45 protein-coding genes (2 of these 45 running past the window's edge) are annotated in these 57,671 nt (G+C 41.0%); 26 read left to right on the top strand and 19 right to left on the bottom strand.

Features of this window, described 5'->3' with window-relative positions; translation table 11 throughout:
* A protein-coding gene (locus QWZ08_RS21805; RefSeq protein ID WP_290339695.1) for a M16 family metallopeptidase crosses the window boundary here: on the bottom strand, window positions 1-2,584 show its 5' portion. 350 nt of this gene lie to the left of the window's left edge; only the first 2,584 of its 2,934 coding nucleotides appear in the window; it begins with the start codon at window positions 2,582-2,584; the stop codon falls past the left edge of the window.
* A 105-nt stretch (window positions 2,585-2,689) separates the two neighbouring features.
* Between QWZ08_RS21805 and QWZ08_RS21800 the strand changes: the two genes are divergently transcribed.
* Window positions 2,690-3,628 (top strand): alpha/beta hydrolase, encoded by a 939-nt coding sequence (locus QWZ08_RS21800; RefSeq protein WP_290339694.1) that lies wholly within the window; start codon window positions 2,690-2,692, stop codon window positions 3,626-3,628.
* Window positions 3,629-3,635: 7 nt separating this feature from the next.
* Window positions 3,636-4,874, top strand: coding sequence for an S-adenosylmethionine:tRNA ribosyltransferase-isomerase (locus QWZ08_RS21795; protein WP_290339693.1), 1,239 nt, complete (start codon window positions 3,636-3,638; stop codon window positions 4,872-4,874).
* 4 nt (window positions 4,875-4,878) lie between these two features.
* Here QWZ08_RS21795 and QWZ08_RS21790 read toward each other — a convergent pair whose 3' ends face one another.
* From QWZ08_RS21790 to QWZ08_RS21775, 4 genes are all read right to left on the bottom strand, one after another.
* Window positions 4,879-5,457 (bottom strand): L,D-transpeptidase family protein, encoded by a 579-nt coding sequence (locus QWZ08_RS21790; protein WP_290339692.1) that lies wholly within the window; start codon window positions 5,455-5,457, stop codon window positions 4,879-4,881.
* 148 nt (window positions 5,458-5,605) lie between these two features.
* Window positions 5,606-6,511, bottom strand: a complete 906-nt coding sequence (locus QWZ08_RS21785) for an outer membrane beta-barrel protein (protein WP_290339691.1) — start codon at window positions 6,509-6,511, stop codon at window positions 5,606-5,608.
* A gap of 16 nt (window positions 6,512-6,527) precedes the next feature.
* The gene (locus QWZ08_RS21780; protein ID WP_290339690.1) at window positions 6,528-7,616 is read right to left on the bottom strand and encodes an anti-sigma factor; all 1,089 of its coding nucleotides are present in this window, start codon (window positions 7,614-7,616) and stop codon (window positions 6,528-6,530) included.
* A gap of 52 nt (window positions 7,617-7,668) precedes the next feature.
* On the bottom strand, window positions 7,669-8,154 hold the full coding sequence (locus tag QWZ08_RS21775) for an RNA polymerase sigma factor (RefSeq protein WP_290339689.1): 486 nt from the start codon (window positions 8,152-8,154) through the stop codon (window positions 7,669-7,671).
* Between the two features lie 483 nt (window positions 8,155-8,637).
* On the opposite strand from QWZ08_RS21775, the gene kbl reads away from it, so the two are divergent.
* The 6 genes from kbl (at window position 8,638) to QWZ08_RS21745 (ending at window position 14,976) form a co-directional block, all read left to right on the top strand.
* A complete protein-coding gene (gene kbl / locus QWZ08_RS21770; RefSeq protein ID WP_290339688.1) occupies window positions 8,638-9,834 on the top strand; it encodes a glycine C-acetyltransferase in 1,197 nt (398 codons plus the stop codon).
* 198 nt (window positions 9,835-10,032) lie between these two features.
* On the top strand, window positions 10,033-10,410 hold the full coding sequence (locus QWZ08_RS21765) for a hypothetical protein (protein WP_290339687.1): 378 nt from the start codon (window positions 10,033-10,035) through the stop codon (window positions 10,408-10,410).
* Between the two features lie 115 nt (window positions 10,411-10,525).
* Window positions 10,526-11,902 carry a LutB/LldF family L-lactate oxidation iron-sulfur protein gene (locus QWZ08_RS21760; protein ID WP_290339686.1) on the top strand — a complete coding sequence of 459 codons (1,377 nt, stop codon included), beginning with the start codon at window positions 10,526-10,528 and terminating at the stop codon, window positions 11,900-11,902.
* 267 nt (window positions 11,903-12,169) lie between these two features.
* Window positions 12,170-12,964 carry a hypothetical protein gene (locus QWZ08_RS21755; protein WP_290339685.1) on the top strand — a complete coding sequence of 265 codons (795 nt, stop codon included), beginning with the start codon at window positions 12,170-12,172 and terminating at the stop codon, window positions 12,962-12,964.
* A 25-nt stretch (window positions 12,965-12,989) separates the two neighbouring features.
* Window positions 12,990-13,589 (top strand): hypothetical protein, encoded by a 600-nt coding sequence (locus QWZ08_RS21750; protein ID WP_290339684.1) that lies wholly within the window; start codon window positions 12,990-12,992, stop codon window positions 13,587-13,589.
* 100 nt (window positions 13,590-13,689) lie between these two features.
* Entirely contained in the window at window positions 13,690-14,976 is a 1,287-nt protein-coding gene (locus tag QWZ08_RS21745) for a polysaccharide deacetylase family protein (protein ID WP_290339683.1), read from the top strand.
* Window positions 14,977-15,141: 165 nt separating this feature from the next.
* On the opposite strand, the gene QWZ08_RS21740 is transcribed toward QWZ08_RS21745, so the two are convergent.
* The 7 genes from QWZ08_RS21740 to QWZ08_RS21710 form a co-directional block, all read right to left on the bottom strand.
* Entirely contained in the window at window positions 15,142-16,071 is a 930-nt protein-coding gene (locus QWZ08_RS21740; protein WP_290339681.1) for a DMT family transporter, read from the bottom strand.
* A 30-nt stretch (window positions 16,072-16,101) separates the two neighbouring features.
* Complete coding sequence (purH, locus tag QWZ08_RS21735; RefSeq protein ID WP_290339680.1) at window positions 16,102-17,652, bottom strand: bifunctional phosphoribosylaminoimidazolecarboxamide formyltransferase/IMP cyclohydrolase; 1,551 nt, start codon at window positions 17,650-17,652, stop codon at window positions 16,102-16,104.
* 163 nt (window positions 17,653-17,815) lie between these two features.
* Window positions 17,816-18,703, bottom strand: coding sequence for an OmpA family protein (locus QWZ08_RS21730; protein WP_290339679.1), 888 nt, complete (start codon window positions 18,701-18,703; stop codon window positions 17,816-17,818).
* Window positions 18,704-18,884: 181 nt separating this feature from the next.
* Complete coding sequence (locus QWZ08_RS21725) at window positions 18,885-20,990, bottom strand: ComEC/Rec2 family competence protein (protein ID WP_290339677.1); 2,106 nt, start codon at window positions 20,988-20,990, stop codon at window positions 18,885-18,887.
* Window positions 20,991-21,131: 141 nt separating this feature from the next.
* Window positions 21,132-23,984: a carbamoyl-phosphate synthase large subunit gene (gene carB / locus QWZ08_RS21720; protein WP_290339675.1), complete on the bottom strand. Its 2,853-nt coding sequence runs from the start codon at window positions 23,982-23,984 to the stop codon at window positions 21,132-21,134.
* Between the two features lie 232 nt (window positions 23,985-24,216).
* Window positions 24,217-25,938: a phospholipase D-like domain-containing protein gene (locus tag QWZ08_RS21715; RefSeq protein ID WP_290339673.1), complete on the bottom strand. Its 1,722-nt coding sequence runs from the start codon at window positions 25,936-25,938 to the stop codon at window positions 24,217-24,219.
* A 233-nt stretch (window positions 25,939-26,171) separates the two neighbouring features.
* Window positions 26,172-26,468, bottom strand: coding sequence for a YtxH domain-containing protein (locus tag QWZ08_RS21710; RefSeq protein ID WP_290339671.1), 297 nt, complete (start codon window positions 26,466-26,468; stop codon window positions 26,172-26,174).
* A 54-nt stretch (window positions 26,469-26,522) separates the two neighbouring features.
* Between QWZ08_RS21710 and QWZ08_RS21705 the strand changes: the two genes are divergently transcribed.
* From QWZ08_RS21705 to QWZ08_RS21685, 5 genes are all read left to right on the top strand, one after another.
* Window positions 26,523-28,235, top strand: a complete 1,713-nt coding sequence (locus QWZ08_RS21705; RefSeq protein WP_290339669.1) for a M23 family metallopeptidase — start codon at window positions 26,523-26,525, stop codon at window positions 28,233-28,235.
* Between the two features lie 41 nt (window positions 28,236-28,276).
* On the top strand, window positions 28,277-28,747 hold the full coding sequence (bcp, locus tag QWZ08_RS21700) for a thioredoxin-dependent thiol peroxidase (RefSeq protein ID WP_290339668.1): 471 nt from the start codon (window positions 28,277-28,279) through the stop codon (window positions 28,745-28,747).
* On the top strand, window positions 28,740-29,036 hold the full coding sequence (locus tag QWZ08_RS21695) for an eCIS core domain-containing protein (RefSeq protein WP_290339667.1): 297 nt from the start codon (window positions 28,740-28,742) through the stop codon (window positions 29,034-29,036). Before bcp ends, QWZ08_RS21695 begins: the two co-directional genes overlap by 8 nt.
* Before the next feature lie 27 nt (window positions 29,037-29,063).
* Window positions 29,064-31,916: a S8 family serine peptidase gene (locus tag QWZ08_RS21690; protein WP_290339666.1), complete on the top strand. Its 2,853-nt coding sequence runs from the start codon at window positions 29,064-29,066 to the stop codon at window positions 31,914-31,916.
* 99 nt (window positions 31,917-32,015) lie between these two features.
* The gene (locus QWZ08_RS21685) at window positions 32,016-32,849 is read left to right on the top strand and encodes a M57 family metalloprotease (protein WP_290339665.1); all 834 of its coding nucleotides are present in this window, start codon (window positions 32,016-32,018) and stop codon (window positions 32,847-32,849) included.
* Between the two features lie 47 nt (window positions 32,850-32,896).
* Here QWZ08_RS21685 and QWZ08_RS21680 read toward each other — a convergent pair whose 3' ends face one another.
* Window positions 32,897-33,682, bottom strand: a complete 786-nt coding sequence (locus QWZ08_RS21680) for a biotin--[acetyl-CoA-carboxylase] ligase (protein WP_290339664.1) — start codon at window positions 33,680-33,682, stop codon at window positions 32,897-32,899.
* Window positions 33,683-33,822: 140 nt separating this feature from the next.
* Here QWZ08_RS21680 and rsfS point away from each other — a divergent pair, with 140 nt between their 5' ends.
* Genes rsfS through QWZ08_RS21650 form a run of 6 tightly spaced genes read left to right on the top strand, consistent with a single transcriptional unit; the run spans window position 33,823 to window position 39,731 of the window.
* Entirely contained in the window at window positions 33,823-34,227 is a 405-nt protein-coding gene (rsfS, locus tag QWZ08_RS21675) for a ribosome silencing factor (RefSeq protein WP_290339662.1), read from the top strand.
* Window positions 34,228-34,284: 57 nt separating this feature from the next.
* Window positions 34,285-36,360: an ATP-dependent zinc metalloprotease FtsH gene (ftsH, locus tag QWZ08_RS21670; protein ID WP_290339661.1), complete on the top strand. Its 2,076-nt coding sequence runs from the start codon at window positions 34,285-34,287 to the stop codon at window positions 36,358-36,360.
* A 7-nt stretch (window positions 36,361-36,367) separates the two neighbouring features.
* Window positions 36,368-36,994, top strand: coding sequence for a LutC/YkgG family protein (locus QWZ08_RS21665; RefSeq protein WP_290339659.1), 627 nt, complete (start codon window positions 36,368-36,370; stop codon window positions 36,992-36,994).
* A gap of 42 nt (window positions 36,995-37,036) precedes the next feature.
* Entirely contained in the window at window positions 37,037-37,795 is a 759-nt protein-coding gene (locus QWZ08_RS21660; protein ID WP_290339658.1) for a UDP-2,3-diacylglucosamine diphosphatase, read from the top strand.
* Complete coding sequence (locus QWZ08_RS21655; RefSeq protein ID WP_290339657.1) at window positions 37,792-38,607, top strand: hypothetical protein; 816 nt, start codon at window positions 37,792-37,794, stop codon at window positions 38,605-38,607. Before QWZ08_RS21660 ends, QWZ08_RS21655 begins: the two co-directional genes overlap by 4 nt.
* 26 nt (window positions 38,608-38,633) lie before the next feature.
* Window positions 38,634-39,731: a mechanosensitive ion channel family protein gene (locus tag QWZ08_RS21650; protein WP_290339656.1), complete on the top strand. Its 1,098-nt coding sequence runs from the start codon at window positions 38,634-38,636 to the stop codon at window positions 39,729-39,731.
* A 21-nt stretch (window positions 39,732-39,752) separates the two neighbouring features.
* Here QWZ08_RS21650 and QWZ08_RS21645 read toward each other — a convergent pair whose 3' ends face one another.
* Together QWZ08_RS21645 and QWZ08_RS21640 are read right to left on the bottom strand one after the other, a co-directional pair.
* A complete protein-coding gene (locus QWZ08_RS21645; protein WP_290339655.1) occupies window positions 39,753-40,274 on the bottom strand; it encodes a MerR family transcriptional regulator in 522 nt (173 codons plus the stop codon).
* Window positions 40,275-40,336: 62 nt separating this feature from the next.
* On the bottom strand, window positions 40,337-41,308 hold the full coding sequence (locus QWZ08_RS21640; RefSeq protein ID WP_290339654.1) for a M23 family metallopeptidase: 972 nt from the start codon (window positions 41,306-41,308) through the stop codon (window positions 40,337-40,339).
* A 236-nt stretch (window positions 41,309-41,544) separates the two neighbouring features.
* Between QWZ08_RS21640 and alaS the strand changes: the two genes are divergently transcribed.
* The 6 genes from alaS (at window position 41,545) to QWZ08_RS21610 (ending at window position 49,733) form a co-directional block, all read left to right on the top strand.
* Entirely contained in the window at window positions 41,545-44,166 is a 2,622-nt protein-coding gene (gene alaS / locus QWZ08_RS21635; protein WP_290339653.1) for an alanine--tRNA ligase, read from the top strand.
* A gap of 64 nt (window positions 44,167-44,230) precedes the next feature.
* Window positions 44,231-44,740: a GNAT family N-acetyltransferase gene (locus tag QWZ08_RS21630; protein ID WP_290339652.1), complete on the top strand. Its 510-nt coding sequence runs from the start codon at window positions 44,231-44,233 to the stop codon at window positions 44,738-44,740.
* A 50-nt stretch (window positions 44,741-44,790) separates the two neighbouring features.
* Complete coding sequence (locus tag QWZ08_RS21625; RefSeq protein ID WP_290339651.1) at window positions 44,791-45,675, top strand: bestrophin family protein; 885 nt, start codon at window positions 44,791-44,793, stop codon at window positions 45,673-45,675.
* 236 nt (window positions 45,676-45,911) lie between these two features.
* Complete coding sequence (locus tag QWZ08_RS21620; protein ID WP_290339650.1) at window positions 45,912-47,012, top strand: PDZ domain-containing protein; 1,101 nt, start codon at window positions 45,912-45,914, stop codon at window positions 47,010-47,012.
* An 87-nt stretch (window positions 47,013-47,099) separates the two neighbouring features.
* A complete protein-coding gene (gene gatB / locus QWZ08_RS21615) occupies window positions 47,100-48,599 on the top strand; it encodes an Asp-tRNA(Asn)/Glu-tRNA(Gln) amidotransferase subunit GatB (RefSeq protein ID WP_290339649.1) in 1,500 nt (499 codons plus the stop codon).
* A 9-nt stretch (window positions 48,600-48,608) separates the two neighbouring features.
* The gene (locus QWZ08_RS21610; RefSeq protein ID WP_290339648.1) at window positions 48,609-49,733 is read left to right on the top strand and encodes a TlpA disulfide reductase family protein; all 1,125 of its coding nucleotides are present in this window, start codon (window positions 48,609-48,611) and stop codon (window positions 49,731-49,733) included.
* 4 nt (window positions 49,734-49,737) lie between these two features.
* Here the strand turns inward: QWZ08_RS21610 and QWZ08_RS21605 are convergent, their stop codons facing one another.
* The 4 genes from QWZ08_RS21605 to QWZ08_RS21590 all read right to left on the bottom strand — a co-directional run bounded on the left by QWZ08_RS21605 (window position 49,738) and on the right by QWZ08_RS21590 (window position 56,740).
* Window positions 49,738-51,162 (bottom strand): c-type cytochrome domain-containing protein, encoded by a 1,425-nt coding sequence (locus QWZ08_RS21605; RefSeq protein WP_290339647.1) that lies wholly within the window; start codon window positions 51,160-51,162, stop codon window positions 49,738-49,740.
* A gap of 234 nt (window positions 51,163-51,396) precedes the next feature.
* The gene (locus QWZ08_RS21600; RefSeq protein WP_290339646.1) at window positions 51,397-52,326 is read right to left on the bottom strand and encodes a sugar phosphate isomerase/epimerase family protein; all 930 of its coding nucleotides are present in this window, start codon (window positions 52,324-52,326) and stop codon (window positions 51,397-51,399) included.
* Between the two features lie 74 nt (window positions 52,327-52,400).
* Window positions 52,401-53,909 (bottom strand): DUF1501 domain-containing protein, encoded by a 1,509-nt coding sequence (locus tag QWZ08_RS21595; protein ID WP_290339644.1) that lies wholly within the window; start codon window positions 53,907-53,909, stop codon window positions 52,401-52,403.
* 80 nt (window positions 53,910-53,989) lie between these two features.
* On the bottom strand, window positions 53,990-56,740 hold the full coding sequence (locus tag QWZ08_RS21590; protein ID WP_290339643.1) for a DUF1553 domain-containing protein: 2,751 nt from the start codon (window positions 56,738-56,740) through the stop codon (window positions 53,990-53,992).
* A 230-nt stretch (window positions 56,741-56,970) separates the two neighbouring features.
* Between QWZ08_RS21590 and QWZ08_RS21585 the strand changes: the two genes are divergently transcribed.
* Window positions 56,971-57,671, top strand: the 5' portion of a protein-coding gene (locus QWZ08_RS21585) for a glycoside hydrolase family 16 protein (RefSeq protein ID WP_290339642.1). Its footprint extends 178 nt past the window's final position; the window shows 701 of its 879 coding nt (coding positions 1-701); its start codon is at window positions 56,971-56,973; the stop codon falls past the right edge of the window.

Genomic DNA, 57,671 nt, shown 5'->3' with positions numbered 1-57,671 from the left:
CAATTGATTCATTAAATTTATCCGCCTGGCAACCCACGTAAGCGAGCGTATAAAAAGGATCTTCCTTTTTATCTGGAATCGCATAAAATGCAAAAGTGGAGTAAGCCAGGGCCTTTGATTCACGAATGGTTTGAAATACCAGGGCGGCCATTCCACCACCAAAATAATTATTAAAAATATCAACCACCGGTTCTTCGTCGGCATTGTAAGTATTGGTGTTGCGTACCCACCGAATTTCAGATTGAACCATGTTATAGTCTGCAAACAACACCTGGTTTTTGGTTTGTGTTGCATTGGTAAATTTCACTTTTTCAGGAGCTGGTTTAAATGCAACCGGTATAACATGCAATTGCTTTAAACCTGCAGTTAAAGGAGCCAGCAACTGGGGACCATAATAAATAATTTTGTGCGAATAACTGTTTAAATCATGCAGCATATCCACCAGTTCTGCAGAAGTGGTATTTTTTAAATCTGCTTCGCTCAGAGAGTAATTAAATGGATTCGTGGCACCGTAGCGTGCGTATGCAACAAGCCCACTCATAATGGCTCCCTTGTTCAGCTTGGCATCCGATCTTGATTTTAAAATGCGGGCCTTCAAAGCTGCCAAAGCTGTTTCATCCGGCTGGCATTTTTTTAGCAGGCTTTCAAAAAGTGTTACGGCTTTGGTAAAATTTTCCTGCAGGCCTTCAATACTTACTGTAGTAAATTCAGCGCCCGCGCTAACAGAAAAACTACACGCAATTTTATAAAATTCTTTCGTGATGTCTTCCGCACTCATCTTACCAGTTCCTAAAAATTGCAGGTATTGTGCTGCCAGTCCTAATTTTTTATTGTTCCAGGTGCCCATATCAAACCTGTACTGCATCCTGAAAATTGCATTGTCTTTATTCTGAACATACAACACTTCTGCAGGTCCCAGTTTGCCTTTTTGCAGATCTTTTGTGTAATCAAGAAAAACAGGTTTTAGCGGTGCAGCAGGCATGCTGTTAACCGATTTTACAAAAGGAGATTGTGAATCCCGGTTGGTTTCAACCGGTGTTATGGCTGGCTTGTCGACCTTAACGATATTTTTATCTTCTCCTTTGCGTTTAAAAATCACGATATAATTATCTTTGAAATATTTGTTGGCAAAAGCTACTATGTCTTTTTTAGTCAATTTAGATAATTGATCTGTGTAGGCTACCTGGTCTTTCCAATCCAGTTCAGAAGTAAATGCATCCATTAAATCGCTCGCCCTTGAATCGTAAGATTCTGTTGCCAGGATTTTAATTTTCTTTTGGTTGTTAATGATGGATGTAATGAGGCCATCATCAAAATTGCCTTTTTTAAGTTTATCAATTTCTCCCAGCATCAAAGTTTTCACATCTTCCAGCGACTGCCCTTGTGTTGGTGTCCCTTGCATAAATAATACGCCATAATCAATAAGGGTAAACGCGGATGCCGATGCCCTTAATAATTTTTGCTTTTTTACAAGGTTCAAATCCATCAACCCCGCTTTACCATTTGTAAGTATCTGCCCCACCAAATCTGCCAGCAGCACATCTTTCGATTTGTTGCCCGGCAAACGGTAGCCAATTGAAATACTCTCAGCATCTGGTCCAACAACTTCTTCCGTCACGGGCGCCGTAATAGGTTGCTCCGGATCGAACCTGTAGGGCGGCACAGGTTTATTTTGCATATACGCAAAAGCCTTATCAATTTTTTTAATCATTGCATCAGCATCAAAATCACCCGACATAATTACACCCATATTATTAGGTACGTAATAAGTGTTGAAATATTTCCTGATTTCCAGCAGTGATGGATTCTTTAAGTGTTCAATTGTTCCGATGGTGGTCTGTCTGCCGTAATTGTTATTCTTAAACAAGCCGGAAAATAATTTCTCCCGTACCTTCCTGGCATCATTGTCTAAAGTGCGGTTTTTTTCCTCGTATACTGCTTCCAGTTCGGTATGAAATATCCTGAACTGGGGGTTGCGAAAACGTTCGCCTTGTACTGCCAGGTATTTATCAACTGCGTTGGATGGTACATCATCTGTGTACACGGTTTGTTCAAAAGAGGTAAAGGCATTGGTACCCTGCGCACCCATGGACGACATCATTTTATCGTATTCATTGGCTATAGCAAAACTGGCAGCCTTACCCGAAACGGAATCAATGCTATGATAAATACTTCTGCGTAAAGCAGTATCTGCTGTATGATTGTACTGCTCATACAAATCGTCTATCTTATCCAATTCCGGTTTTTCTTTTGCCCAATCCAGCGAACCGAATTTATCAGTGCCTTTAAAGAGCATATGCTCCAGGTAATGCGCTAACCCGGTATGATCAGCGGGATCAGTTTTACTGCCTGCTTTTGTAGCAATATAACACTGTATCCTGGGGTCTTTTGCGGTGGGACTTAAGATAACGGTAAGTCCGTTTTTGAGTTTGTAAAACCTGGCCTTTGCCGGATCGCCAGTTACGTATTTATAAGTGTACCCGTTGCTGGTGGCTTGTTTCCACTCATGACCAGCAGTTTGAGAAAAGAGGGTGTTGCCCGTAAACAACAATAATAAAATCAACACATTTTTGATGCTTTGCATAAAGAACATTTAATAATAGAAGGTGAATTCTAAAAATACATTATAAACCGCATACAGAAATACCATTCAAAACATTCTTATTTTTACCTCCAAAACACAAAGCAAATGAAACTGCTGATTAAAATATTGCTGCGCACATTGCTGACAATATTTATTCTTGTTAATATCATTACTGCGTTTCACGCCTATAAATTTACTCATTTTTACAATGCAGCAGATGTTGCCGTAAAGCAACAAAAAACAGGGTGGGATAAAACAGAAGATATTTTGTTCGGGATTAATGTGGCCAAAAAGCCAGATTCTATCACAAACACAATAGCATCGCAGACAATATATCTTTATACAAAAGACAGTATACAACTGGAAGGCTGGTGGATCAAAACCACGGACACCGCCAAAGGCACGGTTATTTTATTTCATGGCCACGGAAGCACCAAGGCCGGAATTTTGCTGGAATCAGAAGAGTTTGGAAAAATGGGATACAATACGCTGCTGATGGATTTCAGGGCGCACGGCAACAGCGGCGGCAACACTACTACTATCGGGTATTATGAAGCTGAAGATGTGCAGCTTGCCTACGATTTTATAAAAAACAAGGGAGAGAAAAATATCGTGCTATGGGGAATATCCATGGGCGCAGCCGCTGTTTCAAAAGCCATCAATGACTATAATTTGCCGGCAAACAAGATTATACTGGAAATGCCCTTTGGCAGCATTTTACAAGCTGCTGAAGGCAGAATAAAAATGATGCAGTTACCACCGGAACCGCTGGCTACCCTTATTACTTTTTGGGGTGGTACCGAACATGGTTTCTGGGCCTTTGGTATGAAACCAGCCGAGTTTGTAAAAAAAATAAACTGCCCGGTTTTACTGCAGTGGGGCCGCAAGGATCCGCGTGTTACACAGGCTGAAACGGATTTGATTTACGCTAACATCGTTGCCCCCAAAAAGTTGGTTGTATACGATAATGCAGGCCATGAATCTTTATGTGAAAAAGAAAATGCAAAATGGCTGAGTGAAGTGCAAGACTTTCTTAAAAACTAACTACCGCATGCATCCGCAAAATATTGCTATTATAGATTATACCTACTCGCTTCCCGAAGAAAAAATTGCCGCTTTTCCGCTTGCAGACAGAGATGCATCCAAATTACTGGTATATAAAAACGGCAATATGCAGCAGCATCTTTATAAAAATATTGCTGACTGTTTACCTGCCGAAAGCTTGCTTGTTTTTAATAACACCAAAGTAATTCCGGCCAGGATCTTATTTCAAAAATCAACTGGTGGCATCATCGAAATTTTTTGCCTGGAACCTTATGAAGCCAATAAGGATTACACCAGCATCATGAGTAAAAAAGAAAGCGTGCGCTGGAAATGCATGATTGGAGGAGCAGGCAAATGGAAGCAGGGGCCATTGGTAAAAAAATTTACCGCTGATGTAATAGCAGTAGAACTACAGGCAAGGCTGGTGGAAAAATTAAGCGATGCTTATGTCGTTGAATTAAGCTGGCAACCTGCCGGTATGAGCTTTGCAGAAGTGATCGCCTGCATGGGAGAAATTCCCCTGCCACCCTATATAAAAAGAAAAGCAGAAAACAGCGATACAGAAAGATACCAAACTATTTACGCAGCACACGACGGCTCCGTTGCAGCCCCCACAGCCGGTCTTCATTTTACTGACCATGTTTTTACTTCACTGAAAGAAAAGAATATCCAAACGGCTTTTGTAACACTTCATGTTGGAGCAGGTACTTTTAAACCCGTTAAAGCCGGTACTATGCAACAGCATGAAATGCACGCTGAATGGCTGGACGTAACGGCAGGCCTTCTAAAAGAGCTTATTAAAAATGCTGATAATACTATTATTGCGGTGGGGACCACATCTTTGCGGACGCTGGAAAGCCTTTACTGGATGGGCGTTAAAACAATCTTATTTCCTGAAATTGCTGCAGAGGAGCTGGGCGTTAGGCAATGGGAAGTGTACGAACATCCACTGGCTGGCGTTTCAATAACAGCTTCAGCAGCTTTGCAAGCTTTATTGCAATGGATGAATAAAAACAATCATAAAAATCTCGTTGCAAAAACACAGATACTGATTGCACCTGGTTATAAATTTAAAATAATAAAAGCACTGGTAACTAATTTCCATCAACCGCAATCAACGCTGTTATTGCTGGTTGCAGCAGCCATTGGTAACAACTGGAAAAGTATGTATGATTATGCGTTACAAAACAATTTCAGGTTTTTAAGTTATGGAGATGGCAGCCTGATTTTTATAAATCAATTTTAGGATGTTATGGTTGAATGGTAACTTTAGTACCTACCGGAATGTAGCTGAAAAGATCTTTCATTTCAGTGTACTTTACAGAAATACAACCATCCGTCCAGTTGTAAAAATTATCAATGGTCCATTCTTCCTCGGGCCTGGTTGCATGTATCGCAATACCTTCACCAATCTTTGCAGTTTTTGGTATCAGCCCTTTTTGTTTACGTTCATTAAAACGCTGGTAGTTGATTGGGGTAGGGTAATCCAGTAAAAGCTCGGGGCCCCATTTGGGATGTATCTTTTTTAAGATTATTTTAAAACTGCCGTTGGGTGTTTTCCTGTCTCCTTCTTTCATCTTATCACCTAAATCTTTGCCACCAAAAACAACAGGATAAGTGGCATACCAGCCATCTTCATCAAATACTTTTAATTCATAATCACTTTTATCAATAATTATGTAATAAGGGTTGTCAGTGGTATCTGTAGTACGATGTTTTTTTATATGACTTGTGGTAGCAGTTATTTTATTTTTAGCGACAGGCATAAACGCCATCAACGAAACAAGTGTACATCCACCACCGAAAATAAACACCCACTTTTTATTCATACAATTATTTAATTTGATAACAACAGTCAAACGACATGCCGGTTGATATTATTTCATTTACCTGTGGAACATTAACAAATTTATAAATAGACGCAAAAAAAAGCCACCCGTTTAACCGGATGGCAAAATATAAAATAAAGTGATTTTTTTACCAGTTGCTTAACCTTATTCCTAATGTATAAGGCCGCATATCCAGCTGATTTTTAAATATTGATTTTGGGCTGTAAGAGCCATATAATCTTACCGGGCCGAGGCCAATTTCGGCGATATAGGAAAGTTTAAATTGTTCCAAATCATAATCTCCTTTGTTTTTTTGCTTGCCTCTTTGTGAACTGATTTGCTTGTTGCGCTGTCCGTAAAGATAACCTGCACTAATACCTGCACTTAAACTAACGCCTTTTTTATTATCACCGGGGTTAGTGGCAAAATTGAGCATCAGCGGAACAGTAATATAGTCAGCTGCCAGTTTGTTTTTAGAAAAACTAATGGAGTCCCTTATCACGTAAGCATTGGGTATTGACACATTGGAAGAATAAGGAGAAGTGCCTGGTTCTTTAAACGAAATATTGGAACGAAAACGATAATTATTTAATTCCAGCCCCAACCCGTATTTTAAATTAACATGATGCTGAATCAGGTTGAGCCGCTGCATAAAAAGCCATAAATTAACATCCACACTTTTTGCCGCCCTTAATTTAAAATCACCGGCACCCAATGGAAAACTGCTGCCGGGTCCGTTTACCAAATTCTGTGCTGCTGTGGCTGCGATATAATTTGTTTTATCGGTATAATTGGCAAAACCTAAATCAACAATACCCCAGTTGGTACTGATGTTGGATAATTTTTTATGACGCCTTCTTTCCATGGAAATGCTGGTGTTACTGCCAGACTCTCGGTGGTTTGCTCCATTTGTAATAATTACAATATTTCCTATTCGGATGGTGTCACTTCTTTCGCTTCGCCCCCTGGTGGAATCTGTTTTTGTACTGTCGTTTTGGGCATTGGCTGCAGTGCATATTAATGCCAGCACCATTAGTGTAAATAACTTCTTCATCGTTTCTTTTTTAAATTTATTGAATTGCAAATTCCAGGTTGGCGACTTTTAAATTGTTATCGCCTTGTTTCATTTTGGTGTTACGTTCGAGTAAACGTTTTGCTTTGCGGAAAAGGCCGCCAATCCTAGACTTTTTGGGTTCGTCATCTGAAAAGGCAAACTGATCTTGTTTGTCATTATTGGTTTCAGAAAATGCAGCAGTGTAAACGTTATTGTCTGCTGTGGATTGTCTTTTTATTCCACCGGTACCTTCACTGTTAGTTGCAGGTAAGTTACTTTTCTGGGTTTGTGGTGTTACGCCGGCAACATCATTTGGGTTACTTTTTAAGTTGTTAATATTTTCAAAATAAGGCTTGGGTAAATTGTTACTGGGTTTAATTTCTTTTATTGCCTTTACCAACATTTTCTCTTCATGAACAATAATCTGCCGGGCCTTAATTTGATTAGCAGGCTTAACTTTTTTAAGCATGATTTCTTCTTTCGGTGATGTAGCCTGCGTAGCTGCAATTACATGCTGCTTAACAGTTTTTTTAGCATTAGTATCTGAAAGGGTAATGGCCGGTTGGGGGTTTGTTGTACTGGCAACCTGGTTTGCTGTATCAACATTTGTTTGGTTGGCGTACCATTTCATACCCCAGATACCGAATCCAATAAAAACTGCTGCAGCAGCCAGCTTCCACCAACCAAATGGTATTACTTTATTATCATCCTTTCTGTACAATACATTTTTATCAGGAAAAACAATCGTTGTATCGGCCGATAATTTTGCTTGTAGCAATACACTTAATCCGGCGGCTACTTTATTATCTGCACTAACCACTGCTTTGAGCTCTTTTGTCATTGGTGCGCTTAACTCCCCGTCGATATACAGCAATAATCTTTCTTCTGTTTCAGCTGAAATAGCTTCTGGTTTTAACAAGCTGTTTTTTGCTGAAAAAATAAATTTGTCGGGCTGCACAACAGTTTGTTGCAACATATCCAGTTCCTGTTTCAGATCTGCATTATCCTTTACAAATAACTCAACGGCTTTTCTTTCCGCAGCAGACAATTCATTATCTGTATACAGTAAAAAAAATGATTCGTAATTATTTCGGTTAATGTTCATTGCTTTAATTTTTTAACCCCACCGGTACTTTTCTTCTTTATAAATACGGATACTAAATAACATTTTCCGGATTAACAATATATTCCCTCAGCAGTAACCGTGCCCGGTGTAAATATACTTTTACCTGGCTTTCATTTAACCCTGTTATTTCACCAATTTCCTGGTAACTATATCCTTCATAATCTTTCAGCATCACTAAACTTTTCTGTATATCGGTTAATTTATTCAACGCGTCATTCAATACTTTTTTTGTATCGTGTTGCTGGCGGTTGGTCACTTTTGCCTCCTCTTTAAACTCTTCCTTTAAAGTGATCCTTTTATTTTTCCTTATATGGTCTATCATTTGATGATAGGCCACCGTAAATAAATAACTTTTACACCGCTCATTCTCCACCTGTTGCCTGTTAACCCACATTTTTTCAAATGCACCCTGCACCACATCCTGCGCATCTGCTTCATGCCCCAGATTTTTCAGTATAAAGCGGTACACATTGTCTGCATACTGATTTACACATTGGTTATACTCTCTTTCCGTCATAAACAATTGGTGCGTGGGTTAATTGATTTAGTTGATTGGTTAAATTAAATACGGCTCGCTAAAAGAAAAGTTACAAAATAAAAAAATATTTATGCTTTAGATAGCAACATTGAATGCGCAACCATGTTCCAGGGAACAAAAAGTTCCTTTTGATTGACCTGTTTGCAACAGTTAATTGTTTTGGTTGCGGGCATTATTGTATTTGCTGAGTACACCAATACTGAAATTGAGCTTATTGCCAGCGCAATCAGTAACATAGCAGATTTTTTTAGTGGCATAAACGGCTGTTTTGTGGGGTGTAACGAAAATAAAAGTAAAAAGTTACAGTGTTTAGTAATAATTGTTAAACTTATTATAAGTGTGCTGTAAATTCAGAGGCGGCTTACACTAAATTTGTCCTGCAGATGATGAATACCGGGTTGTATAAATCCATAACTCTCGTAGCAAACTGCAAATTTTTATTTATAAGAAAATTGACAACAGATGAACCAACAATTTGTACAAAGAATAGCAACCGAACTCTCAGCAATTGAAACAGCTGGTTTATTAAAAAAAGAACGCATCATTGCCAGCCCCCAGGGTGCAGAAATTGTTGTAAATGGCAACAAGGTGCTTAACTTTTGTGCCAATAATTACCTGGGTTTGTCGGATCACCCCAAAGTAACGGAAGCCGCCAAGAAATACATTGATACCCGCGGCTATGGCATGAGCAGCGTACGGTTTATCTGCGGTACGCAAGACATTCATAAAGAACTGGAAAAAAAGATTGCAGATTTTTTGGGTACAGAAGATACCATTTTGTACGCGGCAGCTTTTGACGCTAATGGCGGCGTTTTTGAGCCCTTGTTTGGTGAAGAAGATGCCATTATCAGCGATGCATTGAACCATGCCTCCATCATTGATGGCGTTCGTTTATGTAAAGCACAGCGTTTTCGTTACGAACACAACAATATGGAAAGTCTGGAAGAACAGTTAAAAGCAAGTGCACACCTGCGCAGCCGCATTATTGTTACTGATGGTTCTTTCAGTATGGACGGTACCATTGCACAACTGGATAAAATTTGTGACCTGGCTGACCGCTATGATGCCATTGTGATGACGGATGAATGCCACAGCAGTGGTTTTTTGGGCAAAACGGGAAGGGGTACACATGAGTACCGTGGCGTAATGGGGCGGGTGGATATTATTACCGGTACATTAGGCAAAGCGCTGGGCGGCGCCAGCGGAGGTTTCACCAGTGGCAGAAAAGAAATCATTGAAATGTTACGCCAGCGTAGCCGTCCTTATTTGTTTAGCAATACGCTTGCACCCAGTATTGTGGGTGCTTCCATTGCAGTTCTGGATATGCTGAGTGAAACAACTGAGTTAAGAGATAAATTAGCCTACAACACAAAATACTTCAGAAGTAAAATGGCCGAGGCCGGTTTTGAAATTAAACCAGGCGAGCACCCTATAGTGCCGATCATGTTATACGATGCGGTGGTTGCTCAAAATTTCGCAGCTCATTTACTGGAAGAAGGCATTTATGTGATTGGATTTTTCTTTCCGGTGGTAGCCAAAGGCCAAGCCAGGATAAGGGTACAGCTAAGTGCGGCTCATGAACAGGAACACCTGGATAAGGCCATTGCAGCGTTTACAAAAGTGGGGAAGGTTTTGGGCGTGTTGACTTCAACGCTTTAAGCACTCTTGATGAGAAAGAAATTAATCTATGAAGAAATTATTTCTAGCCGCCGTGTTATGGGTGATACAGCTAACATTATTTGCACAAACTGCAATAATTAGAAATATTACCCCCAAGCCTTTCCGCAGTCATTTACTGGTAACTGGAAAGGTACGCTGCAATGGATGAGGGCTGGAAAACCAACCCAGCAATTTACGATGCAACTACGCATACAACCGGCAGATACAACCGGGCAATATACCTGGCAAATTATTTATGGAGATTCTTTGAAGGACAACCGGCCCTATATTTTAAAACCTGTTGATACAGCCAAAGGGCATTGGGTAGTAGATGAAAGAGATGGGATATTGCTTGATTGCTATGTGCACGGCAATGCTGTTCACGGTGCTTTTACGGTGCAGGGAAATACCATTGTAGATAATTACCGCGTAGAAAATGATCAGCTTGTGGTTGAATTTTTTAGCATTAACCTAAATGATAAAAAGGCATCGGGCAAAGGAACAGCAGAAACGCCTTCTGTAGATAGTTACCTTATTAACAGCTACCAAACGGGCACTTTAACAAGGATTAAATAAACGAATTTTATGCGGTAATTTCGCTTCAATAAAAAACCATAGCAATTACAACTGCTGAACGGAGCGTCGCCATCTGCCGTTGCTTTTTGCAATTAGCCGTTTACAAAATATAAACATGTCCGAACAATCAGCAACCTTCATTGCCAAAAGCACCATCAAAGCTGCCGACCTTGACCATCGCCGCAAAATAAATTTCAATATAGGAAGGTACAATGCCGTAGTGCCAAAAGGCAAAGAGCAGTTTACCAATATTGAGCTGGCAAAAAAAACTGCTAAAAATATTAAGTGGCAGGCTATAGAAAACCTGGATCACTACTTACTTGCATTTGAAACAAATTTTACCCAACGGGGTGGTAAAGTTATTTGGGCAGAAACTGCGGAGCAGGCTATTGAAGAAATATTAGCCATTTGCAAAACCAAACACTGCAAAACCGTTGTAAAAAGTAAGAGCATGGTAACTGAAGAAATTCACCTGAACCGTGCGCTGGAAGAAAATGGAATTGAAAGTGTGGAAACCGACCTGGGCGAATACATACAACAACTGGACGGAGAACCGCCTTACCATATTGTAACGCCTGCCATGCACAAAAGCAAAGAAGATGTGGCCAGGCTGTTCAATCAAAAATTGGGCACGCCCCCAAATTATACTCCTGAAGAATTAACGCAGGTAGCACGAAAAATTTTGCGTGAAAAATATACGCAGGCGGAAATTGGTATTACCGGTGCCAATTTTATCATCGGCGATATCGGGGCGGTAGCAGTTACAGAAAATGAAGGTAATGCCAGGCTAAGTTGCGCTTTTCCAAAAACGCATATTGTTATTGTGGGCATTGAAAAAATGATTCCCTCATTGACTGACCTGGCGTTGTTTTGGCCGCTGCTTTCTACTTTTGGTACAGGGCAGACGGTGACTGTTTACAACACCATTATTGCCGGTCCGAGGCAAGCCAATGAAACTGATGGACCTGAAGAAATGTATGTGATATTACTGGACAACGGGCGAACCAACATTTTAAAAAATCCGGTACAACGCCAAAGTTTGTATTGCATTCGTTGCGGGGCTTGCTTAAATGTTTGCCCCGTGTATAAAAATATCGGTGGCCATGCTTATGGCACTACTTATAGCGGTCCGATAGGAAGTGTGATTACACCCAACCTGCAGGGCATGCAGGATTTTAAGCATTTAAGTTATGCATCTTCTCTCTGCGGTGCCTGCACCGAAGTATGCCCGGTAAAAATAAGCCTGCACGAATTATTGCTGGAAAACCGGCACGAATCTGTAAAAGAAGGGTTTGCTCCAATAGCTGAAAAAATGGCCTGGAAACTCTGGAAACTTTCCAGCCTGAACAGGCGGCTCATGAATATGGGCAATGGTGATTTAAAAAATAAAGTGGTAAACGGCCTCTTTAAAGGATGGAGCAAAAACCGTAGCAACCTTGACTTTAGTAAAAAGACTTTCAATGAAATGTGGAAGGAAAGAAAAGGCAAGTGACCTTGTAAACAATGCCATGCTACTCTAAATCCGAAAATTATTTTGCAGGCTAACAATTTATATTTATAAATTTGTTGTGCTGAAACAACCTTATATCCTCCCGGAAAAATTTAACATCAGAGCCTCTTTTCCTGAAATTAATTTTTGTCCACTTCAATAGGCCTGGCGGGAGAAATTTTTGATCTTACTGACGGCCGATATTGCAAAAACAAATTTAACTGCTTACTTTAAAGGCTTAAAAATGTCCATCACTCAAAATTATATATCATGAAACGGATCTTTTTTCCGGTTTGTTTTGTAACGGCGCTAACACTTTCGAATGACTGCTATTCACAGGGCTTTCTAAAAAAAATGAAAGACAAGGTGAATAAAACTGTTGACAAAGCGCTTGGCAACGAAGTTGAAAAGAAAACTGGTATACCAACAGACCAGGGAACCAACAACAGCAGTTCAAGTTCTTCATCAGGCAAGCCAAGCAATAAAGGTGGAGGCGGCTTGAGCAACACAGAGCCGCCGGATGTAAAAGCACAAATGGCGGAAGCAGAAACAGCCCATGGCGCCAAAAATTACAGCGATGCCCGCTACTCTTTGCAACAGGCTTTGATGGGTGTAGAGATACAACTGGGCAGGCAAATTCTAAAATCGCTTCCTGCAACGATTGTTGCTTTACCGGCTGATACGCTGCAGGATAAAGTGATGAGCACACAATGGGGCTGGAGCAACCTGAACATCCAGCGGGTGTATAAAAACGGGGCCGATAAACAATTGACCGTGAGCATTGGAAATGCCGGCATTTATTCAGGCCTTGCCAATATGTATTTCGCCAATGCCACCATGATGGAAGCCAATGGAGAAAAACAAAATTTTAAACAGGTGAGGGTAAAAGGCAATAAAGCCATCATTCAATACGAAGACAGCAAAGGTTACACGTTGATTGTTCCCATTGGTCAAACCTCGATGATCGTGTGGGAGTGCATCAACTTTGCCAATGAGCAGGAAGTAATGACAGCCGCCAACAGCTTTGATATTGACGGCATCAAAAAAATGCTCGGTGAACAATAATTTTTTAATCTGCAATAAAATAATCATGAAATCCATTATAACATTAACCGCCATTTTGATATGCAGCATGAATGGAATGGCGCAAGACTTTGCCAAAGCAATGACCAATGCCAAAACCGCCTACAGTGCAGGCAAACTGGAAGACACTCATTTTGCCTTACAGCAGGCTATGCAGGAAGTGGATTTGATTGTTGGCAAAGAAGTATTGAAACTACTCCCGCCAAAAATGGACTCGTTAACAAACAATGCCAAAGACGACAATGTAACTTCCAATGTTGGCTTCGTGGGTTGCACCATTCACCGTGTGTATGGAAAGCCAGGTAAGCAGGCGGACCTTTCGATTATCAGCAATTCGCCGATGGTTGCGATGATCAATTCATTTTTAAATTCGCCTTTGCTGGGCGGGATGATGAGCGATGGCAAAACAAAAACAGTGAAAGTACAGGGCTACAAAGCAAGGCTTGAAAAACAGCCGGGCAGCACGGATGATAAAAATGATTACCAGCTGCAAATGCCACTGGGCAATGCGCTGATTACTTTTAAAGTAGATGATTGCACAGATACGCAAATTCTTGATATGGCTAATACCATTCCCTTTCAGCAGATTGCTAAATTGATACAGTAAAACAAAAAAATAAGTTTAGTAAGAAGTCGCTATTACTTTTAGTTGATTGATTTGCCAAAGCACAGCAACAGTATTACCTTCAAATATATTTAGAAGTTTAATGAAGGTACTTTTATACACTCAAAATCATTCGCCTCGGTTACAGTATATCTGTGCTTTTATTTTTAAAGAATTGATGGGGGTTAAATGCACTATCACTACCAGTTTAAATGACTTTAAGAATTATGAGGGAATAAAAATCAACTACAGCAACAGTCCTGTTTGCAACAATGAATTTCATCTGTCACCTTCCGGCTTGCTGGCTGAGCAAACAATAACTCCGCAAACAATTGAATGCTTTACAATAAATCATTACAAAGCATTTTTTAAAAGAGAAAATAGTGATTTTGCCTTTGATATTTTTTCCACTGCTTTTTATTTACTGAGCCGTTACGAAGAATACCTACAGCATCAAAAAGATATGTATGGCCGGTTTGCACATGAAAATTCGCTGGCGTTTAAGGAAGATTTTTTACACCTGCCATTGGTAAATATTTGGGTGAAGGATTTTGCGGTTGCACTGCAAAATAAATTTCCGGCGCTTGTTATTCATGTTCCGGTCTTTAAATTTATTCCAACTTACGATGTTGATATTGCTTACTCTTTTAAACACAAAGGTTTGATGCGGAATGTTGGTGGTTTTTTTAAATCGCCTTCTCCGGATAGAATACAGATTTTATTGGGGTTGCGTAAAGACCCGTTTGATACATATGATTGGCTGATTGATCTTCATGAGCAATATAAGTTATATCCGGTTTACTTTTTTTTAGTGGCAGCAAAAAATGGCTTGTATGACAAAAACATTTTACCTGCTAAAACAGCCATGCATCAATTGGTAAAAAAGCATGCTGATAAATATCCCATTGGTATTCATCCATCCTGGCAAAGTGGGGATGATGATTATTTGTTGACTAAGGAGATAGCGCAGTTAAGATTGATGAGCCAGCAGGAAATTACCAGGTCACGCCAGCATTATATCCGCTTTAATTTGCCCGCTGGTTACCGCAGACTTTTGAAAGAAAATATCAGTGATGATTATAGCATGGGCTATGGCAGCATTAATGGATTCAGGGCTTCTGTTGCTTCTTCTTTTTACTGGTTTGATCTGGAGAAGAATGAAGTTACTTCGCTGCGCATTCATCCTTTTTGTTTTATGGAAGCCAACAGTTATTATGAACAAAGATTGAATGCTGACGCGGCTTTTGAAGAGGTGATGCAGTATTATGTGGCCTGCAAAGACGTGAACGGCGAATTGATTACCATTTGGCATAACCACATGGTGGGGGAAGACAAATTATACAAAGGCTGGGGGAGCATGTATGAAAAATTTCTACAAAAAATAATGTGAGTTTTTAGTGATTGTTTTTTGATTATTGATTTTTTATTGCTGTTGGTAACAGAGCAGTTGCTAACGGTTAGAAGGCTGAAGTACCAAACATGTATGCGGTAAAAGGGTGCGATGCAACGATGATCCACAGAGCTTCCTGGCCCGGACCAATATTTTTTTATTTTTCTACATCAGCTTTTTTCTGAAGCTATCGTTTACAAGGTAAACACCAAAAATAGTTACCGCACCACCAATAGCCACATACATGTTTAGTTTTTCATGGAAAAGAATTGCACCTAAAAGCACCGCCACTACCGGGTTTATATAGGCATAAATAGATCCCTGCGACGTTGGTAAACGCTGTAGCATATATACGTACGCAATAAAGGTTAAAACCGAACCTACAATTACAAGATAGCTTACTGCCAGCCAGCCACTCAGTGGAATGTCGGCGATATTGATCGAGTCGCCCGTGGTATAGGTAATGCTGAACAATGCCACACAGGAGATAAGCATTTGTAAGCCCATACTGAAATAGGGATTGAAATTGGCTGCATGTTTTTTGGTATACACACCACCGAAAGCCCATGAAATACTGGCCGCAAGCGATAAAAAAATACCGAGGCGAAAATCGGCGTTTAAGAAATCTTTCAGGTGATCGTAAAAAATAATGCAAATACCGCCGAAGCCAAGAATGAGGCCTGTTATGGCTTTTGCGGGAAGACGTGCTCCTTCAAACATGGTGATGATCACGATCCATAAAGGAACGATGGCTGCTATAATGGCGCCGAGGCCACTGGAAATATATTTTACTCCCCAGGTACTGAGCGTATTGGTAAGCATGAAATTAAGGATACTTAAAATAAAGATGGTTACCCATTGCCTGCCTTTTGGCCAGGGTTGTTTTTTGTACAAAAAAAACAATAAGTAAAGTGTACCGCCGCACAATTGACGGATGCCACACATCTGTATTGCCGGAATATATTTTACGCCCTGTTTGGAAGCAATCCAGGTGGTACCCCAAAAAAAGCACACCCAAATCAGCGCAAGTATAGCTCTGCCTCCAGGGCGGTTGAAGGGAGTTTTAGCGATGATATTATTGGCGAGCTCTTTCATTGACCGCCTTGTAACTGAAGGCGTTTATTCTTAGTGTTTAAAATGCCGCAGCCCCGTTATTACCATGGCGAGGTTGTTTTGTTTGCAGTATTCGATTGAGTCTTTATCCCGGATAGAACCGCCGGGTTGTATAAAAGAAGCGATACCGGCTGCGTGGGCAATTTTTACGCAATCATCAAAAGGGAAGAATGCATCGCTGGCCAGTGCTGCACCGGTCAAATCAAAATTGAATTGCTTTGCTTTTTCAATAGACTGGCGCAAAGAATCAATACGGGATGTTTGTCCGCAACCTTTACCAATGAGTTGCTTATTTTTTACAAGCGCTATAGAATTGCTCTTTAAATGTTTGGCTACCAGGTTAGCAAAAGCCAGGTCTTCTTTTTCAGCAGCGGTCGTTTCTCTTCCACCGGCTTCTTTCCATTCTGTAAAATTGCCCACGTCATTTTGTTGTGTAAGCGTGCCGTTTAAAACAGATTTAAATTGATGTGTTGCTGTTAAGGCTGTTTTCTGAACCAGCAATATGCGGTTCTTTTTTGTCTGCAAAATTGCCAGTGCATCTGCATCGAAAGATGGAGCAATCAATACTTCAAAAAATATTTCGTTGATGGCTTCAGCTGTTGCTTTATCGATGGCTGCATTGCAAACCAATACGCCACCAAAGGCACTTTCGGGATCGCCTGCCAGTGCCGCATCCCAGGCTTCTTTTACGGTTGCTCTTGATGCAATGCCGCATGGGTTGGTGTGTTTGATTATGGCGAAGGTGACGCTGCTGCTTCTGTCGCCTGAAGGGGAGTTATTTTCAGAGCTTGCAGTGTTACAATCTTGTATCAATTGAACAGCGGCATCTACGTCCACCAGGTTATTATACGATAATTCTTTGCCGTGCAGTTTGTCAAAAATTTCTTCCTGGTTGCCGTAGAAAATCCCCTGCTGGTGTGGGTTTTCGCCATAGCGCAACACAGTCTTTGTTTTATCGAATGGATTGGCAAAGTCTGTCTGGTTAAAATAATTGGATATAGCCAAATCGTAACCGGTGCAAACATCGAAAGCTTTGATGGCAAAAGCGCGTCGTTGTTCCAGCGTGGTTTCGCCTTGTTGGTCTTTTAAAATCTGTTCCAGCAATGCATAATCTTTTTTAGCGGCGATCACCACCACATCTGCATGATTTTTTGCGGCACCCCTGATCATGGACGGACCGCCGATATCAATCTTTTCTATGATTAATTTTTCGTCTGTTGTTGATTTAACGGTTTCCTCAAAAGGGTATAAATCAACAATTACCAGGTCAAGCTCAGGGATATTGTATTGCTTCATTTCCTGTACGTGCGTCTCGTCATTGCGTTTACCTAAGATACCGCCAAATACAGAAGGATGCAGCGTTTTAACCCGTCCGCCTAAGATCGATGGGTAACTGGTTAACGACTCTACCGGAACGCATGGGACATTCAAAGCTTCAATAAACTGTTGCGTACCACCGGTTGAATAAATCGTTATGCCGAGCTGGTGCAATTCTTTAATAATATTTTCTAAGCCATCTTTATAAAAAACGGAAATTAGTGCCGACTGAATTTTTTTGTTCATTGCCTGATAGTTGTGGATTTCCGGGATGTTTAAGCCCGGCTTTTTAATAATGGCGCAAAATTAGGATTTTTGGAGGTGGTAAATATCGACGGAAAATTATATTACTCTCAAATTGTAAACAGAACGTGAAGAAAAAAGCCAATCAAAGGGTTGATTATAAATATCAGCGTCGAATCAATGATATTTCCGCCCTTGCGTTGCGGATAATTTCCAGTGGATTTCTACCGGCATTTATAGATTTTGATTTCCCCAGCCCTTTGGACGATAAAATTCTTTCGGCATCAATACCACGGCTCAGTAAGTAACGCCTTACAATATCCGCCCGTTCGATGGCCAATTTTTTGCAAACAGCATCTACTCCTTCAGTTTTGTATGCATAACCTGAAATGGTGATGGAAACGGCAGGATCTCTTAACAATATCGCTTTTACACTATCCAATACCGCATAAGAAACAGAAAACAGGGAGAATTGCTCCGGTTCAAAAGGAACGATGATGGCGCTTTTATCCGGACATCCGTATTTTAATATTTCTCCATATTCGTCGGGGCATTCATCCACTTCGTCCGCAACACCATCTTCATCCCGGTCGTTTACAGCCTGTGGAGGTGGTGGCAAGGGATAACTTAGCATGATCTCGGCACGGCAGTTATACCGCAATATGTCTGCATTGGTTTTGCGGTTTCTTGAACGTACATTGCCCCAGCCTTTTAAGGAAGTAATCCGCATGCTGTCAACGCCCCGCCCAAGCACATAATCCTTAATTACCAGCGCCCTGTTGAGTGACAAATAATAACAAATAGAATCACCAGCTTCATCCACATGCGCATAACCGTTGATGGAAAGCAGTACATCGTCTCTCTCCAGTAATATGCCGATTACACTGTCGATGGCTTTAAAAGTAAATGGCTGAAATAAGGCGGATTGCTTATACTCAAAGGGAATAACCACCGTGTCAACACTGTACTTTGGTAAACTATCATTGAGATAATACTTTGAGTTGTTACAGGCAGATAAACAATTTATTTTAAAGGGAGAATGATGATCGATCATTTCGGGCCATTTTTTTAAAGCCCGGGCATCAACTTTAACACAACAAAAAATGCCAAAAAACAATAGTCCTGCCAGGTTTATTTTGCACAGGCGGATAGCAGCGTAGTATAGAGATAATGGCTTTTTGATAACTGATTATTTAAAAAAATTCCAACGAAAAATCAAGCCGCAAGTTAATAACTTAAATCTTAATGTTACAAACATAGGCCCCACTGGCGGGTATGGAAAAATAATTCAAATGCAGGTCAGTACAATCTTTTTGCCACTGTTCAATTCTTCGAAAACTGTTTGATGCATCAAAAATATATTTTCCGCAATTAAAAACTGCTGCCAGCCGGGATATATTAAGCGGAGGATTTTTTGAAATGATAATGAGATCGACATCTATTTTTTGCTGCCCCTGTTCAAACCAGAGGGGTTTATCAATGAGCAATATTTTTTTATTGCCAAACTGATAAAATTGAAGTTGCTGAAAAACGGTTTGCAGGGAATCGCTGCGCTTATGCAATTGAAATGCAATCCGCGCCGGCTTTAGATGAAAATTTTGCAGCACGCCATCCTCCAGCAAAATACTGTCTCCTACGAAATGGAAGTCGTTGCCAGCCACAAAATCAATGGCCTGGTGCTGCGGTACATTGTATACAATTAATTGTTGCTGTTGTCTAATCTTCCAGTTTTCCCAAGCCTGCAATATTACAAATGCCAATAAAGAAATGATCGCCATCCTGAAAGAAGCTTTGCTTTGATTCAGCAACCACATACCCACCCCAATTACCACTGCATATAGTAACCATGTACTGGCAACTGAAGAGGGAATATTGTCCCAGACTGCAAAAGAAACTTCGCTTACCAGGCGGATAATGCTGTTCATTAACCAAACCATCCAACCTGCCAGCGTACCAAGAAAACTGCCTGCAAATGGCACCCATGAAAAAGCTACCAGGCCAATTTCTACAAATAATATAACGCCCGATAATGGTACTGCTACGATGTTTGTGACAAGAAAAAGATTAGGAAACTGGTGAAAATAATAAATGCAGATAGGAAAAGTAAGCACCTGTGCCGCCAGCGAAATGGCCATCAGTTTCCAAATTTCGTCGAGCAATTTATTTTTAAAGTAGAACCAGTTGTAAATGGCTTTTTGAAAAATTATAATACCTACAACGGCGAGGTAGGATAACTGAAATCCAACATCCCATAAAAAATAGGGGTTATAACAAAGCATTACAAGCGCAGAGCCTGCCAGTGAATTATAAATGGAGGACTGTTTAGATATTTTTTTACCTACAGCAATAAAAGTAAACATTACGGCAGATCGCAACACGGAGGCTGCAGCGCCTGTTAACAAAGAAAAAATCCAAAGACAGGCTAATATCAGTATTACTTGTGTAATTGTTGATTTATTGATCAGCGGAATTTTACCAAATAGCCACACCAGTAATCCATAAATCAATGCCAGGTGCATGCCTGAAATGGCAATAATATGTACAACACCGGTATTGCTGTACGCCTGCACCAGGTCCTTATCCAAATCATTGGTATAGCCAATTAGTAAGGCCTCTGCAATACCCAATTCATCTTTACCAGAAGAAATATTTTTTTGCAATACAGACAGGATAGCTTCCCTGGAAGAAAAAATAAATTGCCTGAATGCATTGACATTTTTCTCATCTAGTTGCACCCAATCTTTTGGCTGAAGAAAAACATTGTGAAAGACAGATTGAAAGGCGGCGTACCGCTCGTAATTAAATGCACCGGGATTACCGGAATTTTTTATTGCCTGCAGCTTTTTATTAATAATTATTTTATCGCCATATCGCAACCCGGTAGGAAGCGTATCTTTTGCGAAATACAATAACACTTTTCCTTCAGTTTTCACCACCTTATCATGATGAATAAGGGCTTCTACATACCCATCTGCTTTGTATGATTTTGATTTTTCAACCAGGGGTTCATTTATCCTTATCACCAAATAATCATCGTTCTGGTAGTATTGGCCAAACCAGTTATTGTTGTGATGCATATCTTTTTGCCATGTTACCAGCAGTCCAAAACAAACAATGAGCAGGTTTAAAATAGTGGCCTGCAAAAATTGCAGTTTAAACTGCACCGCTACAGGAAAAAGAAAAAACAACCCGTAAGCAATGCTGAAACAAATGGTCCCGGTTAAACATGCGGCAACTGAAATTTGCAGGTACCATTCAAGGAGTATGCCTGCGATCAAAGGCACCAGCAGCCTGATAAACGGCGCTTTTTTCCAAACGGGTATATCAAATGGTTTTGACATACTCCAAGATAACTATAAATAAATGAATATGAAAGTGCCGATGAAAAATCGGTTTTTGGCATTTCAAAAAAATAATGGAAAGAGTAACACTTTCAAAAAGTGCTAATCTTTCCATTACAATTATCTAGCTTCCTGTATTTACTACTTGCTTAAATGCATGCTGCGCTCTTTGTACAGCTGCCTGAAGTACGGATCACGCAAGTCTTTTATAAAGCGGATCGCTTCTCCCGTGCTCTTCATTTCTGGCCCTAATTCTTTACTAACACCGGGGAATTTATTAAAGGAAAAAACAGGTTCTTTAATGGCAAATCCCTGCAGTTTTTTATCGTAAGTGAAATCGCTTAATTTATTTACACCCAGCATAATTTTAGTAGCGATGTTCAGGTAAGGAATCTGGTATGCTTTTGCGATAAATGGTGTGGTACGGCTAGCTCTTGGGTTGGCTTCTATCACAAAAACGTTACCGTCTTTAATAGCAAACTGGATATTGATAAGTCCCTTGATGTGAAGCTTGCGGGCAATCTTTTCTGCATAGTGCTCCATGGTGGTAACGATCAACGGCGACAGGTTAAACTGCGGTAACACCGCATTGCTGTCGCCACTATGTATACCGGCAGGTTCAATATGTTCCATCACACCCATGATGTGAAACTCTTCTCCATCAAAAATGGCATCAATTTCAGCCTCCTGGCAACGATCCAAAAAGTGATCGATGAGAATTTTATTACCGGGCAAATGCTTGATCAGACTTAGAATACCTTTTTCCAAGTCTTCGTCATTCAGCACAATGCGCATACGCTGTCCACCAATTACATAGCTGGGGCGAATCAGCACCGGGTAACCAACATGTTTGGCAACCTCAATGGCTTCGTCTGTATTATAAGCCGTACCGTAATTAGGATAAGGAATGCCTAATTCTTTCAGCGTATCACTAAACCTGCCGCGGTCTTCCGCAATATCCATACTGTCGAAAGAGGTGCCTATGATTTTTATGCCTTTTTGATGTAATTGTTTTGCCAGCTTTAGGGCAGTTTGTCCACCTAACTGTACAATTACGCCTTCGGGTTTTTCATGCTCAATAATTTCCCAAAGATGCTCCCAGAAAACGGGTTCAAAATATAATTTATTGGCAATATCAAAATCGGTAGAAACAGTCTCCGGGTTGCAATTCACCATAATGGCTTCATATCCAGCTTCTTTAACCGCCAGCAATCCGTGTACGCAACAGTAATCAAACTCAATACCCTGGCCAATTCTGTTAGGTCCGCTGCCTAAGACAATTATTTTTTTCTTGGCCGAGACTTTTGATTCGTTGGATTCCAGCGCTTTGTCAACCGGGGAATTTAAGGGCGCTTTTTCGAAGGTGGAATAGAAGTACGGCGTCTTAGCTTCAAACTCGGCACTGCAGGTATCAACCATTTTAAACACCCTTGTTAAACCCATTTCTTTTCTGCGGTTATAAATAATTTCCGCATCATCTTCTTTCATTATGCGTACAATCTGCTCATCACTAAATCCTAAAAATTTAGCTTGTGTCAGCAGTTCATCCGGCAATGTTTTCAGGTCGTATTTAGCGATCTCTTTTTCGCAATCGCATATCTTCTGAATCTGGTAAATAAACCAGCGGTCGATGCCTGTACTCTCGCAAATGCGTTTTACGCTGGCACCCGCCATCAGTGCATCTTTTATGCGAAACACCCGGTCCCATTTTGGTATCTTGATGTATTCAATCAGCTCATCGGCGTGCATTAAACTTTTGCCATAATAACCCAAACCAACAGCTTCATTTTCCAAACTCTGACAAGCCTTTTGTATCGCCTCCGCAAAGCTTCTGCCAATGGCCATTACTTCACCTACGCTCTTCATTTGAAAGCCCAGTGTATCATTGGCACCTTTGAATTTATCAAAGTTCCAACGCGGTATTTTTACAATCACATAATCCAGTGCCGGCTCAAAATAAGCGGAAGTAGATTGCGTGATCTGGTTCTTCAATTCATCCAGGTTATAACCAATTGCCAGCTTGGCGGCAATCTTTGCAATCGGGTAACCAGTAGCCTTACTTGCTAAGGCAGAGGAGCGGCTAACCCTTGGGTTTATTTCTACCACAATCAGTTCTTCTGTTTGTGGATTGAGGGCAAATTGCACATTACATCCGCCGGCAAAATTGCCCAGCGCACGCATCATTCGGATGGCCGTGTTGCGCATCAACTGGTAAGCTGTATCGCTCAAAGTCATAGCCGGTGCCACGGTTATACTATCGCCCGTATGCACGCCCATCGGATCAAAATTTTCAACGGCGCAAATAATTACAACATTGTCATTGTTGTCCCGAAGTAATTCCAGTTCATATTCCTTCCAGCCCAGCACCGCTTTTTCAACCAGTACTTCATGTATCGGCGATGCGGTTAAACCATTGTTCAGCGCTTCATCCAAATCTTCTTTCCTAAAAACAATACTGCCTCCACTACCACCCAGGGTAAACGAAGGCCTTATTACGAGCGGAAAACCAACTTCAGCTGCAAATTCCTTTCCTTCTAAAAAAGAGTTGGCGGTTCTTGCCGGGCAAACCGGGATACCCATTTCAATCATCCACTGACGAAATTTCTCCCTGTCTTCTGCCTTATCAATTGCTTTAATATCTACACCAATCAACTTCACGTTAAATTTTTCCCAAATACCCAGCTCATCTGCTTCTTTACAAAGATTCAGGGCAGTTTGTCCGCCCATAGTAGGCAACACTGCATCAATCTCATTTTCTTCCAGTATCTGTTCAATACTTTCCACCGTTAGTGGCAGCAGGTAAACCCTGTCGGCCATCATCGGGTCAGTCATGATAGTGGCTGGATTACTGTTAATCAGTGTTACTTTAATACCTTCTTCACGTAAGCTTCTTGCAGCTTGTGTTCCCGAATAGTCAAATTCGCAGGCTTGTCCTATAACGATTGGGCCAGAGCCGATAATTAATACTGAGTGGATGGAATTGTCTTTTGGCATAATATGTTGCCGTCTGTAGGCGTGCAAAAGTAAGGGACTGAGCGGAAAAAATGAAATGAGAAAAATTAAAACTTATCCCGGCCAGCAATGGTAACAGGTTTTTAAAACAAGGTGATACCAGTCAATCATTTCATAGCAGCATCGTTGCATCGCAATCCGTTTATCCGCAGTGCTGCTATCTGGCTTTGATTTAAGCGTAGATACTCGTTCGATAGGTAGAATTAATTAAGCACTATTTAACCTTTTTCGCTCCCTTCATCTTTTTAAACAACAATTTTCTTTTCATCACATATTTGGTTTCATCAAAATAGTCTTTGTGCCAGGTGAACGTTTCATCCAGCGGTTTTAAAAATCCCTGCAACGGCTGGTTATTTTTTGTCTGTAGCTTACTCAAATACCTTGGCCAAAAATGAACAAACAAGCGGTCAAATTCCGCCAGGTAAATATCAGCCACCCTGGTATCGCCCTTTATCACAAGCGTATTTTCATCATTGTTTTGAATGGAGTTGGCACTAAAGTTTGCCGAGCCCGTAACTACTACGGGCTTATCAGACAAGGGATCTACCAAAAAGAATTTATTGTGCACATACAAAATACCGGCACCGGTAATTGCTTTTGTTGTAATTTCTTTTGCCCATTGCTTTTCACCGCCTTCATACACGGCACCAGCAGTTACCTTCACATCAATATCATTGCTTTTAACACCTTCAGCATCTGAAGCAGATTCAAATAACAGCAACCGCAAGCATTCTTTGTCTCTTTTAAAAACGGTATTAAACACTTCATCCATGTTAAAAGGAAAAACCATGCAAACCAGTTCCTTTGCGCTGTCAATTAAATCGGCATAATGCTGCAAATGTGCAGGCGCCACATTTTTTACAACTGGCAAATCCCGCGGACTAAAAAAAACATAGGTTCCCTTTGTAAGACCTACCAGGTCGGTATCTGGTTGTATGGCTTCACATAATTTTGCCTGTATGCTCATAAACGGGTTACCCTGAATACCCGTCCAGTAATCCAGATATTTTTTAGCGATCGCATCATCCACAATCCAGTGACCGGTATTGCACTGACCAAAAATTCCTGCTAGTGTAATGTTGGTTGAACCTGTCCATACCTGTTTGGGTTTACCATCCTGGCATAAAACCATAAACTTGTTGTGCGGCTGGCTGGGCTTGGTTCGCACGGTTTTTATCATCAGTTCCAGACCAGCATTTTTAAGCATCGACTTGTTGTTCAGCCGTACAGTGCCGTCTTTGTAAATCTTATCATCGTACTGGTCAGGCTTGCCGCTAACGATCAGCTGAACATCTGCACCCCTGTCGGAAGCTGCTTTTAATTCATCTAAAAAAACCGGAAACTGCAGTTCATAAAACGAACCATAAATGCTGAACGTGTTGTTGGTAGCCTGTCGCACAAACTTTAGCAAGCCTTCACTCCATAAGTCTCTTCCTAAAAACGCCAGCGCATGTTCCAGCGCTACACCTTGTAAATCGCTGATAGGTCTGTTACCATATTCTTTGTTATGTGCATAGGCTTGCGAGCCCGTAACGCCGTAATTGAAGTAAACAGAATGTTTGCCTTCCTGCAGATTTTCTGTGGTAACTTCTATGCTATTTTCATATTTAGGCAGGTGGTTAATTGCAGTGCCAAACATTGGCTTGACGGTATAGGTATAAGTCTGTCCCGGATCGGCCGTATAATCCTGCCAGTAAAAGGTTTGCAATAAGGAAGTGTACCTTATTTCAGGATCTGTAACTGTTTGCAGCGAAGCAAAATATTTAGTGCCGTTCAGGTATTTAATGATGCCATTTTTATCTTTTCTTTCCAAACTAAACCCCAGGAAATTTTTGTTTTCAATTTTACTCTTCGCAATATCAAAAGACAACAATACAGTTTGTGTTCCTGCAACTGCATAAATTTTAAGATCGCTGCTTTCTTTTTTGTAACGCATGGGGTTTATTTTAGGGTTTTATAAATTTCTTACTTGCAAATAATTCAGGAGTTTATTACCGGAGAGGAAAAGCAGGTTAGTAACCATGAACAACCAGTTACAAAATAGTAATTAATTTAAGCTTATTCAGAAAAAAATTTTAACGCCTGAGAATGGGATTAACAAAAAACGCCAGCTTTTCTGTGTTGAAAAGCTGGCGTTAATTTACCCAATAAGATTTACAACTTAGCGCATTAAGATGGGGTACCGGCAGTACTGTCTTTCTTTCCAAACAAATCGCTGATTGTTTTTTCAGCCTCCCCAAAGTGTTCTTTAAAAGCTTCGGTACCTTTTGTTTTTAGTTCGTCAAAATAATCTTTGGCTTTATCGAATGCGCCTTCCGCTTCGTCTTTCATTTTATGCGCCTTGTCTTTTAAATCGGCAGCCAGTTTTTCTTTTTCTTCCGGCGTCATGCTCATATATTTCGCACCGGCTAAAGCAGCTGCAGCGCCTAATAAAAAAGTTGCGATGTGTTTTGAATTTACGCTCATGATAGTAATTTTTAGTGTGATTTTACAATTAAGTTTGCATACTGATTTTACAATATGAATGTACACAAACTAACGGCGTTATGTCTTTTTTTGCTAATATTTATTTCGGCCACTGCGCAAATTTTTCCGGCAAAAAATTATCCCCAGGGTTATTTTCAATGGCCGGTAATAGCCAAACATGCCCTGGCAGCCAACTTTGGTGAGTTAAGGCCCAATCATTATCACATGGGGCTGGATTGTAAAACTGATCAAAGAGAAAATGTTCCTGTTGTAGCGGCTGCTGACGGCTATATCGCAAAAGTAAAAATTGAACCTTTTGGATTTGGCAGATGCATTTATATCAACCATCCCAATGGCCTTACAACGCTCTACGCTCACCTGAATGATTTTTATCCTGCACTGGAGAAATACATAACCGAGCTACAATATGAACAACAGAGCTGGAAAGTATTTGTTGATATTCCGGAAGGAATGTTCCCGGTAAAAAAGGGCCAGCAAATTGCATTTAGCGGCAACACCGGCGGCTCCCAGGGGCCACACACACATTTTGAAATAAGGGATACCAAAACAGATAAAGTACTTAACCCGTTTTTATTCGGCATGGGTTTACCCGATAACATTCCACCCGATATTTTCCGCGTAGCCATGTATGACCGCTGTCTCAGCACCTATGAACAGAGCCCAAAGTTTTACAATCTTAAAAAAGAGAACGGCATATATACCATTCCTGCGGTAATCATTACCAATACAGATAAGGTTAGTTTCGCAATTGCAGCCACGGATCGCTTTAGTGGGTCGCCTCACAAATATGGAATTTACGAAGCCTCGTTATCCAATGATGAACGCCCTGTAATTGGTTTCCAGATAGACAGCATCAGTTACGATGAAACCCGTTATGTGAATGCACAAATCGATTATAAATTACGCAGTGATGGCGGACCTTTTGTACAGCATTTGAGCAGGTTGCCCGGTTATCCCGAAGGTATTTATAAACAAGTGAGTGGTGATGGCGTTATTGATCTTACTGACGACAGTACACACGCCATCAAAATAGAAGTAAAAGATGCAGCTGGCAATAGTTCTATCTTAAAATTTAATATAAAAAGAGGTACTTCAGTACAACCAAAAACGATGTCCGGCATTGCGGCTGCTCCTTCGCAAACAGCGTTCAGACCTGGATTTGTGAATATTTTTGAAAACGAAAAAATTTGTGCTTACCTGCCCGAGCCCTGCCTGTATGACTCCTTCCGGTTTACTTACAAAGAAATTATTCCTGCCACAGGCTTTCCGGTGTACCAGGTGCACAATGCTTCCGTTCCATTGCAAACAAAATTTTCCCTGATGATAAAAAACAGCAATGCTGTTTATCCGGATAAAATGGTAATGCACCGTTTTGCGAATGGTAAAAATGATTATGCAAAAGCCGTTCACAATGATGGCTGGTACACTGCTTCATTTAAAGCATTCGGTAATTTTCAATTGCTGCAGGATACGGTACCGCCTGCTATAACGCCTGTTGGTTTCTGGGAAGGTATGAATGTTGCTAAACTAAACCGGCTGGCTTTTGTTATTACAGATGCAACAGAAGAGCTGCAAAATTTTTCAGCAATGCTGGATGGCAAATGGCTGCGGTTCAGCAATGATAAAGGCAGAACCTTCATTTATAAAATGGATGAACATTGCGGGCCCGGTAAGCATGAACTAAAGATTAGTGTTGCAGATTGTGCAGGAAATACAACAGAAAAATGGTATCATTTCAGCAGATAATTTTTTATAAACAGAACGATATAAACCATCAAAACATAAAAATGGCCATACCAGCAGAAGGAAAAAAAGCGCCGGCCTTTACCGGAACAGACCAAAATGGGAATAAGGTTTCGTTGACATCCCTTAAAGGGCAAAAAGTTGTATTGTATTTTTATCCGCAGGATGATACACCTACCTGTACCGAACAGGCTTGTAACCTGCGGGATAATTTTGGTGCGTTAAAAAACGCTGGTTTTACTGTTATAGGTATAAGCCCGGATGCCGTGGCGAAACACAAAAAATTTGAAACAAAGTACCAGCTGCCATTTACATTACTCGCCGATCCTCAACACGCCATCATAGATAAATATGGAGTTTGGGGCGATAAGCAGCTGTTCGGCAGAAAGTACCAGGGCTTAATACGCACGACATTTTTAATTGATGAAAACGGCATCATCAAAAAAGTTTTTTTAAAGCCCAAAAGCAAACAACACACCGAAGAAATTTTAAACGCCTGGAAAGCAATTGGCTGAAGACAATTTCACCATAAAAGAAAATTCGTGGCTGGCAAAGATTGCCGCTAAAAAATTACGCTCTTCAGCTGTAGCTATGGTCATAGGCAATAAAATTCATTTACACAATACCACTGCCGGTGAATTTTTACAAGATCGACGTTGGGTGAAGCACGAGCTATGCCATATCAGGCAATACAAGCAGCATGGCACGACAGGCTTTATTGTAAAATATCTGTGGGAGAGCCTGAAAAAGGGCTATTACAATAATCGCTTTGAGGTTGAAGCAAGAGCGGCTGAAAATGAATAGTTGTATATTTATTGTTCATTTTCTTTCATGCTTACTTTTTTGAAATACCTTTTTTTACTTACGTTTATTGCAGCCGGAATTAAAGCAACGGCGCAGCAATCCGGCGCAGTATCCCTAAATGCTTATATAGATTTTATTGATGCAGACTCTTCATCAAAAGTCAACAATCTGCAAGAACAATTTTACATCGGTAGCGTACTATCACGTAAAATAAAAGCATTAACCAATAGCAAAACCATTCGCATCCAACGGCAGCTAAATGATTCCGTTTATATTATTGCTTCAGATAAACCGGTTGATAAATCTGATTTCAACTGGATAAAAAAAGCTTCGTTAAATTGGAAATTGTCGCCAGCTGTTTTATGGCAGCAAAACAGTCAGCAGCTAAATTTTCCAAATTCTTTTGTAGTAAACATTGCTGCTGGTATAGATCTCTTGAATTTTAAAAAAGAAAAGAAACTTTCATTCACAAGTACACCGGATGAAAACATTTTTATTTCAACAATCAATACCGCGGCAGATTTTAATAAACTGCTACAGGATAACAGCATCATTTTTATAGGATTTAATAACCGGCATCCAAAAGAAGAATTGCAGATAAATGATCTTGATTTAAGTGTGAATAAAATTAGTCTATTGCACAGCAGGTTGCCTTTTTTAGATGGCGCGGGAACCACCATTTCAATCAAAGAAAATTTACCGGATACAACCGATATCGATTTTTCGGCAAGGTATCAGTATAGTCCACTGGCGGCAAAAGTTGTTTCATCTCACGCATCCATCATGGCTACAATGGCGGCTGGTGCAGGCAACAGCTGGTATTTGGGTAAAGGTGTTGCCAACGCAGCAACAATTACCTCTTCTGATTTTAGCAACCTGCTTCCTGATGACGATGCCAGTTACTGGCAATCGCATATTACAGTGCAAAACCATTCATATGGAGTTGGCATAGAAAATTTTTATGGTGCAGATGCTGCCGCGTATGATGGAGCTGCACTCAAAAATGACAGCCTTTTATTTGTGTTTTCCGCCGGCAACTATGGCGCTTCTGCTGCGCCAGCTTCGGCCACTTATGCAGGTTTGCCCGGCTATGCGAACATTTCAGGCAGTTTTAAAATGGCGAAGAATATTATTACTGTAGGTGCAGTAGATTCTTTTGAAAATGTAGCCAACGCAAGTTCCCGGGGACCTGCGTATGATGGAAGAATAAAGCCGGAAATGGTGGCCTATGGAGAAGATGGTACATCAGGTGCTGCTGCCCTGGTATCAGGTACGGCCGCTGTTTTGCAACAGGCTTATGCAAGCACACATAGCGGCAGTCTTCCTTCAGCTGCCTTAATAAAAGCCATTTTACTAAATAGTGCAGATGATGCTGGACCGAAAGGAATTGATTACACAGCTGGTTACGGCAACCTTAATGCAATGAAGGCGGCAGAAGATTTACTCGGCGCAAAATATTTTGCTGGTACGGCAGTCAATAACAGCAACCGTGAATTTTCGGTTATTATTCCTGCCGGCATCAGCAAAGCCAAATTCACGCTTGTATGGAATGATGTACCCGCCTTGCCAAATGCGTACAAAGCGCTTGTAAATGATCTTGATTTGGAACTACAGTTGCCGGCAACCAGCCAGTCATGGAAACCGTGGGTTTTAAACAGTTTTGCCAATGCTGTATCGCTATCTGCATTACCAATTCGCAAAAGAGACAGTCTTAACACAGTTGAACAAATCACCCTGGATAACCCAGCCGCAGGCAATTATAAAATTATTGTAAACGGCTTTGCTGTAAACGAAACAGGCCAGTCTTTTTACATCGCTTACGAATTGGATACAACCAATAATTTTTCGTGGCATTTTCCATCGGCGGGCGACAATCTTTTTCCCGGCACAGCAAATATCATTCGCTGGACTACCGATATACCTTTTGCCAACGCCCGGTTATTTTACAGTTTGAATAAGGGAAGAAACTGGATTGCAATTGACAGTTCAGTCAATACCGGCAATCCATATTTTTACTGGACCGTGCCGGATACCACTGCGCTGGCCGTTTTGAAAATGCAAACCAATACCGGTGATTTTCTAACCGATACATTCACCATAAGTAAAAAAATAATTTTTAAAACAGGCTTTAATTGTGCTGATTCGGTTTTGTATTTCTGGAACGCATTATCCGGCGTAAACAGCTACCGGCTATTTAGTCTGCAAGGCAAAACGCTTCAACCGATTGCTGTTACCAGCGATACGCAATTCGTGTTCAACAAAATAAATTTACCCCGGCACCAGTTTGCCGTAGCGCCTATAATTGGCGGTAAAGAAGGTGTAAAAAGCTATACGATAGACTATACGTTGCAGGGTGTTGATTGCTATATAAATAATTTTTTAGTCGATCTCAAAAATGATCAAACGGCCGCCATCCAATTGCAGTTAGGAACTGATTATTTAATAGGAAAAATTGTGTTCGAAAAATTAAATTCCGGCACTTTTATTGGCTTTAAAGAAATCAATGCTATTTCCTCATTGAATTTTGGTGCAATAGATAACAGTCTTCAAAAAGGAGTCAATACATATCGTGCCCGCATTGAATTGAAAGATGGCAGAATTATTTACAGCGCCGCAACAGATATTTTTTATTTTAAAAATACTGAAGTTGTAATTTATCCAAATCCCGTTGCTCAGGGGCACAACATTACAATTCGAATGAACGCTTTGCAAAATCAATGGATAAAAATTACGGATGTTGCCGGTAGAATAGTTTATAATCAACAGACCAATTCCACTATTGTACAGTTGCCGGTTAGCTTTTCAAAGGGAATATATTTTATTGCCGTTAGTAACCCGGAAACCAACCTCACTAATACTTTCAAAATTTTTGTTCAGTAAATAACGGGGATAAAAAATAAAAGCCTTCTTTTGATTTTTATCAAATTTTTAACCTAATTTTTAACTTCAAATTAATTATTCATTAAAAAATACTCTTTTATGAAGAAAGTCTTACTACATCTGATGCTGGTATCAACAATTGCGTTCAGCGTAAGTTCATGTAAAAAAACAGCAACCACTGACGTTCCCGCCACTGATGAGATTTCAGCTGAAACAAAAGCAAAAATCGCCCAACTTGGTTTTGGAACAAGTGATGTTAAAAAAACAGAAGATGGATACCTGGTTGAAGGGGACATCAACCTGACGGATGAGCTTTTAAACAGCACTCCGAGTCAGATGTTGGTTAGAGTTGGTAATGCTGAGCAATACCGCACCACAAATTTAATTACGCCAGCCGCCGGCCGTGTGTATACAATATTGGTAAGCAATTTAACAAGCGCCTTTGAGCAAGGAACTGATTTGGCCATTGCCCGCTATAATGCATTGGGTTTAAAATTTACGTTCCAGAGGATAACATCAGGTACTCCGGATATTACCGTTCTTGGATTTAATCAAAGACCAAGAGGAGGTTATATTACACTCGGATCTTCAGGTTTTCCTACTTCAACAGGTGCTCCATACAATACCATAAAAATGAACACCAATGCCCAGGCCTATGGAACCAACCCAGATGTTAAGTACGTAGGCAGCGTGCTGCAACATGAACTGGGACATTGTATAGGAATGCGCCATACAGATTATTATGATAGGAGTATTAGTTGCGGTGGTGCTACAAGCAACGAAGGCGCATCTACCATTGGCGCTATTTTGATACCCGGAACACCTTCTGCAGCTACCCTGGCCGCGGCCTCCTGGATGCTGGCCTGCTCAAATGGAGGTGACCGTACATTTAATTCCGCTGACGTTACCGGACTAAATTACCTCTACAAATAACATCAGTATAAAATCTATAAACGGGTTGTCAAATGGCAACCCGTTTGTTATAAAAGCCATTCCACTTCTCCAAAACCAAATAAATTATCAATCAGGTCTACTGTAAACAGTTGCCCGCTTTCTGTTACCTCTTTGATAGTGGTTGAGAAAACAATGTTTCCTTTTTTTAGTTGCACAGCTTGATTTCTTTTAAAAAGGCGTTCATTATAGCGCTGTAAAATTTTTTCAAAAGGTTGTGTCAGCAGTTGTTTGAATGAATCCAACACTGCCAGGTGCAATTGCTGTGCTAACACAGTTATATCAAAGTCCTGCCCCGTTATTTGTTTTAATGAGATGGCTTTGTTGAGGTCATTTTCGAATATATCCTGGTTGATATTAATGCCAATTCCTGCAACCGAATATTTCCAGTATGCACCCGAACGTGTACTGGTTTCATTTTTTTTACTGGTTAGGCCATGCCCGATCACATTTTCGATTAAAATACCCCCTGCCTTTCTGTCACGCCAGTAAATATCATTTGGCCATTTAATAGTCGTTTCATCTCCGGCGAATGAACCAAAAAAATCAACACAGGCCAATGCAATTGCGGCCGATAACTTAAATTGTTCATGAATATGCAGCTCAGAAGCGTCGGTTATGATACTAACGGCGATGTTTTCTCCGTTACCCGTGTGCCATTTTTTTCCACGCTGTCCTTTTCCGCCGGTTTGGTTAAATGAAAAGTACGCATCGCCGTGTTTCGCCAAACCTGCGTGAACTTTTGCCATGGCATAGTTGTTGGTGCTGTCAACCGAATCTAAAATAATAAAGGAAGGTTTGGTTACTGGCATCATACGACGATTGGTAAACAATTAGTACTTTTGTTATAATTGCAAGCTACATGCAGGCAACCGTAAAACAAAACATTCTTAGAATCGTCTACAAATATTATACATGGTAATACATGTAATAGTTAATTAAAACAGCATATAATTTGAACAATCTTACATTATTGGCCAACAGAAAAAAAAGCTCCGTTACCCGGCTTACCAAAAACAGTAAAATTTTAAAAACAATCATTCACGCCATACAGGAAAAAAAAGGTGAAAATATTGTAAGCCTGGACCTTCGTAAAATACCCGAAGCTGTTGCCGATTTTTTTATTATCTGCGAAGCTACCAATAACACCCAATTAAAAGCTATTGCCGACTTTATAGAAGAAGATGTAAAATTAAAATGCGGCGAACCTCCTTACAAACACGAGGGGCGGCAGGCACAGCAGTGGATATTGATTGACTATGTAAATGTAGTAGTGCATGTAATGCTGCCCGAACCAAGAAAATTTTACCGGCTGGAAGAAATGTGGAGCGATGCCGCAGTAACAGAACACAACGATTAAACCATCATAAGGCTATTTTTACAGGTAGCAATAAAATAAATACTGAAGCATAAAAACATGGCAGAAGATAAAAAACCTTTACCAAAGAGGAAATTCAACCCGGATAATATACCACCAATTGGCGATGATCAGCAGAAAAACAAAAACCGTTTTAATATTTACTGGGTGTATGGCCTTGTATTTGCCGGCATTTTGGCTTACAATGCTTACAGGGGCTTTGGTATATTAGGAGCTGAAACCAACCAGATTAAATTTACCGAACTGGTAAAGCAGGGGGATGTAGAAAGCATTAAAACCATCCGCAATAAAAAAATTGTACGGGTTTTTATTAAGAAAGACAGCTTGCTTAAAAAGCAGGATGTTTACCGTCCTATCATGGGTAAACAGTATGATGCAGATAATGCCGCTAAGGTAGCCGGGCCACAGTTGTTTTTTCCCATAGTTGATGAAAAAACCTTTGCATCGCAGATGCAGGATTTTTATAAAAAGTATCCGAATATTTCGGAAATCCCTGATTCTCCGGATGATGAAGGTGAGTTTTTTGGCCAGCTGGTAACTACGCTTTTACCTATTTTACTAATAGGATTATTGTTTGTAATGATGATGCGTAAAGTAGGCGGACCAGGCGGTGGCAGCGGCGGACCGGGTGGTATTTTCAATATCGGTAAGTCAAAGGCTACCTTGTTCGACAAGGCATCCAGGGTAAATATCAACTTTGGTGATGTGGCAGGTCTGGATGAAGCGAAAGTGGAAGTGATGGAGATAGTTGACTTCTTAAAAAATCCTAAAAAATATACTGCACTGGGTGGTAAAATTCCGAAAGGCGCTTTGCTGATTGGCCCTCCCGGTACCGGTAAAACATTGCTGGCAAAAGCAGTAGCAGGCGAGGCCCAGGTGCCTTTCTTCAGCTTAAGTGGTAGTGATTTTGTGGAAATGTTTGTAGGTGTTGGTGCAAGCCGCGTAAGAGATTTATTTAAACAGGCGAGAGAAAAAGCACCCTGCATTATTTTTATTGATGAAATTGATGCCATTGGCCGTGCGAGGGGTAAAAATATGATGATGAGCAACGATGAAAGGGAAAATACCCTGAACCAGTTGCTGGTGGAAATGGACGGTTTTGGCACAGACTTAGGCATTATTATTTTAGCCGCTACCAACAGACCGGATGTATTGGATACGGCCCTGCTTCGTCCGGGTCGTTTCGATCGCCAGATAACCATTGATAAACCGGATATGGTGGGCAGGGAAGCCATCTTCAAAGTGCATCTGGCGCCAATCAAAATATCTACCACTTTGGATATTTATAAACTGGCTGAACAAACTCCTGGTTTTGCCGGTGCGGATATTGCCAACGTTTGCAACGAAGCTGCCTTAATTGCAGCCCGTAAAAATAAAGAAGCGGTGGACATGAGCGATTTCCAGGATGCCATTGACAGGGTGATTGGCGGATTGGAAAAGAAAAACAAAATTATCTCTCCGGAAGAAAAGGAAATTATAGCTTACCATGAAGCAGGTCACGCTATTTGCGGCTGGTTCCTGGAACATGCTTATCCTTTATTAAAAGTAACGGTGGTTCCCCGTGGTTCTGCTGCATTAGGATATGCCCAGTACACGCCTAAAGAACAATACCTGTATAACACAGACCAGTTAATGGACCAGATTTGTATGACGCTGGGCGGACGTGCAAGTGAGGATATTTTCTTCGGAAAAATCAGCACCGGCGCAAGCAATGACCTGCAGCAAATTACCAAGATTGCCTATAGCATGATCACTGTGTATGGTATGAATGATAAGGTGGGTAACATCAGCTACTACGATCCAAACCAGGAAAATACTTTTACCAAACCCTTCAGCGAAGAAACAGGCAAAATGATTGATGAAGAAGTACGTAAGCTCATTACCCTGGCGTATGTAAGGACCAAAGAATTGTTGTTGCTTAAAAAAGCCGAGGTAGAATTACTGGCTAAAGAGCTCTTAAAAAAAGAAGTGCTGTTTAAAAGTGATGTGGAAGCTTTAATTGGCAAAAGACCTTACGAAGAAAAAAAGGCGCTGGATATTAAACCTGAAGATACCGTTTCAGAAGAGCCGCCAACAGCATTACCTGAGGAATTAAAAAATCCGCCACAAATTTAAAAAGCGTATGGCTAATTCAACAGCAAAAGAAAATATCTTAAACAAAATAAAGCAGGCACTGGATCATCCAGTGCCTTTGCCTTTTGTATTAGATGAGCCTGATGCGTCGCTTTATGAAATTGCCCGCGAAGAGCTGGAGATTATTTTTGCCGAAAACTTTGCCAAACTGCAAGGCAAATTCATTTTTTGTGCCGATGAAAAAGAACTGCATCTGAAGTTACATCAATTAATCAGCAGCCGGGAATGGATGAAAATTTACTGCAACGAAAACCAATGGAATGCACTTTACAGCAACACCATTAATCTTGAAAGCTGCAATGCTTCTATCACCGGCTGCGAGTGCCTGGTGGCCAGGACGGGAACAATCGTGATGAGTGCGGCACAGCAAAGCGGCCGTACAGTCAGCGTGTATGCTCCCATACACATTTGCATTGCATATACAAGCCAGCTGGTGTATGATATAAAAGATGCGTTGCAAGTGGTGAAAGAAAAACATTCCACCATCCCCTCATTAATAACTTTTGCCAGCGGCCCAAGCCGTACGGCGGATATCGAAAAGACCCTTGTTACAGGCGTCCATGGGCCCAAAGAAGTATATTTGTTTTTGGTAGATACAACAACAGTAAATCCATAATCTTCGTTAATCAAGCGGCCATTGAACTAATAAAGAACAACAATGAATTTACTCCCCAATAAAAAAATATACTTCCTGTCCGATTTCCATTTGGGTACTCCCAACCCTGCGGCAAGTTTGCTAAGAGAAAAAAAAATTATTCAATTCTTAGAAAGCATAAAACATGATGCACAGGAAATCTTTATCGTAGGAGATATGTTTGATTTTTGGTTTGAATACAAATATGTTGTGCCAAGGGGCTATACAAGGATACTGGGTAAACTGGCCGAGCTGACCGACGGGGGCATGAAGATTCATTTTTTTGTTGGCAACCACGATATGTGGATGCGGGATTACTTTCAAACAGAATTAAATATTCCTGTTTATTACGAACCGGCGCAATTTGAATTCAACGGAAAAAAATTCCTGGTAGGTCATGGTGACGGTCAGGGCCCGGGTGATCATGGCTATAAATTTTTAAAGAAAGTTTTCCGTAATCCTTTTTGCCAGTGGGCATTTGGAGTTTTGCCGCCATTTTTTGGGCTGGGCATCGCCAATTATTTTTCTCAAAAAAGCAGGGAGCAGGCAAACAAAAAAGAAGAAGTATTTTTAGGTGAGGAGAATGAATGGCTGATTATTTATGCCAAGGAAGTATTGCAAAAAGAACATATAGATTATTTTATTTTTGGGCACAGGCACCTGCCGATCGATTTTTTGTTAAAAGACAACAGCCGCTATATCAATTTAGGAGAATGGATCAACTTTGACAGTTACGCCGTTTTTGACGGAGCAACTACCACACTAAAATATTTTAACAAATGATGCAGGTTAAAAAATTAATGTTGTTTTTTTTCTGCACCAGTGTGGCTTTAGCGGCTGTTGCCCAAAATGATTCTTCGTTTACATTAACCAAATCTTATCCCGGCACATTCTCGTATTTCACCATCGATAATCTCGATAATATTTATCTGCTCAGCAATAACAACCAACTGAAAAAAATCAGTCCCAATGGTGATTCTGCGTTGTTCAACGATGTGCGGCGGTACGGAAAATTATTTTCTATCGATGCCACCAATCCCTTAAAAGTGCTGTTGTATTACAAAAACTTTTCTACGGTAGTTGTGCTGGACAGGTTCCTGAATGTGCGCAACACCATCAACCTGCGGCAGCAAAATATATTTAAAGTAAAAGCCATCGCAGCATCGTACGATAACAATATCTGGCTGTTTGATGAAGGCGATGCTACACTTAAAAAGATAGACGATAACGGATCAGTATTGATGACTTCGGTAGATTTTAGAAATATATTCGACAGTGTTCCTTCGCCGGATCAAATCACCGACCGTGATAAATTTCTTTACTTATACGACTCTGCAAAAGGGTTTTATACATTTGATTACTACGGTTCTTTCAAAACCAGGATTCCGTTTTTAGGCTGGACCAGTACGGATGTAATCGCCAATACATTATATGGTTTCAGCGATCATCTATTGCACCAATACAAACCAGGTTCTTTAAATTTAAAAGATTATACCCTGCCTGTTTCTTTTCAAAATGCGCTGCAAATTAAGGCCGGTAATAACAAGTTGTTTGTGTTACAAAAAGACGGGCTGCAGCAATTTTCACTAAAATAATAGCCCTCATTTAGTATTTTTATAGTATGGATTTTTTAGACAAGGTTTATTTCGACAATACGCTCCGTAGTTACCTGGTAGTAGGCAGCACCATCCTGCTGGTGTTGCTTTTAAAACGTTATTTATCGCGGTATTTGGTGTCCTTAATTTTCCGGCTCGTAAAACGGATTTGGAAAACGGTGAGTAAAGAAAGTTTTGTTAACCTTGTCGTAGGGCCATTTGAATGGTTTTTATTGTTGCTCATTTCGGTATTTGCGATCGACAAATTAAATTTTCCCAACATTCTGTTGTACACCTTGTACGGACATACAACAGCGGATATTATAGCCCGGATAGGTACCGGCATCATCATCGCATCGTTCATACTGCTTGTATTGAGGCTGATAGATTTTATTGCTTTTGTGCTGGAAGAAAGAGCCAACCTTACGCCCGATGCAAGGGATAACCAGCTGGTTGTTTTTCTAAGGGATTTTTTAAAAGTAATTGTTGGTATCATAGGCATACTGCTGATTATAAAAGCTTGCTTCAACCAGCCTTTGGGCAACCTGTTAACCGGGCTAAGTATTGTAGGTGCCGCACTGGCGCTGGGCGCAAAGGAAAGTCTGGAAAATCTAATCGCCTCATTCATCATCTTTTTTGATAAACCTTTTTTTACAGGCGATACCGTTAAAGTGAACAACATTATAGGCAGAGTTGAAAAAATTGGATTGCGCAGCACGAGAATATTAACCGGTGATAAAACCATTGTTACAATGCCTAACAAGCAAATGGTAGATTCCATCGTAGACAACTGGAGTATGCGGACCCAGCGACGGGCAGAAATTATTCTGGAATTGTCTGTAAAAACAAGCGTTGTAAAAGCGGAGATTATACTTGCTGGTATAAAGAAAATATTGGATGACAAAAAAACACAACTGCTTTCTTATTCCGTTTTCTTTAGAGACCTCAGTAAAAACGGAATTACAATCAACACTGAATATTTTACTGATGCCATTGTTTTGAGTGAGTTTGATACACTAAAACAAACCATCAATCTGCAGACAAAAAAATTGTTGGAAGATAATGGTGTTGAGTTTTCCGGCGAGCCAGGTACGATTGTTATAAATAATGACCGAAAACAATAGTAATACCAGGCAACCAATGCCTTATAAATTTGCCTTCAGTTCATTCAAAAAATCTTTCATCTTTTTAAGTGCAGCTATGGCTGTAAATTTTTCATCGGCCTTTTTATTGTTTTTTATAAACTCCTTGGCGCCTTCCATGGTGTACTTACGCTCCCGCATCAGGTGGTAAATCAGCTGAATATTTTTTATATCCTCCGGCCTGAACAACCTGTCTCCCTTGCCATTTTTCTTTGGCTTCAACACATCAAACTCATTTTCCCAAAGGCGAATGAGCGATTGATTTACCTTAAACATAGCCGCCACTTTGCCGATTGAATAATACATCTTCTGAAACAGAATTTCATCTTCCGGGATATCCAGCAAGTCAACACCGGCACTCATTTCTTTTAAGCTCTTTCTTCCACGGGTTGATTTTTGCTTTACAACAGATACTTCGGCAGGCAGTACAATTACCTTCTCGTTTTTTACAACAGGCTTCTTCTCAGGCAATGGCGGTTGCTCGATATTATCAAAATCAAATGCTATTTGTGTTTGTACTGCCATGTATTAAACGGTATATAAAAATATCCTTTTTTGCTGGTTTTGTATTTGCAGATAAAAGTTTTTTAGTCGAAGCTCTTTGCACTTCCTGTTGCTGCCAGTTTTAACACGCGGTCGTATTGTTCTGCATTCAGGTCGTTATAGAAAAAGTAAACCGGGTCAACTTTTCTTCCGTTAATATGCACTTCGTAATGGCAATGCGGACCTGTACTGGCCCCTGTACTGCCTACCCATCCTATCACTTCTCCGCGTTTCACCCGTTGTCCGTCTCTTGCCTTGATACGTACCATGTGCATGTAGACTGTTTCATATCCATAACCATGGTTGATAATTACATGGTTACCGGTACCTGTTCCTTCTCCTGCTGTTGTAACCGTACCATCACCCGTAGCATAAATGGGAGTTCCCTGGGGAGCTGTAAAATCAAGCCCGTTGTGCATTTTGGGAATACCATAAATCGGGTGAATTCTAAATCCAAAACCACTTGCAATACGGGTAAGATCTTTATTACTGATCGGTTGAATAGCAGGAATACAGGCCAGTTTACTCTCCTGGTTATTGATTAATTTTTCAATGCCGGCATAACTGTTTTCCTGGTACGCAATCCGGGCACTGATATTATTTAAATCGAGGGAAATTGTTTTGCCCAGTTCATCATCACTTATCACATTTACTTTATCCAGCTCTTTTGATTTTTCCTGCAATTTTGCCCTTGCACTATCCGGTACCGGGTTGGCTTCAAAAATAGACCGGTACACTTCATTATCCCTTTTTTCTAACCCTGCCATTTGCTCCTGCAGAGTTTTTACCTTTTCACTCAATACCCTGTAATTGTCTTTCATTATCTCCTCCTTTAACCTCGATTCCTGGTCGGTTGGTTTAGGAATAAATTTAGTATACAACCAGATGATCAGCACGGAACTTACGAGTAAAGCAGAAAGAAATCCAAATATGCGCAGCAGCTTTACCCTGAAGGGAGTAATCAGCTTTTCATAGCGTAGCGTATTGGTGTTATAATAATATTTTATTTTCTTCATGCAAGCCTTACCCTTCCCGGGCTTTAGTACAAAATTTTACAATTTTCTTATGCTAACGAAATGCTGCTGTTATGTGTTGTTTAAATGCCTGCTAAAAAAATTGTATGCTTACTGCTATTATCCGTTGCCAACCTCTATACCAAGGATAAGCTTTTCCTTACCTTTGCGCCACAGTTTTTTTACCGTCTACAAATATAGACGCTTATATTGCAAAAATCAACCCAAAACAGCAGGTTATGATGACGAGTGCACAGATACGCAGTCAATTTCTTGATTTTTTTCAATCAAAGGGACATACCATTGTGCCTTCGGCCCCCATCGTTTTAAAAGATGACCCGACCCTATTGTTTACCAATGCGGGCATGAACCAGTTTAAAGACTATTTTCTGGGCAATAAAAAAGCGCCCTATAACAGGGCTGCGGATACGCAAAAATGTTTGCGGGTAAGTGGCAAGCACAATGACCTGGAAGAAGTAGGCGTAGATACCTATCACCACACTATGTTTGAGATGCTCGGCAACTGGAGCTTTGACGATTATTTTAAAAAAGAAGCCATTGAATGGAGCTGGGAACTGTTAACAGAAGTATACAAGTTAGATAAAGATAAATTGTACGTAACCATTTTTGAAGGCGACGAAAAAGAAGGCCTGCCAAAAGATGAAGAAGCTTACAATGAATGGAAAAAGTATGTAGCTGAAGACCGTATTTTATTAGGCAATAAAAAAGATAATTTTTGGGAGATGGGTGATACCGGTCCATGTGGCCCTTGCACCGAAATACATGTGGATTGCAGAAGCGACAACAAAAGAAAACAGGTAGCAGGCGCAAGTTTGGTAAACAACGATCATCCGCAGGTGATTGAAATTTGGAACAATGTGTTTATTCAGTTTAACCGTAAAAAAGATGGCAGCCTGGAACCATTACCGGCAAAACATGTAGATACCGGGATGGGATTTGAAAGATTGGTAAGAGTGATACAAGGCAAACAAAGTAATTACGATACAGATGTTTTTACGGGAACAATTGCCGAAATAAGTAAAATAGTAAAGAAAGAATATAAAGCTGGTGATGATAAAGAAAGCATTGCGTTCAGGGTTTTAGCTGATCATATACGGGCCATTAGTTTCTGTGTCGCAGACGGACAGTTGCCTTCAAACACAGGCGCAGGCTATGTTATACGGCGCATACTTCGCAGAGCTGTGCGCTATTATTATTCTTACCTGGATTATAAGCAGCCATTGCTGTTTCAGCTGTTGCCTGCAATTGCTACCCAATTTGAAAATGTTTTTCCAGAATTGAATGCACAAAAGGATTTTGTAGCAAGAGTGATTAAAGAAGAGGAAGAGGCATTTTTAAGAACACTGGATAAGGGTTTGAGGAAGATCGAGGAAGCGATGGCACAGTCACAGCAAACGAAAACGATCAACGGCGCTACCGCTTTCGAACTGTTGGATACTTTCGGTTTTCCGATTGATCTTACTATTCTGATTGCAGCAGAAAATAATTTAACAGTAGATGAGGCTGGTTTTAAAACCGAAATGCAGCAACAAAAAAACCGAAGCCGTGCAGCCACTTCTTTAGAAACAGAAGACTGGATAACGCTGATTGATGATGTCAGCAACAAATTTGTTGGCTACGATTCGCTGGAAACAAAGAGCAACATAATCAAGTATAGAAAAGTAACAGCCAAAGGAAAGGAACAATATCAGCTGGTATTGGATACCACACCCTTTTATGCTGAAAGTGGCGGACAGGTGGGCGATACAGGTGTTTTACAATTTGGTGATGAAGCCATCGAAGTAACCAACACTAAAAAAGAAAATGATTTGATCATTCATTTTACAGATAAGCTACCTGCTGCAATTGAAACAGCTGTTACTGCAAAAGTAGATACAGCCAGGAGAAAAGCCATCGCAGTGCATCACAGCGTTACCCATTTAATGCATGCGGCTTTACGTACGGTGCTGGGCAAGCATGTAGCACAAAAAGGAAGTTTGGTAAACAATGATTACCTGCGTTTTGACTTTAGCCATTTTGCCAAAGTAACCAACGAAGAAATTGCTGCGGTAGAAAAAATGGTAAATGAAAAAATCAGGGAAAACATTCCGGTGGTGATAAAATCCATGCACAAGGATGAAGCCGTAGCGCTGGGTGCGATGGCGTTGTTTGGAGAAAAATATGGTGATATTGTGCGGGTAGTGATTATGGACCCGGGGTATAGTATTGAACTTTGCGGCGGTACGCATGTGGGAAGTACGGGCGAGCTCGGTATATTTAAAATACAGCATGAAAGTGCTGTGGCAGCTGGTGTAAGAAGAATTGAAGCCGTTTGTGGTGCAGCAGCAGAATCTTACATAAATGAACAATTTGTTGCACTGGATGAAATTCGTGGGCTGCTGAAAAACTCAAAAGATATTCCGAAATCCATTCAATACCTGCAATCGGAAAACAGCCTGTTGTCCAAACGCATTGAAGGGTTGGAAGCAAGGCAACTGGTAGGTATCCGCAATGAATTATTACAGCAGGATGAAATCATCAACAACGTAACTTTTGTTGGCGCCATCATAGAAGTCAGCAATGCAGATGCGCTTAAAAAATTATGTACTGATCTTAAAAGCCACTTACACGACAGCGTGATAGTGCTTTGCAGCAACATAGACGGTAAAGCATTTGTGGCCATTGGTATCGCAGATACGGTGGTAGCAGCAAAAAACCTGGATGCCACCAGGATCATCAAAGAGCAGGTTGCCGGTTTAATAAAAGGGGGCGGGGGCGGACAAAAAAACCTGGGCACTGCAGGCGGACAGGATGTAAGTAATTTTAAAACCATTATTGAAAAGGTAAAATCCTTATTATAAAAATCAACTTCTTATTTTTTTAACGAAGGGAAGTTGTAATGGCTTCCCTTTTTTATTACATGTCATGAAAATAATTATAGAAACTCCCCGCCTGGTCTTGCGCCAGTTTACCATGGCGGATGCGCCGCTGATACTGGCGCTCAATAGTGCACCAGGTGTGCTGCAGTACATTCATGAACCGGGACTGACGAATGTTCAAGAGGCTGCGGATGTATTGCAAAATATCATCCTGCCTCAATATGCAAATAACCTGGGCCGCTGGGCTGTTCACACCAGGCACAACAACGATTTTATTGGTTGGTGCGGTTTAAAATGGCTGCAATCAACAAATGAAATAGATCTGGGCTATCGCTTTACGCCGCCTCATTGGGGCAAAGGCTATGCTACCGAGGCGGCACAGCATACATTAAACTACGGCCTCCATCAATTGAACCTGCAGGAAATTTTTGGTAAGGCTCACATTGATAATACCGCATCTCAAAACGTACTTGAAAAAATTGGAATGCAGTATGTAAAAGAAATTATGGAAGACAAGGTGCAGGTAAAAGTATATCGTGCCACTGAATCATTATAAAAATTATAGCCGCAATCGGTAAACAAATATCTTTGGTAAAATGATAATTCATGATCAGCTACAATCCTAAAGAGTGGTTTACATTTATATTCCGCTTTCACAAAGCAGATAGCTTTCGCCGGTTGTTCCCCCTGATTATCGGCATCAGTATTTATTCAGGTATTATTGCTTACGTGGAGATGGAATATTTTCAGCTTTCCGCAAATAGCTTTTTAAAAAACATTCCGCTTATGCACAGCCTGCTTGGCTTTGCAATATCCATGCTGCTTGTTTTCAGAACCAACACCGCCTACGATCGCTGGTGGGAAGGCCGCAAACTTTGGGGCAGCCTGGTCAATAACAGCCGTAACCTGGCCATCAAACTTACTGTAATTTTGTCTGAAGAAGATAAGGAGCAACGCCTCTTTTTTAGGAAAATAATTCCGGCCTACGCATATGCCTTGCGCAATCACTTAAAAGCAGAAAAAACAAGAATTGAACTGTTTGAAGAAGATGCCAGGCATCCTATTTTTAAACACATCGATACAGAAAAACACATTCCCAACCAGGTTGCCTTACTTATGTTCAGGCATATTCAGCAATTGTATAAAGAGCAAAAAATTAATGGCGATCAGCTCATCATTCTCAATGCAGAGCTGCAATCTTTTACTGATATCTGCGGTGCTTGCGAACGGATAAAAAACACGCCTATCCCTTTTTCGTACAGCGTATTTATAAAAAAATTCATCTTTTTCTATGTAATGACTCTACCCTTCGGTTATGTATTCAGCCTCGGGTACTACGTAATACCAGTAGTAGCTTTTATCTTTTATGTACTAGCCAGCCTGGAACTGATTGCCGAAGAAATCGAAGATCCGTTTGGCAACGATGAAAATGATGTGCCCACAGATAAAATTGCACTTAATATTCATAAACACATTGCCGAACTGATTTAATTTTTGTAAGGCAATTTTTTGTCCGGGCCAGGATACAGCCATGGTCATCATTGTTGCGTCGCCCTCTTGTACGGCATACCATTTTTGCACCGTAGGAACAGGCTGCGGCATGTTCCTACCCCTGCCTGATTTAAAAATTTTGTTAAACCAATTAAATAATCTGCGAATAAATTCGTAATTAAAAAATTCTACCTACATTTGAACTACTAAATATTTCGTATATCAAATCAACCAACATGAAAAAAATAATTTTTACCGCACTGGCAGCAGGTTTCATTAGTTTGTCATTTACTGCATCAGCGCAGGAGGATCTTAAACAAGACTCAAAAGACTACATCACAAAACCGGATAAAAAAGAAAAAAAAGAAACACAGGAAATTATTATTAAAAGCAATGGTGATAAACCCGTTAAACTGAATGTTGAAATTGACGGTGATAAAGTTACCATCAACGGAAAGCCTTTGTCTGATTTTAATGATGCAGATGTAACCATCAATAAAAGGAAATTCATCATCCGCGACGATCATGGAGGAAATATGACTTTTAATTTTGACGGCCCGGATGGAATGCCAGAGATTGCTGGTCTTGACCGCTTACAGGGAATGAAAAGAGGCCCCGGTGCTCACAGGCCTTTCCTTGGCGTAACAACAGAAAAAACTGCAGAAGGCGCTAAAATTGTGGAAGTACTAAAAGAAAGCGCCGCTGAAAAAGCCGGTTTAAAAAAAGATGACATCATTACCAAAATCGGCGATGAAAAAGTAAGTGATGCCGGAGAACTGGCTGAAATCATCAGCAATAAAAAACCAAAGGAAGAAATAAAAATAGCCTACATAAGGGATGGCAAAAAAAAGGATGTTAAGGCTGTATTGGGCGACCGGATTGAAGAAAGAAATATGGTTTTTAAATACGACAATTCCGGTCCGATGGCGCGTGGTTTTAAAGCTCCCCGTGTGCAGGTAAGACCAATGCCCGATGGTGACATGTTCCGGAATTTCAATATGGATGACAATTTTAATTTTGGCCCGAATGAGGACATAATAGGCGGCATGTTTCCGCGGCAAAAAAGGTTGGGATTAAAAATTCAGGATACAGAAGAAGGTGGAAATGTAAAAGTAATTGACGTAGAAGATTCATCCGCTGCACAAAAAGCCGGTCTTAAAAAAGACGATGTAATCACTGAAATAAACGGTCAGAAAATAAGCAATACAGATGATGCAAGGGAGCAGTTACAGGAAGTAGCCGACAAATCTGCCTACACCATCAAAGCGAAGAGAAACGGAACAGAAATGAATTTCGATATCAAGATTCCGAAAAAACTGAAGACCGCTAACTTATAAACGAAAACCTCCATGTAAAATCCATTCGTCTGTGGCCGCGGCCATTGGCGGATGGATTTCTTGTTTACCCTATCTAAAAGAGGGCATTTGAAATTTCCTCCTTTAGAAAATAGCCACCAACTTCTTTGTACATTTGCAACCGTGATAAAAAATGATAAATACGAGGTTGTAATCGGGCTTGAAGTGCACGCCCAGCTGCTTACCAAAAGCAAATTGTTCTGTGGCGACAGCGCTGCCTTTGGTGCTGCACCCAATACCCATATCAGTCCTATAACACTGGCGCACCCGGGCACACTACCCAAAATGAACAAACAGGCCATTGAATATGCTGTAAAACTGGGGCTCGCACTGCATTGTGAAATTGAACAGCAAAATTATTTTGCCCGCAAAAACTATTTTTACCCTGATTTGCCCAAAGGCTACCAGGTAAGCCAGCATACGACGCCCATTTGTAAAAACGGTACAGTGCGGATTAAGACCGGAGATACCGAACGCCACATCCGGCTGAACCGAATCCACATGGAAGAAGATGCCGGCAAAAGTTTACATGATGTAGATGAAAATTATACTGCCATTGATTTAAACCGTGCTGGTGTTCCCTTGCTTGAGATTGTAAGTGAACCCGATTTGCGCAGCAGTGAAGAGGCTTTTGCTTATGTAACAGAACTGCGTCGACTCGTGCGCTGGCTTAATATCTGCGATGGCAATATGGAAGAAGGCAGTATGCGTTGCGATGCCAATATTTCCATTCGTTTAAAAGGCGAAACAAAGCTGGGCACCCGGGTAGAAGTGAAAAACTTAAACAGCATCCGCAACGTAAAACGTGCCATTGATGTAGAGGTAAATCGCCTGATTGATATTGTAGAAAGTGGTGAAAAAGTGATACAGCAAACAAGAAGTTATGATGCGGATAACAACACCACTTTCTCGTTGCGCAGCAAGGAAGAAGCAGATGATTACCGCTATTTTGCTGACCCGGATCTCACCCCATTTAACATCACGCATGAATTTTTACAACAGGTAAAAGATGCATTGCCTGCGCTGCCTGAAGAACTGGAAAAAAAGTATATCTCGGTATTTAATTTACCAGTGTATGATGCGCAGGTAATTTGTGGTGATAAATTACTCGTTGATTTTTTTGAAGCGACCATACAACATACCAATCATTACAAAGCCGTAGTTAACTGGCTGATGGGTCCTGTAAAATCTTACTGCAACGATCGGGGTATTGATCTGTCAGACTTTCCGTTAACGCCCGAAAAAATAAGTGCACTGATTAAACTGGTGGATGAAGGCAAGGTGAATTTCAGTATCGCATCTTCAAAAATATTTAATGCTTTATTGGTTGATCCACGAAAGGAACCTTTACACCTTGCCACCACCTTAAACCTGCTGCAGGAAAGCGATACAGGCTCGGTTGCTGTTTGGGTTGACGAAGTAATTGCTAAGATGCCTGAAAAAGTAAAGGAATATAAAAGTGGTAAAAAAGGCCTGATCGGATTATTTGTAGGCGAAGTTAAAAAATTAAGCAAGGGCAAAGCAGATATGAATCTTGTAAATAAATTATTGGCAGAAAAATTAAATTAAACAACCGGAATGAAAAACTTATTAACGATTGCCTTGTGTGCTGCCACTTTATTATCATGCAATAATAAAAATGAGCCGGGAAAATTTATAGTAAACGGACAGATCAGCAATGCGCCTGATCAAAAAATATACCTGGAAGAATTGTTTTTCAGTGAAAAGAATCCGGAAGTGCTGGACACTGGCGAGATAAAAAATGGTCACTTTACAGTATCTGCACTGGCGGTGGAAGAAGGGTTGTACCGCATTCGCCTGGAAAAAGACAGCGCCTTTTTTGTATTGATCAATGATAAAGATGAAATCGGTTTTACAGCCGATTACAACAAACTTGCTACTGAGGCAGGCACATTTGCCTCTCCCGCAAATGCTTCATTAAAAAAATTCCTTGACGGCATCCGTTCACAAAGAATAGCACTTGAAAATAAATCGGCCGAACTGCGGCAGATGACCGCTTCAGGTCAGTCCGATAGCCTGTTAACTCTAAACAAAAATGAGCTGGCGGAAAAGGAAGTGGTATACAATCATTTTATCAGCCAGTATGTCGACACCACCACAGACCCTGTTGTGGCAATGTTTGCGTTGGGATATTCACAAACCATTGAGCCCGATAAATTAGAAAAACCTGTCGCCGGTCTTGCTGCAAGGTTTCCAAAACATATGGCTTTGAACAGCATGGTTGCGCAGTACAATCAACTTATTGCGCAATTCAAGGCAAAGCCGCACGAAGGCGGTATGGCGCCCGAAATAAATTTGCCTGACACAACAGGCAAACCATTTGCATTGAGTATGCTGAAAGGTAAATATGTGCTGGTAGATTTCTGGGCCAGCTGGTGCGCTCCCTGCCGGGCAGAAAACCCGAATGTGGTAAAAGCATACAATACTTTCAAAGATAAAAACTTTACTGTTTTAGGCGTTTCGCTTGACCAGGATAAAGGCCAATGGGAAAATGCCATCAAGGCAGACAGCCTGGACTGGTATCATATCAGCGATCTTAAATACTGGAGCAGCGCTGCTGTTAAATTGTATGGCTTTGATGGAATTCCTTACAACGTTCTTGTTGACCCAACAGGAAAAATTATCGCCATGAATTTAAGAGGCGATGCGCTTGAAAGCAAACTGGCAGGGATTTTAAAATAAACGCTTAATATTTTTTTACCGGTTCTTTTACGAGTGTGGTATCTTCTTTCAATAATGGTACCTGGTATCCACCGGTATCAATCATTGTTTTAGGAAACATCGTTTTTATTGTGCTCCAGTCTTGTGAAGTATAGCCTGTTTTGTACAAGTACAACCACTGCAAATTTTTAAGTGTTTTTAATTGAGCCACACCGCTTGCAGTAACTTTTGTGCCCACCAGGTTTAAATATTGCAGGCCGGAAATTGCTGCCAGTTGTGCCAAGCCCTTATCAGTAATAAAAGTGTTTGATAAATCGAGTTTGGTAAGATTGGTCAACTGTGCAATCTGTAAAATGTGTTCGTCCGCAATATTGGTATTCTGTAATTTCAGCCAAATGAGTTGTGGTTTTAATTGCTGCAATAGTTGCAAATCTGCTTTGTCAACAACACTGTCTGTTACAAAATTGGCCATTAAATAATTGGTGTTTTGGGCAACTGGCAACACAACAATATTTCTTGCTTTCAGCTGATCAATTATTTTTTCATCTGCTTTGGTAACCGTGGTTGCAGGAATATCTGTTCTTGGCTTTTGTGTTGCAGCAACGCTTTGTAAGGCTAGTAAAACAGGCTTTATTTTATCCGTTTGTGCAAGGTCTTTTACTTTTTTTCGTGCGTCGGCGTTGTTGGCAATCCACCAATGCAGCAAAGCAACCTGGCTCTCTGATAACTGTGGCTTTTCTTTTGGCGGCATATGGTGATCGTTATCTGTTGGCAGCAACAATCTTTTTATCAATTCGCTTGCATCTGCATTACCTGGCGTTATTACTTTCCCATCTTTTCCTCCTTTCATCAGCAGGCTTATTTCATCCATCCGCAGGCCGCCTTTTTGTTTATTGACGTTGTGACAGCTGTAACATTTGGTTTGTAAAATGGGAACAATTACATCAGTATAAGCAATGGCTTCCTGCACATTGGCAATGGGCTTAATTGTCGCATTCGCCAAAGTATCGTTGCTAAAAATTTGCTGCAACGGGCGACTCAAATAATCCGATCCATGTGTAAGCGATCCGCCCAAATGGCCGGTAATCATCAGTAACACAAACAACCCGGCCGAAAGTATTTTTTTATTAATAGCAAAAGCCGGATTTTTTTCTTTGGCATACAAAACCAGCGAAATCAATGTTACCGCAATGGCCATCCACATGTGCCAGCTTACAAGCGATTCATCGTAATCGTCACTTATTGATAAAAGGTAGCCTGTAATGCAGGAAGCAAAAGCCATACAACAACCAGCCAGCAAAATAACCGGAATTGCCGGGGCAAGTGCTGCATATTGGTTGTTACGGTTCATCCACTGCAGCAACAATGCGACGAACAAAATACCGATGGGTAAGTGCACCAGCAGCGGATGAAAATGACCAAAAAATTCAATGACAGATAAAAGTTTCAACAGATAAATTTTTATTAAGGCAAAATAAAAAGGCTTGTCCTGCTAGTGTAAAAGAGTTTTGTTACAAGCAGTTGTTTTCCAATCAGCATCGTTGTGTCACTCCCTTGTACATCTTCAGCAATATGCAATAACTAATCACAATACTTCAAGGAAACAACGTGTTACATCCAAATATAAAAAGGAAAATATAGTCTTCTGTGCATAACCAAATTTCCCTCCGTTATCAAAAGACTGTTACAAATATCTCTTTCTCAACAAATGCATCATATAAACATTAATAGCCCACTGATCAGCTAGTGGCTGGTGGGTAAAAGGAACAGTGGGCATATAATCCGGCGGACCAAATTCTGTAAGTACCGTTAGTACGTCTCCTTTTTGCTTTTTGATGGCAACCACAGTATCCCACCAGGCAAAATGCGCTTTTACCGCTTCCTCCCATTCCGGCGCTCTCGGGTCGCTTACCTGTGGCCCTTCCGCATGGCCAATGCGGGCATGCAAATGATCGGTTCTCTGTATTGCCAGATTCACCGTTTCCTGCTGATCAGCCAGTAAGCTTTCACTCACATTGCACCAGTGCGATATATCCATTGTAATGCGCAGGCCGGGTATTTGCTGCATAAATGTTTTGGCAACCGGTGCCGCAAAAAGCATCCTCGAACGGTGCGTTTCGTGACAAATTTTTATCCCCGTTTCTTTTGACAGCGCCATAGTAAAATCAATCAGCGCCTTGTTTTCTTCGTAACTGAAATAATCTTTACCGCTATGGCAATTGATGTATAAAGGCGATTGTACTTTATTGGTAACAGCAGCTGTAACCATCTGTTTAAAGCTGGAAAAATGTTCTGCATAATTGCTTTGATGACCGGCTGTAAGAAAGCCTACTTCCAGGTTATACTTTTTAAGTGCAGCAAATAATTCATCGGTTTCTTTTTGTGAATTGTTCCACCATATTTCTATACCGTCGTACCCTTCCTGTTTTACTTTGGCGCAATAAGCGTCTATGCTTCCCTGGTAGCCCCAGTTGGTAGCCAGTACTTTCAGTTGAAAACCTGTATTCATTTGATTGATTTTTTGTGGTATGGCAAATACATCCAGCGAAGTAAGCAATAACGCCGTTGTTGCAGATGTGGTTGTTTGTAGAAAGTTTCTTCGGTTTAACAGCATGGTCAGTGGTAAATGGTCAGTGGTGAGTAGTGAGTTTTGAGCAATCGTTCACTCAGCACTCACTACTCACAATACTAGCTTAAAATATCAGTAATTACTTTTCCTCTCGTATCAGTTAACCTGAATGGCCTTCCCTGGAAATCATAGGTTAGTTTTTCATGATCAAAACCCAGTTGATTTAAAATCGTTGCCTGAATATCAAAGGGCTCAACTTTACCACTGATGGCGCTATAACCAATTTCATCTGTCTCTCCATAAGAGAACCCTTTTTTGATACCGGCGCCTGCCATCCACATGGTAAATGCTTCTGTATGATGATCCCTACCCTTGTAAGGATTTTGTTTGCCTTCCCTGTTTTCCATCATCGGCGTTCTGCCAAATTCACCACCCCAAACCACCAACGTTTCTTCCAGCAAACCTCGTTGCTTTAAATCAAGTATTAAAGCCGTGATACATTTATCTACCGAGCGGCATTTATTGATAAAGCCGAGGTCAATTGCAAGGCTGGCATCGGTACCGTGACTATCCCAGCCCCAGTCAAATAATTGTACAAAGCGAACACCTTTCTCCACTAATTTTCTTGCAAGCAGTACATTGTTGGCGAAACATCCGTGGCCGGGTTTGGTGCCATACATTTCATGAATATAAGCAGCCTCATTGTTAATGTTCATCACTTCCGGTGCAGCTATCTGCATCTTATAAGCCATTTCATATTGCGATATCCTTGATAAAATTTCAGGATCATTGTAGGTTTTATATTCTTCTGCATTTACCTGGTTAATGGCATCAATACTTGCTTTGCGAAGGTCCCTGTCCATACCTTCCGGATCTTTAATAAACAATACCGGATCGCCTTCGCTTCTGCATTGAACGCCCTGGTATACGCTTGGCAAAAAGCCGCTTCCCCACACGCTTTTACCTGCATCGGGATTTTTTCCTCCACTGGTTAACACCACAAATCCGGGCAAGTTTTGATTCTCTGTACCCAAGCCATAAGTAGCCCACGATCCAATACTGGGTCTGCCTAAACGTGCCGAACCCGTATGCACCATCAGCTGTGCCGGTGCATGGTTAAACTGGTCGGTAGTAACTGCTTTTAAAAAACTTATTTCATCTACAATAGAAGCCAGGTGCGGCATATTTTCGCTTACCCATGCACGGGAGTTGCCATGCTGCGCAAACTTTGCCTGCGGCCCCAGCATTTTAGGAACACCTCTGATAAAAGCAAACTTCTTTCCTTCCAGTAATGACTGCGGACAATCCTGTCCATCCATTTTCATCAGCTCGGGCTTGTAGTCAAACAGCTCCAGTTGCGATGGGGCGCCTGCCATATGCAGGTAAATCACGCTTTTTGCTTTGGCGGCAAAAGGCGGCAACTTGGGCATCAGCGGATGAGCAGGATCAAACGCTACACTGCTGCTCTGCGGCCCTTTGCCGGCGCAGCTTCCAAACAGCGAGCCCAATGCCAGCGCACCCAAACCCATTGCACTTTCTTTTAAAAAGTGGCGGCGGGTATTCATCTGCATCACGGCTTTTTCAGCCTCCCTTATCAACCGCTGCTGGTGTAATTGTTTTTGTGTCATTGTAATAGTTTGTTGTGTTATCTACTGCAATTAGTTCTGCTCTATAACATCATTTATAAATCATCACTCATAATTGTTCCCTAGTTTTTCGTCACCACTTCGTCCAGGTTCAGCATTGCATTGGCCACGACCGTTAATGCGGCTGTTTCCGGATTGTTGTGTTCATTCGGTGCTCCAATCAGCTCACATGTTTTCTCTTCATCTTTTTTAAATTTATTGAAAGCAGTGTTGTATAAATTTAATAAAGCCTGTAAACTTTTTGCATCAATATCATGCATGGTTGCCAGCTGAAATCCCTTTTTTATTTGCTCACTGGTTTCTTTCCCGGCAACGGCCTGAATACGGTAAGCGAAGTTTCTTGCGATGTCAATATACGCAGAATCATTCAATGTGGTGAGCGCCTGCAAAGGTGTATTGGTGCGGATGCGCCTGGCGGTACACACTTCACGTGCCACACCGTCAAATGTCATCATAGATGGGTAAGGTGCTGAACGTTTCCAGAAAATATACAGTGCACGGCGATACTGTTCGTTTCCTTTTGGCTGTTGCCATTCTTCACCGTTCCAGGGCGAAAGCCAGATACCGTTTGGCTGCCAGGGATAAACGCTGGGACCACCAATTGCCTGGTTCAGCAAGCCGCTGATGCTTAAGCTTTGGTCGCGGACCTGTTCGGCTGATAAACGTACCCTTGATCCGCGGGCATATAATTTATTGTAAGGATCTTTTTGCTGTAATTCAGGCGGGAGTTTTGAATCCTGCTGATAGGCAGCACTCATCACAATTGTACGGATCAGTTTTTTAACGCTCCAGTTATCCTGGTGCATAAACCGGTAACTGAGCCAGTCAAGCAGTTCAACATGCGTTGGCGCAATGCCCTGCGAACCCAGGTCTTCCAGCGTTTCTGCCAGTCCGTTTCCAAACAGTTGTTCCCATATACGATTCACCATGGTTCGGGCTGTTAATGGGTTTTGTTCTGCCGTTAACCACATGGCCAGGCCAAGCCTGTTTTTGGGTGCATTGGCAGGAAAAGGGTTGAGCGATTTAGGTACATCCGGTTCCACCGCGTCGCCTTTTACAAGCCAGTTACCACGATTGAAAATATACGAAGTACGATGCATGTCCGGTGGGTTTTCAAACATCACCGGGGTTGTGGTAACTTTTGCGTTCACCAGTTGCCAAAACCAGCTGTAGGCAGAATCGTATCCCGGTTTTTCTTTGCCGGGAAAGGCTTCTTTAAAACGAAACCATTCAAACAAAACGCCGGTTTGTTCCGGTGTCTTCAGGCTGCTATTTTTATAGGTAAAATAGAGATCATGAAAGCCATTGGTCGCTTTGATTTTAGTATTGGCAATTTTCCAGCCTTCTTTTACCGGCGCAATTTGTACGGTAGTTAAAACCGGACCGTTTAAAGAATCGGTATGAATGGTCCAAACACCATTATTTACAGACGAAGTATAGCGAAACAATAACTCCTGTTTATTGCTGAGATCAACATGCTGTAACCTGCAGGAACCATTATTGCGCATGCCTGCATACCAGCTACTTACAAGGGCTGCATTTACAAACTGGTTACATTGCAAGGAGTTGATGGTTGGCTGCCATGTTTTTAAAAAAGTATAATAGGCTTTGGCTGTATCAGCCGATGAATTGCCGGTAATCCATTTTGTTAAGCGAAAAATGGTGGCGCTGTCCCTGCCGGAGTATTGCCGCAACAAGGGATAATCGGCTTGAGAGTCTTCATCTCTTGCGTTGTTGAAAAAAGCCATGAACTTATAATAGTCATCATGCTTAAACGGGTCGTACGGGTGACTGTGGCATTGCACACAACCAAAACTAGTGCCCATCAATCCCTGCCAGGTGGTGTTTACCCGATCCATTACGGCGGCGGTTCTAAACTCTTCATTGTCGGTTCCACCTTCATCATTTGTCATGCTGTTGCGGTGAAAAGCGGTGGCGATATAGTCATCGTCTGTTGCATCCGGCAACAAATCGCCGGCAATTTGCTCCACCAAAAATTGGTTATAGGGTTTGTCTGCATTGAAATTTTCGATGAGCCAATCACGGTATTTCCAGATGTTTCTGCCCATGTCTGCCTCATAGCCTTTGGTGTCGGCATAACGTGCCAGATCAAGCCACATGCTGGTCCATTTTTCACCATAATGCGGCGAAGCCAGTAAGGAGTCAACCAGATTTTCATAGGCTTTGTTGCTGCTATCATTCAGAAACTGCTGCGCAATATTTTCTGAAGACGGCATACCAATTAAATCCAGGCTAACCCTTCTTAACAGCGTTTTTTTATCGGCCTGCGGCGATGGTTTTAAATCCTGTTCATTCAGTTTTTGTTCTATAAAATAATCAACTTCGTTTTTTACCCAGTCACTTTTTTTATTGATTAAACCAAAGAAACTTTTGGCCTGTGGAACAGCGACTTCCTTTACCGGGGCATAGGCCCAGTGCTGGCCCCAGGCTGCACCCTGTTTTATCCAGGTTGACAAGATTTCAATATCTTCTTTGCTGAGTGCATCATGTTTATAAGGCATCCGTTCTTCGGGATCTTTCAGGGTTAAACGGCGGATCATTTCGCTGTGTTCAGGATCACCGGGTATAATCGCCTGTTTGCCTGATTTGGTTTTGGCCAGCGCTTCTTCTCGAAACAATAAACTAAAACCACCTTTCTGTTTTACCCCGCCGTGGCAGGTAATACAATTTTTATTGATGATAGGTTTTACCTGGGTTGTAAAATCGATGGTTGATTTCCGGATGCCGATCAGCCAGCTGCTCGCCGCCAGGGCAACCAATATCAAAACAATAAAGATGATTTTTTTATGCATGCCGGAAGAGCAGGTTGAGTATAAATGTTACCCTTAAAGTTAAAACTTTGTATGGAAGAATGTTTTTAAAAAATTATTTGGTGTATATGCACGAATTGACCCGAAGAATCTGACTGCTGTATTATTAAGTTTCTGTGTAAATTTAGAGTTAATAATAACCATAATAATCTTCCATCAGGTTGAATCTTTTTTGTACAGTTCAGCCATTTATTGACATAAAAAAAAGACACGTGAAGTACTTATTGATAATGATATTTTTCTTGAATTACCATTTTATCCAGGCTCAAAAAATTAAAGAGGAGGGATCATTTGTTGAAAATTTCAATAACCCTGCTTCAAAAATTTTCAGGTATGGCTCAACTGGCAATGCTGCTGATTTTAAAAAGGCACTCGGAGTAAATTCAATCACAGAACAAGGTACTAAAATACTTTCTTTTAAGATTGATCCGACGGACTCTGCCGGGCCCGGGCGTGGACCAGAAATTATTTCAAACAACTTTACCCATTTTGGCACTTATTCAGCAAGGCTTAAAATACCTGATGTTGTAAAAACACAGCCCAATGCCGGAGCAGTGGTCGGGTATTTTACCTATCACGTTGATAGCATTCCCGGCCTCAGTGAAATCGATTTTGAATGGTTAATTGCTGACCCGCAAGTAATTTATATTGGAACATGGACAGGACACGAAAGCACTTTAAAAAGAATCGGCCGCACCATCAACCTGGCCAAGGGAATCATTTACACCACGGAGTATAAAGAAAATTATAATGGCGCAAGTGAGCAATTGACTGGGATGCAAAGTCAGCCGGCATCCATCGCACCGATACCCGGTTACAATGCTTCTTTAAAATTTTATACCTATGGTTTTGACTGGTACCCGGACCGCCTGCGCTGGTGGATATTGCACCCTGTGACCAATGAAAAAATTAT

It is taken from the genome of Ferruginibacter paludis (genome assembly GCF_030409685.1).
GTDB lineage: Bacteria > Bacteroidota > Bacteroidia > Chitinophagales > Chitinophagaceae > Ferruginibacter > Ferruginibacter paludis.
This window is presented reverse-complemented; position numbering and strand designations above follow the sequence as displayed.

Bases quoted from the DNA above. Each gene is read 5' to 3' on its own strand.
- QWZ08_RS21730 (WP_290339679.1), bottom strand. From the start codon at position 18,703: ATGATCGATCATCATTCTCCCTTTAAAATAAATTGTTTATCTGCCTGT.
- QWZ08_RS21755 (WP_290339685.1), top strand. From the start codon at position 12,170: ATGAAACGGATCTTTTTTCCGGTTTGTTTTGTAACGGCGCTAACACTT.
- QWZ08_RS21665 (WP_290339659.1), top strand. From the start codon at position 36,368: ATGGCTAATTCAACAGCAAAAGAAAATATCTTAAACAAAATAAAGCAG.
- QWZ08_RS21765 (WP_290339687.1), top strand. From the start codon at position 10,033: ATGCAACTACGCATACAACCGGCAGATACAACCGGGCAATATACCTGG.
- carB (WP_290339675.1), bottom strand. From the start codon at position 23,984: ATGCCAAAAGACAATTCCATCCACTCAGTATTAATTATCGGCTCTGGC.
- QWZ08_RS21780 (WP_290339690.1), bottom strand. From the start codon at position 7,616: ATGAACATTAACCGAAATAATTACGAATCATTTTTTTTACTGTATACA.
- QWZ08_RS21595 (WP_290339644.1), bottom strand. From the start codon at position 53,909: ATGACACAAAAACAATTACACCAGCAGCGGTTGATAAGGGAGGCTGAA.
- QWZ08_RS21715 (WP_290339673.1), bottom strand. From the start codon at position 25,938: ATGCGTTACAAAAAAGAAAGCAGCGATCTTAAAATTTATGCAGTTGCA.
- purH (WP_290339680.1), bottom strand. From the start codon at position 17,652: ATGAACAAAAAAATTCAGTCGGCACTAATTTCCGTTTTTTATAAAGAT.
- QWZ08_RS21740 (WP_290339681.1), bottom strand. From the start codon at position 16,071: ATGAAAGAGCTCGCCAATAATATCATCGCTAAAACTCCCTTCAACCGC.
- QWZ08_RS21600 (WP_290339646.1), bottom strand. From the start codon at position 52,326: ATGCTGTTAAACCGAAGAAACTTTCTACAAACAACCACATCTGCAACA.
- kbl (WP_290339688.1), top strand. From the start codon at position 8,638: ATGAACCAACAATTTGTACAAAGAATAGCAACCGAACTCTCAGCAATT.
- QWZ08_RS21710 (WP_290339671.1), bottom strand. From the start codon at position 26,468: ATGAGCGTAAATTCAAAACACATCGCAACTTTTTTATTAGGCGCTGCA.
- QWZ08_RS21690 (WP_290339666.1), top strand. From the start codon at position 29,064: ATGCTTACTTTTTTGAAATACCTTTTTTTACTTACGTTTATTGCAGCC.
- QWZ08_RS21760 (WP_290339686.1), top strand. From the start codon at position 10,526: ATGTCCGAACAATCAGCAACCTTCATTGCCAAAAGCACCATCAAAGCT.
- QWZ08_RS21725 (WP_290339677.1), bottom strand. From the start codon at position 20,990: ATGTCAAAACCATTTGATATACCCGTTTGGAAAAAAGCGCCGTTTATC.
- QWZ08_RS21645 (WP_290339655.1), bottom strand. From the start codon at position 40,274: ATGGCAGTACAAACACAAATAGCATTTGATTTTGATAATATCGAGCAA.
- QWZ08_RS21590 (WP_290339643.1), bottom strand. From the start codon at position 56,740: ATGCATAAAAAAATCATCTTTATTGTTTTGATATTGGTTGCCCTGGCG.
- QWZ08_RS21610 (WP_290339648.1), top strand. From the start codon at position 48,609: ATGAAAAACTTATTAACGATTGCCTTGTGTGCTGCCACTTTATTATCA.
- QWZ08_RS21660 (WP_290339658.1), top strand. From the start codon at position 37,037: ATGAATTTACTCCCCAATAAAAAAATATACTTCCTGTCCGATTTCCAT.
- QWZ08_RS21655 (WP_290339657.1), top strand. From the start codon at position 37,792: ATGATGCAGGTTAAAAAATTAATGTTGTTTTTTTTCTGCACCAGTGTG.
- QWZ08_RS21625 (WP_290339651.1), top strand. From the start codon at position 44,791: ATGATCAGCTACAATCCTAAAGAGTGGTTTACATTTATATTCCGCTTT.
- QWZ08_RS21680 (WP_290339664.1), bottom strand. From the start codon at position 33,682: ATGATGCCAGTAACCAAACCTTCCTTTATTATTTTAGATTCGGTTGAC.
- QWZ08_RS21790 (WP_290339692.1), bottom strand. From the start codon at position 5,457: ATGAATAAAAAGTGGGTGTTTATTTTCGGTGGTGGATGTACACTTGTT.
- QWZ08_RS21745 (WP_290339683.1), top strand. From the start codon at position 13,690: ATGAAGGTACTTTTATACACTCAAAATCATTCGCCTCGGTTACAGTAT.
- QWZ08_RS21705 (WP_290339669.1), top strand. From the start codon at position 26,523: ATGAATGTACACAAACTAACGGCGTTATGTCTTTTTTTGCTAATATTT.
- QWZ08_RS21750 (WP_290339684.1), top strand. From the start codon at position 12,990: ATGAAATCCATTATAACATTAACCGCCATTTTGATATGCAGCATGAAT.
- QWZ08_RS21630 (WP_290339652.1), top strand. From the start codon at position 44,231: ATGAAAATAATTATAGAAACTCCCCGCCTGGTCTTGCGCCAGTTTACC.
- QWZ08_RS21650 (WP_290339656.1), top strand. From the start codon at position 38,634: ATGGATTTTTTAGACAAGGTTTATTTCGACAATACGCTCCGTAGTTAC.
- bcp (WP_290339668.1), top strand. From the start codon at position 28,277: ATGGCCATACCAGCAGAAGGAAAAAAAGCGCCGGCCTTTACCGGAACA.
- QWZ08_RS21685 (WP_290339665.1), top strand. From the start codon at position 32,016: ATGAAGAAAGTCTTACTACATCTGATGCTGGTATCAACAATTGCGTTC.
- QWZ08_RS21795 (WP_290339693.1), top strand. From the start codon at position 3,636: ATGCATCCGCAAAATATTGCTATTATAGATTATACCTACTCGCTTCCC.
- alaS (WP_290339653.1), top strand. From the start codon at position 41,545: ATGATGACGAGTGCACAGATACGCAGTCAATTTCTTGATTTTTTTCAA.
- QWZ08_RS21785 (WP_290339691.1), bottom strand. From the start codon at position 6,511: ATGAAGAAGTTATTTACACTAATGGTGCTGGCATTAATATGCACTGCA.
- QWZ08_RS21775 (WP_290339689.1), bottom strand. From the start codon at position 8,154: ATGACGGAAAGAGAGTATAACCAATGTGTAAATCAGTATGCAGACAAT.
- QWZ08_RS21620 (WP_290339650.1), top strand. From the start codon at position 45,912: ATGAAAAAAATAATTTTTACCGCACTGGCAGCAGGTTTCATTAGTTTG.
- ftsH (WP_290339661.1), top strand. From the start codon at position 34,285: ATGGCAGAAGATAAAAAACCTTTACCAAAGAGGAAATTCAACCCGGAT.
- QWZ08_RS21640 (WP_290339654.1), bottom strand. From the start codon at position 41,308: ATGAAGAAAATAAAATATTATTATAACACCAATACGCTACGCTATGAA.
- QWZ08_RS21800 (WP_290339694.1), top strand. From the start codon at position 2,690: ATGAAACTGCTGATTAAAATATTGCTGCGCACATTGCTGACAATATTT.